This is a genomic window from Rufibacter ruber (assembly GCF_001647275.1).
Taxonomy (GTDB): domain Bacteria; phylum Bacteroidota; class Bacteroidia; order Cytophagales; family Hymenobacteraceae; genus Nibribacter; species Nibribacter ruber_C.
On the sequence record NZ_LRMM01000001.1, the window covers coordinates 115,343 to 173,013 of the forward strand.

Sequence of the window (57,671 nt, forward strand, 5' to 3'; positions counted from 1 at the left end):
GGCGGTGTACCAGTAACTGGCCACCAGGTGGGTGGCGTACCGCATCTGCCGCTCCACCTGCCCGTGCAGCCCCCGGTGGTAGGCTTGGCTGAACTCCCGGGAGTACACGTTCACGGTGCTGGTGCCGCGCTCCTCCAGGCTGTATTTCTTGTCCTCCGGGAAGGTTTGGGTGAGTTGTCTTTCCACGGTAAAGACAGAATCCAGCGCGGCATGCGACCGGGCCACAATCTCCCAGGCGGTGCGGCTGGGGCTTTCCAGATACTGGGGCTGACCTAGAAAGAAATCATATTCCTGGCTCCAAAGTTCCGGCAGGCGGCTTTCCCAGAGCCCGTGAATGCCGCGTTGCCCCGTGAACTGCCCGTTGTAGTTGCGGGTGGTATGCAAGGGAACGCAGGCATCGGCTACATAGTGCCCCAGTTCGGCAGAAAGCCGAAGAATTCTTTGCACCTCATGTTTCTTGAACGCCTCGGTGAGTTGGTACTGCACCAGCCCGATGTGCCACGGTACAATGCCGTGCCGCTGTAACGAGTCTAAGGTAAATTGCTTGACGGCGTCTTCCCACCGGCGGGGCAGTTTGTAGAGGGCGCTGTCACCGTACACGTCCAGGTCAATGAAGTGGCGCGGGCCTTCTTCGGGTACGGCGTAACGGCGTTTGTCTGGGGCCACGGCCTGTTCAGTGATGTAGGGCAGGTGCTGCTTGTAAAAGCCAATCATCTCCGGCGGGAGCGTGAACACGGCCTGCCGGTTTATACGCTGGTGCGCGTAGAACCCCCACGCCAACACCTTGGTCTGGGCTAAGAGGAGGAATAACCAAGGGAGGAGGAGGAGAATTCTTCGCATATACCTGTATACGAAATTCTTATAAGCGAAGTTCTTCCGTTTTCGGCCTGTTTTCCGGAAAACAGGCGAAAACGGAAATCGCCTTGGCCGGTACCAGCCAAGGCGATTCTTTTATCTATTTCTATCGTTACGGCCTGACCAGTTCTTTCGCTTTTGTGCGTGTTCTTTCGGCTGGAGCCGGTTGACCATTCTTTTTGCTTTTCTTCCGGCGGCCCCACCAAATCAGGAAACCGGTCACGGGCAGGCTGGCGGCAAAGAGGCTGGCAAAGAAGGCAATGGTTTTCCCGGCCAGGCCGCCAATGGCCCCCACGTGAATGTCATAGTTCATGCGCATGATTTTGTCAGCCACGCTGGCGCCTTTGAACCGACCGTACTGGTGCGTCACAGACAGCTCCTGAAGGCTGTGCTGGTCATAATACTGGTAATCTGTCTTCCAGTAGGTGCTGGGGTCTGGGTTGTAAGCGGTTTCAATGGACGAGGCGGGCGTTTCTGGGAAGTGCATTTCCAGTTGCCCGGTGGCTAAATCTACGGTCTGTATTTTCTGGAGCCAGAGTTTATCCACCGCCGGCATGTTGGCCGTTTTCACTCCGGCCGGAACCTGGGAAGGCGGTTCGTAAAACTCCACCAGCTGTTTTCCGCCGGAGCGGCCCAGTAAACCGAGCCGGCAAACCACTTGAACCCCATCACCAACCCCGTCAAGGCCAGAAAAATGGCCACCCAAGACACATAGAAGCCCACTACGTTGTGCGCATCATAGTTTACGCGCCGCCATTTGGCATTCCATTTAATGGTAAAGCGCTGTTTGCGGGCCGCTTTGTTCCTGGGCCACCACAGCACAATACCAGAAATAAGCATGAACACGAAAATGAGGGTAGCACTGGCCAAAATAGGTTGCCCCACATTGGGCGGAAGCCACAGGTAATAATGCCCGTTGATGATGAACCGGAAGAAATCCTGGCTCATGTCTTTGTTTTTGAGCACCTGCCCCGTGTACGGGTCTAGATACACAATATAATAGTACTCCGGGTCAAAGCTGAAGTACACCGCCTGGCTGGCCTTGCCGTGGGCGTAGCTAAGGCTGTGTATGTGCTTGCCGGGCAAAGCCTGGTCAGCGAATTGGCGCAGTTGGGTGGGCGGCAGGTATGCCTGCGGGCGCGGTTCTACGTAGCGGTAGCCCTGGGTGGCATCCTCAATTTCGCGCTGGTAGGCCAAGATGCAGCCGGTAAGGCCCAGAAAAAGCACCAATAGCCCGGATATGAATCCGAGCCAGAGGTGAAGTTTTCCTATGAGTTTCTTGAATGTCATAGGCTAAAAGCGGTATCCAACGGTGAAACGATAGTTTCTGGGCGCTTCAGACTGCCAGTAGTAGCTGCGTGCGGGTGCGCCTAAATCCATGGGGCCTCCGGAGTAGAGATATTTGTCCAGCAGGTTGTTCACGTTCAAGCCCACGCTGAATTTGTCGCTCTGCCAGGAAAGAGCCCCGTCTAGCCTGAAATAATCTGGCAGAGAGCTTTCTGTGCCGTCAAACACAAACCACGAAGAACGGTCCACCTGCCATTGGTAGCCCAGGGAGAGCCCCAATCCTTTCAGCAAGTTCTCCGGCATACGGTACGCCAGCCACGCATTCTGTATGTGCTTGGTAGCACCGGGCACAGCATCGCCCACGTTTTCGGCCACGGCGTCTTTGGTGATTTCTGAATTGGTGTAAGCATAGTTCACGGTGAGGTTGAGGTTGGGCAGCAGTTCGCCGCGTACGTCCAGTTCCACGCCCTGCGTACGGGTTTGCCCCAGCGCCGCGTAATAGGTGACGCCCTGCGCAGTGGTACCGGCGGCCTGCGCCTGGTTGTTCTTGGTGATGCGGTACGCCGAAAGGGTGGTATTCCAGCGGCCATTGTTCCAGTCGCGCTTGAACCCTACCTCCAGGTTATTGCCGGTAATGGGCCCTACGTTCTTGTTGTCAATGGTATTGGCGCTCTGCGGAACAAAGGCCTGGTCATACAACGCGTACACTGAGGTTTGGTCCGTGATAGAGCCGCTCAAGCCAATGCGGGGCGAGAATTTATCGGCCTTGGCCACCGTGCCGTAGCTTGATTCCTCTACGCTGGTGTAACGGCCCGCCAGGGTAAGGCGCACGCGGTTCTCAAAAAAGCCCAGCTCGTCTTGCACGTAGATACCGGTAAAGGTCTGGTCCAGAATATTAGACCCGGCCCGCTGCCGAAGGCTTTTGCTGCGGTTAAATGTAGGCAGTTCTGCCGTGGCCGGAACGGGGTCTGTGTAAATGTTGTACACGCCGCCCAGCATAAAGCTCTGCCCCCAATCGGCCAGGTATTCTTTGGTGCCCAGGTCCAGACCGCCCAGCAGGCGGTGGGTGATGAAACCGGTGGTGACTTCGCCGTTCACGAAGAACTGCCCGAACTTGCCCACGTTGGCCGCGTCCCAGATGCTGACACCGCGCTGCAGATTGCCCGCTGCGTCTAATGCTGGGGTTTTGATGGTCCAATCCGGGTTGTACACCGAGGCCGGCCACAGGGAGCTTCCCTCCTGCTGCGAATTGAAGTACGCCAGCTGCCCGGTAATTTTCCAGTTAGGGTTGAGTTGGTGCTCCAGTACCGCGAAGGTGCTGTGGTCATGCACCACGGTAGGGTCCAGGCTGGCGTTGGTGGTGCTGTAATCTACCGGCAAATCTGCGTAACGGTTGGGCGAGAACACGTAATTGGCCCCCAGCACAGACATCTGTGCATACTGGTAGGTGTATTCCAGGGTCAGCGACGTGCGGTCGTCTAGCTGGTACTTGAGCACAGGGGCGATGGTGTAGCGGTTGTTGTACTCATGCGGCCGGTGCGAGCCTTTGTTCTGCGCCATGAGGTTGAGGCGGTAGAGCAGTTTTCCGTCTTGGGTCAGCTTGCCGTCCAGGTCAGTGGTGGCGCGGTAAGTGTCATAGCTGCCCACGGTGAAAGAGGCAGCGCCTTTGGTAATGCCCGTCGGTTTCTTGGTGACCACGTTGTAGAACCCGCTGGGCTCGCCGTTCGACATCATGAAACCGGCCGGGCCTTTCACAAACTCAATGCGCTCCACCATTGACATGTCTTCGGCCAGCGGCCCCCAGGTAGACTGCACGTTCATGCCGTTCCGGAACGGGGCAATGCGGGCACCGCGCATGTTCAGGCGGGCGTAATTGTCCCAGTGCTCCAGTTTGGTGACGCCGCTCACGTTTCTTGAAACACCCTCCAGCATGTCAAACACCTGCTGGTCCTGCACCAACTCGCTGGTGATCACCTGTATGTTCTGCGGCGTTTCAATCAAGGGCGTAGTTGAGCGCAGCGTGCTGGACGGGGCTTCTACTTTATAGGTGTTCCGGTTGGCGGCCACCAATACTTCCTGCAGTTGGGCGGCGTCTTCCTGCAACACAAAGTCAAGTTTGTTGAGGTCTTGGCTCCCTACTTCAATGCTCATTTCCTGGCTTTTCAGCCCGATGGCGTTCACCACCAAAACATAACTCCCGGGTTTCACCCGAACCAATTGGAAATTGCCGCTGGCGTTGGTAGACGTGCCCACACTGGTGCCCTTCAATCCCACCGACACCAATTCGGCGGGTTGGCCGTCTGAGGTGGTCACCCGCCCTTTCAGCGTCACTCCCCGTTGCGCCACCCCAGGCAGGCTGAAAAGGAACAATAAAAGTAAAGTATGTAACGTATGCTTCATCTTTATTTAGATTAATTAAAAATAACGAAGCAAAGAAAGGAGCTGAACTTTTATCAGGCAAGCGTTTATTTAGAATTATTTTAAATAATCAGAAGTCTCACCTTAAGCCCCACAGCAACAAAAACCTCAAATATTTGAAAATCAGCATACTTAATAACAAGATTCAATTTAAGCCTGAACCTGCAGTGGAGGAGTTTCTGTTTTCGCTGTTTTGGCCAAAACAGCCCGAAAACAGAAAAAGCGCTTTCGCGAACAGAATGAGGTTCTCCTAAGCTTCTTTCAACTGATTTTTATAAGCAGAGGACAACTAGCAGATTTTTCCGTTTCCGGCCTGTTTTCCGGAAAACAGGCCGGAAACGGAACTCCGCAAGTTTCGGGTTTTGGGTGGCGGGGTGGCGTTCTACCTTTGCAGGACTTAACTTGAAGTGCCATGACAGAGCAAGCGCAACGCAACTACCACAGAATTGCCGAGGCCATTGGGCATATCAGGCAGAATTTCAGGCAGCAACCCAGTCTGGAGGAGCTCGCGGAGAAGGTGCACATGAGCCCGTTTCATTTCCAGCGCATGTTCACTGAGTGGGCGGGCGTGAGCCCCAAGAAATTTCTCCAGTACGTGAGCCTGGCCCACGCCAAGCAGGTGTTGAAAGCCAAAGAAGCCACGCTGTTTGACGCCGTAACCGAGACCGGCCTTTCCGGCACCAGCCGACTCCATGACCTGTTTGTGAAAATAGAGGGCATGACACCCGGCGAATTCAAAAACGGCGGCGAGCACCTGCGCATCAACTACAGCTTCGGGCATAGCCCGTTTGGCCAGATATTGGTGGCCGCCACGCCCAAAGGGGTTTGCTACATGGCGTTCGCCGAAGACGAACAAGTTGCCTTTGCGGCCTTGCAGCAGCAGTTCCCCAGAGCCCGGTTTTCGCCGCGGCCGATGTTTTCCAGCAGAACGCCCTGCAGATTTTCAGCCATGACTGGCGCCAGCTGCCCCAGGTAAAGCTGCACCTCAAAGGCACCGAGTTCCAGTTGAAAGTATGGGAAGCGCTGCTGAAAATCCCTATGGGTAACCTGTGCACCTACGGCAGCATCGCTCAGCAAATCAACCATGCCAAAGCCTCTAGGGCGGTGGGCACGGCCATTGGCAGCAACCCGGTGGCGTTTCTCATTCCCTGCCACCGCGTGATTCAGGCCAGCGGCGTGTTTGGCGGCTATATGTGGGGACCAACCCGTAAAACAGCCATTATTGGCTGGGAAGCGGCCAAAATGGATGTCATGGTTTAGCAGTAGTACCACTCCGGCATTTCTCACTTTCATCATCCTACTTTAATTCTAATCTAAGACAGATATTTTTCACATCCTTCACTATGAAAATTGAAAATAGTACACCAGAAGATTTGCCTAAGATTTTGCGGCTGTACCAACACGCCAGAGACTTCCAGAAAACAAAGAATGTGGTCACGTGGCCTGATTTCCCAAAGGAGATGATTGAAACTGAAATCAAAGAAAACCACCAATGGAAACTGCTCCTGGACGGCCAGATTGCCTGCGTTTGGGCCACCACGTTCACAGACCCGCTCATCTGGGAAGAACGTGACCAGGACCCGGCCGTGTACATTCACCGCATTGCCACCAACCCTGCTTTCAAAGGCCAGAACCTGGTGAAAGAAATAGTGGCCTGGGCGAAAGAATACGCTAAAGAGCAAGGGAAAAAGTACATCAGGCTAGACACCGTGGGCAAAAACAAAGGTCTTATTCACCATTACACCGCCTGCGGGTTCACGTTTCTGGGGCTTTTCAAACTGCAAAACACAGATGGGTTGCCTGCCCATTACCACCATGCCACGGTGAGTTTGTTTGAGGCGGAGGTGTAAGGATTGTATATAAAATCGTTCCCAAGTTCTTATATCATGGAATTAGAGTAGTTGCGTTTTGGACCTCTTTTCGCCAAAACAGGCTCAAAACGCAAAAACCTCACAGGTCTTGGAGACCTGTGAGGTTTCAACTTCTTCACAATCGCAGGCAACCTTACCTTCTGCCAGTAACCCCGGCGAACTTCATGCGGTAATCAGCGTCTACGTCGCCTTTGGAAATTTTGGTGAGTTTGCCTTTAATCAAGCGTTTCTTTAGGGCAGAGAGGTGGTCGGTGAAGAGAATGCCTTCAATGTGGTCATACTCGTGCTGAATGACGCGGGCGGTAAGGTCGTCGTATTCCTCAATGTACTCTTTGCCGTCCAGGTCATAGTACTTGATTTTGATGCGCTCCTGGCGCCACACTTCCTCGCGCACGCCGGGTATGCTCAGGCAGCCTTCGTCAAAGCCCCACTCCTCTCCGGACTCTTCCAGAATGGTAGGGTTGATGAACGCTTTCTTCACACCTTTTTCTTCTTCGCCCTCTTCCATGAACGGCTTGGAGTCAATCACGAACAGCCGGATGCTCTTGCCAATCTGGGGCGCGGCCAGCCCCACGCCGTGGGCGTGGTACATGGTCTCAAACATGTCTTCAATGAGCTTGCCCAGCTCCGGATAATCCTGCGGAATGTCTGTGGCTTTGGTGCGCAGCACCGCATCGCCGTAGGCAACAATAGGGTAAATCATAGGTATTGTCTGCTCTCTAAATAACTCTGTAAAATAATGGTGGCGCTAATCTTGTCCACGGTTTCTTTGTTGGCGCGGGCTTTCTTGCCCAGCCCCACGTCTATCATTGTCTGAAACGCCATTCTGGAGGTGAAGCGTTCATCATGGGTCACAACTTTTTTGCCGGGGAACTGTTTCTGCAGCTTCCGCACGAACCCCACCACGTGCTGGGTGTTGTTGGTGTCGTTCCCGTCCAGGTGCTTGGGCATGCCCACCACAAATTCGTCTACCTCCTCTTTCTGGGTGTAGCTCTGCAAAAACGCCAGCACGTCTTGCGCGTGCACAGTGTCCAGGGCGCTGGCGATGAGCTGCAGCGGGTCGGTCACGGCCAGCCCCACCCGTTTCACGCCGTAATCAATGGCCATAATTCTACCCATGCGTTTCTGTTTTTGACCTGTTTTCCGGAAAATAGCCCGAAAACAGCAAGCTAAATAAGTCGACAACTTTCCGTCACCGGGAAAAGGTCTTGGTAGCGAACGGCAGCAACAGAAATGTACGGCCTTTCTAGTTTGCCCACAAGTTCCTTTCAGGATGACAAAAGATATTGTACCTCTATTGCCCTTACTTCCAGCTAATCTGCTCCGGAAGCGGCACAAAGTTAGCGCATTATTCGGGAAACCGCTCTTTTTAGAGGCTACGGCGTTTCACCGCCGAAGACTTTTTTGTACCTTCCCATGAAATTTGATGCTCACTTACGCTGCCGTATGAACGTTTGCCCGTCTTTCCGCCGGTTTTCCTTCTTCGTTTCCCTGCTCTGGATTTGTTCTTTCCACGTTTCGGCCCAGGCCGATCTGCAGAAACTGGACGCCTATTACCAGAAAGCGCTCAAAGACTGGAATGTTCCCGGCATGGCCATTGCCATTGTGAAAAATGACTCGGTGATTTTCGCCAAGGGCTACGGCGTGCTGGATGCGCAGAAAGGCGGCGCGGTTGACGCGAACACCGTCTTCGGGATTGCCTCCAACTCCAAAGCCTACACCGCCGCCGCGCTGGGCATTCTGGTAGACGAAGGCAAACTCAATTGGGATGACCCGGTGACCAAATACCTGCCGTATCTGCAGCTCTACAGCCCGTACGTGACCCAGCAGCTCAACATCAAAGACCTTTTGAGCCACCGCGCCGGTTTCCAGACTTACTCCGGTGATTTGCTCTGGTACAACACCACCTACACCCGCAAAGAGATTCTGCAGCGTGCCAAGTACCTGGAGCCCACCTACAGTTTCAGGAGCGGCTACGGCTATTCTAACCTTATGTTCATCGCCGCCGGCGAAGTCATTGAGGCCGTGTCTGGCAAAACCTGGGAGCAGTTTATTCAAGAACGCTTCTTCGGGCCGCTGGGCATGACCCGTTCGTACACCAGCGTAAACCAATTAAAAGGCGTAACCAACGTAGCCACACCGCACGCCAATCCGGTGAAGGAAGGCGAAAAACCCGTGCCCACCGTGCTCACCGCCTGGGACAATTGGAACCCCGCCGCCGGTATTTTCACCAGCGCCCTCCAGCACGCGCAATGGGTACGCCTGCAACTGAACCGCGGCACCTACAAAGGCAAACGCATCTTCTCTGAGGCCGCCAGCCACCAGATGTGGACCATGCACAACCCCTTCCCTATTCCGCCCCAGGCCGAAGAAATCAACCCCACCACCCATTTCTCCGGGGCCGGGCTGGGCTGGATGCTCAATGACTACGAAGGCCGTAAAATCATTGCCCACGGCGGCGGCCACGAAGGCATGAACAGCCGCACCGTGCTGGTGCCCGAAGAAAAACTGGGCATTGTGATTCTCACCAACAGCATGAGCAGCATCATGGCACCCGTAGCCACCTACACCGTTGACCAATTCCTGGGCATCAAAAACGGCCGCGACTGGAGCCAGTTCAACCTGGACATGGCCGCCAAGTTCAAAAAGCAACAGGAAGCTACCGCGGCTAAAAAGCCGAAGGAGAAAGCCGCTAAAGCGAAACTGCTGCGCGACCTGAATGACTACGTGGGCACCTACCGCAGCCCCTTGTACGGCGACGCCATGATTCGCCTGCAGAACGGTAAACTGGTACTGGATTTGGTGCCGGCCCCAGCACTAGGCGGTGAATTGTCTCTCTGGAAAGGCGATATCTTTGATTTGGACTGGAAAAATGACTTCGCGCTGTTGACGCCTACGCGGGTGCGGTTTCTGCCGGGGAAAGACGGTGCTGTGGGCGAGATGCGGCTAGATGCCAACAACCCAGACTTCCATTTTTCTGAGCTGGAGTTTAAGCGGGTAAAGTAGAACCTCCGCTGCGTTTTCGGCCTATTTTTTGAAAAACAGGCGAAAAACGCAGTTACACCACTTTCGCATCCTATAATTTTATTGGAATTATCCCAACGTTAGGAACCAGACCGCAGGGGTAAGGGTTCTTCTGAAACTTAGGCGCAATTTCAGACCAATTGATTCATAAACAGACTACTAGCGCCTGTCAGGTTGTTTTTCAGGGAACAAACTACCAGTTGTTTATTTTCTCAGGATTATTCATTAGTATTATACTACTAATCACCCAACACTAACATTCCTTTAAACAAACTACTTATGTCAAAGAAGAGTACACTGGCGGTGCTGCTGGCGGCGGCGCTGCTGACGCAGGCCCAGGCGCAGACCAACAGGAAGCCGGCCACCCCGGTGAAGAAGACCGCCTCCGCGGCCAAGGCCCAGCAGGGCACGCGGCTGGTGGAGAAGGTCACCAGGAAGGGCGGCGAGCTGGTGATCCCCTACGAGAAGTACGTGCTGCCCAACGGCCTGACCGTGATCGTGCACGAGGACCACTCTGACCCCGTGGTGCACGTGGACGTCACCTACCACGTGGGCAGCGCCCGCGAGGAGGTGGGCAAGTCGGGCTTCGCCCACTTCTTCGAGCACATGATGTTCCAAGGCTCCGACAACGTGGCCGACGAGGAGCACTTCAAGATCGTCTCCCAGTCTGGCGGCACGCTCAACGGCACCACCAACCGCGACCGCACCAACTACTTCGAGACCGTGCCCAGCAACCAGCTGGAGACCGCCCTCTGGCTGGAGGCCGACAGAATGGGCTTCCTGCTCGACGCCGTCACCCAGAAGAAGTTTGAGGTGCAGCGCGAGACCGTGAAAAACGAGCGCGGGCAGCGGTACGACAACTCGCCTTACGGTTTGGTGTATGAAAAAGTAAGCGCGGCGCTGTACCCGTATGGCCACCCATACTCCTGGACCACCATTGGCTACATTGAAGACCTGAACCGCGTAGACGTGAACGACCTGAAGAACTTCTTCCTGCGCTGGTACGGGCCCAACAACGCCACCCTCACCGTGGGCGGCGACGTGACCCCGGCCCAGGTGGTGAAGCTGGCTGAGAAGTACTTCGGCCCCATCCCGAAGGGGCCGGAGGTAAAGAACATGAAGCTACCGGCGCCGGTGCTCACCCAGGACCGTTACATTTCGTATGAAGACAACATCCGGTTCCCTATGGTGCAGATGACCTTGCCCACGGTACCGGCCAGTCACCCAGATGAAGCGGCCTTAGATGTGTTATCACGCGTGATTGGCGGCGGCAGAACGTCTATCATCTACCAGAACCTGGTAAAAACGCAGAAGGCCAATCAGGCAGGTGCGTATCATTCCACCTCAGAACTGGCCGGTGAGTTCACCTTGACCGCCCGCACGTTCCCAGACAAGTCTCTGGCAGACATGGAGAAGGAGCTGCGCAACGCCATTGCCGAGTTTGAGAAGAAAGGCGTGTCTGATGATGATCTGGAGAAATTCAAAGCCTCGGCGGAAGCCAGTTTTATCAACCGCCTGTCCAGCGTATCTGGCAAGACCTCTACGCTGGCTGCCTACCAGACCTTCAACGGCAACCCTAATTACCTCAAGCAGGAGATGCAGGCAATCCAGTCTGTGACCAGAGAAGACGTGATGCGGGTGTACAACAAATATGTGAAGGGCAAGAAGGCCGTCATCCTGAGCGTGGTGCCAAAAGGCAAACCAGAAATGGTGGCCAAGGCCGATAACTACACTGTTGACAAATCTGGCTACAAAGCCCCGGCAGATCAGTACGCCGGCCTGAAGTATGTGAAAGCCAAAGACACCTTTGACCGCAGCAAGAAACCTGCCGCCGGCGCCAACCCCACCATCACCGTTCCGCCGTTCTGGAAGCAGAATCTGGCCAACGGCATCAAGGTGATTGGCTCTAAAAACGATGAAGTACCTACCGTAACGTTGCTGTTCACCCTGCAGGGCGGGCACAAGCTGGAGGCGCATGATCCGTCTAAAGCCGGTATTGCCTCTTTGACGGCCTCCATGCTGAACGAGTCTTCTGTGAAGCGTTCTGCCGAGGACATCAGCACCGAGATGGAGAAACTGGGCTCCTCCATTTCCTTCGGCAGTGGTTCTGAAAGCATGACCGTGCAGGTGCAGTCGCCGGTGAAAAACCTGGACGCCACCCTGGCCCTGCTGGAAGAGCGCATGTTCAGCCCTAAGTTTGACCAAATAGAATTTGACCGCCTGAAGAAGCAGCGCCTAGAGGCCATCAAAAACCAGAGCACCCAGCCTACCGTGGTGGCAGACAACGTGTACAACAAAATGCTGTACGGTGAAGGCAACATCAGAGCTGTACCAGTAGTGGGAACGGTGCAAACGGTCGAAAATATTTCGCTGGAAGACGTGAAGAAATTCTACCAGAATTACTTCTCGCCAAGCGTGACCAACCTGGTGATTGTGGGCGATGTGGAGCAGAACCAGATCATGCCCAAGCTGGCGTTCCTGAACAAGTGGCAGCCGAAACAGGTGACCATGCCGTCAGATTTTAAAACCGCCGGTATTGACAAGACCAAGATCTTTATTGTAGACAAGGAGAAAGCCGCCCAGTCTGAGATCCGGATTGGTTATATGGCGCTGCCGTATGACGCCACCGGCGAGTACTACAAAGCTTCTTTGATGAACTATGTGCTGGGTGGGGCCTTCAACAGCCGCATCAACCTGAACCTGCGCGAAGACAAAGGCTACACCTACGGCGCCCGCTCGGGCTTCTCCGGCACCGAGGAAGCTGGTCCGTTCACGGCCTCTGCCGGGGTTCGCTCCAATGCCTCAGATGCCTCTGTGGTAGAGTTCATGAAGGAGATCAAGCGCTTCCGGGAAGAGGGAATCACCGACGAGGAACTGGCCTTCATGAAGAGCGCCATCGGCCAGTCAGACGCCCGCCGCTATGAGACCTCGTTCCAGAAGGCGGCCTTCCTGAACAACATGCTGCGCTACAACCTCACGCCTGACTACGTAGCCAAGCAGAACGAAATCCTCCAGAACATCACCAAGGAGGAGATCAACGCGCTGGCCAAAAAGTACCTCCCTGTTGACAATATGAGCATCATGCTGGTAGGAGACAAAGCGGCTATCAAGCCGGGCCTGGAGAAACTGGGCTACGAGGTGGTGGAGCTTGATCCGGACGGTGCCCCAATCGTAGCCAAGGTGGAGGCCCCGGCCATCACCGCAGAGCCGAAGAAGGAGGATCCTAAGAAAGGCAAGAAGGCCAAGAAAGAGGGACGCATCTTCTAGTTCTTCTGCAATACCAGACACTGCTCCGGCAGTGACCTGCTTTGGAGGCGTTTCCGGGAAAAGAGCCCGGAAACGCCTCTTTTTTTCGTGCTCCCCAGGTCTTCCAAGTGCCTTTATGCCTCAGGTCAGCTTGTGGTCAGGGGAAGTGCTCCGCAGATTCTTCTGTCTGCTGCTGCCCTGGCTGTGGCGAGGTCTGGTTTGCTGTTCCCCTGGCGGTGACGGTTAACGACGGAGTGCGTAGTCTGTAGTTGCTGTTGGCTAGCTGCTGCAGGGGCAATGCTTAGTCTGCTGTTCCCCTAGCTGCGGCAGGAATGTGAAGTTCGCTGTTCCCCTGGCTTTGGCGTTTGATGCGTTGGTTTAGTAGCTGCGTTGTTTCACCTCTTCTGCTAAGCGCTCACGGCCGCGGGGCCCCGTCCTGGGGGTGAGCACTGCTGTTAAAACTAGGCCCTCCGGCCTTGCCGCCGGAGCGGCACCGTATTAACAGAGGCGCTCACCCCCAAGACTGGTTTGGGTTCCATTGCAGCTATTGCTTTTCTTGATGTAGATTGTTTGCAGGTAACTATTGCAGTCCCGCTAGCCTATGGCGAGCCCGTGCTGCGCACATCTGCCAGGGGCAGAAGTGCTAATTATCAGAGGTGCCACCAGTAGAAGTGTTGATTGTTCATTGTTGTTTCTTTGCTTACTTATTGCTGCTTGTTTGTCACAATCTCTGGTTCAAGTTTCCAACTTGGACCTATAATGGCGGAAGCTTTCAGCTTCCATGGGGCGGCCGCCTCACATGACCTCTGCCCTCTATAGCTCCCTCTTCTGCCCCTCTATGGCTCGGAAGTTACTTCCGTGCCTTCTAACGCCAGCTGATACTCACGCGCTGGCGCGAGTCCCCAGACGCGTGCCTACAGCTGACGGGCGGTCTCTGGCTGCCCTCGCGGCGCGGCAGCGAAACCAGACATTGCTGCTTCTTTCGTGTTGAATTGCCTAAAGAGAAAAGAAAGGACTCAAGACTCAGGACCCAGAACTCTCTCCCCTACTCCCCCTTTGAAGGGGGCGAAGGGGGATGTTTACTCAGGAGGACACGCATGCCTGATACTCCCCTCCCGGGAGAGGCAGGGGCAGGTTCCATACGCCTGCCACCGCTGTACCGCCTGCCCTAAGACCCTTAACGCGGTCCAAGGGCCTGCGGGCGTCTGTGCCAAAAGCCGTTTCCGGCCTGTTTTTCGTAAATCATCGCTAAAACGCACAGGCTAAAAACTCTTCTTCACCTGTATGCCCCCATAGAAATTCCTCCCGGGTGCAGCCTGAAAATACCGGCCTCCAAAACCATTCAGATCATTGCCCAGGCTGTAGGCGCGGTTGGTGGCGTTGTCTATACCTGCGTACAGATCCAGTCCCCATTTATCCTGCCAGGTGCGTCTAAAGCCGGTGCGGGCGCCAAAAATGTAAAACTCTGGGGCATAAACGGTATTGGCATCATTCAGCGGAATCTCTGCGGTGTAATTGGCGGTGGCGTTGAGGTAAAAACCCGGCCTGGTGTCAGCGTCTAAACCTAGCGTAAGCACGTGCTGGGGTGTACCTGTGAGTTGGTTGCCAGAATAGTCATTCTCCCCAGATTGGTATTGCTGAAACCTGAAACGGTTAAACGCATACGTGCTCCAAACCCGAAGCATCTGTAGACCCTGGGTGGGGGCTTGCACCAACGCGTAGCCCAAAGAAGCCTCTATGCCTTGTTGCCTGGTGGCACCTGCATTTATAAAATATTCTATTGCTACCTTTTCACCATATGCCAAAACCGAATCGGTACGGCGAACAATCGTTTCATCCAGGTTAAAGAAGTAGCCCGCCACATCAAAACTCAACCGCCGGTTCAAGTAATATCCCCGCAACCCTACTTCATAGTTCACTCCCTGCTCTGGTTGCAGGGTGGTATTGAATTGGCCGCTGCTGGGCCGCAACTCGGCGTCTGTGGGCGGAGAGAAACCGGTGCTGATGCTGGCGTGGGCCGAAAGCTCCGGCGAAAACACTTTCACCAGCCCCACGCGCGGCGAAAACTGTGGCTCCAGGTTTCTGGCGCGTACGGGTACAGACGAAGCAATAGCCGCATCAAACACCCTGGTCAATTCATACCGCACGCTGTTCAGGCTCGCTCCTACGGTAAAGATGAACCGGGCGGGCAGGTCAAGTTCGGCCTGGCCGAAAACAAAGCTTTGCTGCTGCCAAATCTCATCATCATATTTCAAATCCCCTGTTTCGCCGGCTTGGTTATGATAGTGGCGGGAATTCATGAAGCTCCTGAACGCCTCAGCGCCCAGCGTGAAGCGGGCGGGCAGAGTGGCCAGCTGTGTGCGGTAGGTGGTGCGGGTTCTTCCGCCGAAGGCCTGGTTCGTGTTCCGCTCATAGTCTGTGGGGAACGGGTTGTCAAAGAAGCTGAAAACCCCAAACAGGGAGGTGGTGTTGCTCCACTGGTCATTGAAATGGTAGGTATGCACCAGTCCCAGATTGATGCCTTCCAAGTCAATGGAAGCCTTCTGGTCTTTGTTCATTTGGCGGGCGGCACGGGGATTCTGGCTAAACTGTTCGCGGGTGAGGGCCCCGGGCAGCTCATAGTACAGGTCAGAATAGTAGGCGTGAAAGGAAAAAGTCTGCTTCTCTGACGGATACAGCTGGCCTGAGACGAGCAGCGTCTTCCGGTCCAGGGCGCTCTGCTCCCTATAAGCGTCTAATTTCTGCGCGTCATACCGCACCAGCAGGTTTGATTTCTCCCCGCCTACGGCCGCAGAGGCAAACCCTCGGCGCAAGCCGAAAGAGCCTACCAACCCACCTACCGCGGCACTGGTTTCGCCGGCGGCCGGGCGCACAGTCTCCAGCAGCACCGCCCCGCCGGTACCGGCCCCGTACACGCTGCCCGCAGGCCCTTTGATCACCTCTACACTGCCAATGGTGGCGGCATCTAGCAGGTTGAGCGGCAGCGTACTGTTCGCCTCTACCAGAGGCACCTCATTCAGGTAGACCTTCACGTTACGCACGCCAAAGGGTGCCCGCAGACTGCTGCCCCTAATGGAGAGACGGTAGCTGCCGGTGGCCCGTTCCTCCATGCGCACCCCCGGAATGGTATTGAGCGCCGGTACCAGCGTAGTCTCACTGAAACGCTCCAGCTCGCGCTTTTCCAGCAGGGCAACAGAGCCGGCCGTCTCCTGCAGAGGCCGTCTGCTCTCATAGCCGGTCACCACCACCTCGCGCAGCTGGGTAGTGTGGGCAGTGAGCGGTACTGTAAGGCTGGCGGGAAGGCCCTGTACCGCGTAGGTGCGGGTGCGGTAGCCCAGAAGGGCAATGGAAAGGGAATCGGCGGTAGCCGGAATCTCTAGTGAAAAACGCCCCTGGGCGTCACTTACGGAACCTACCGCAGTCCCTACCGCCCCAACGCTGGCACCGGCCAGCGGCTGCCGCGTCTGTGCGTTCAGCACACGGCCAGAGATTTTGGTTTGGGCAGCAACTGCAGCAGAAAGGCAAAACAGACAGAAAAGAAACAGGTATTTCATGGAGACGGCACCAGCGGCAAGAATGATATTTCTACGGACAATTCAGATAAGTACTTGTAACAAACCTACCGCAATTCGGTTAGAAATAAGTAACCAAACCGCAGCTTCCGGCTGGTCTCCTTACGGAACCCGCCCCTGCGAAAGCCATGAAACTATGAAAAAAACCTCCTCCGCTGTAACCGCCGGGCTCTTGTCCCTTTTATTTGCCGCCTCTCCGGGGCATGCCCAAACCAAGAAACCCGCCGTCTCTGAAAGCATGCAGGGCCATATCTTTAAACCTGCCGTACTGGAACCCACAGAGGCACATGTGCGCCAGCTCAAGGTGCCCGCCGGGTTCACCGTGACCAAGTTTGCCGAGAATCTGGGCAAACCCCGTATGCTGGCGGTGGCACCAGACGGCACGGTCTATGTGACCAGCCGTGAGGCCGGCACCGTGACCATGCTCAAAGACAAAAACAAAGACGGCAAAGCCGATGAGACCAAAGTGGTGGCCCAGAAGGAAAACATGCACGGCATTGCCCTCAAAGACGGCAAAGCCTACCTCATCACCGTAAATGACGTCTACACCGCAGACCTGAACAAAGACGGCACGCTGGGCTCCCTCAAAGAAATCATGACGGGCCTGCCCGAAGGCGGCCAGCACAACAACCGAACCCTGGCCTTTGGACCTGACGGCAAACTCTACATCAGCGTGGGCAGCACCTGCAACGCCTGCGAAGAAACCACTGACCTGAACGGCACCATGCTCCAGGCCGATGCCGACGGCAAGAACCGCCGCATCTTTGCCAAAGGGTTGCGCAACACCATCGGGTTTGGCTGGCACCCGCAAACCAAGGCCATGTACGGCTTTGACCACGGCATAGACTGGCTGGGAGACGAAGAGGCCAAAGAAGAGTTCAACCGCCTGGAAGACGGCGCCGACTACGGTTGGCCGTACGTCTACGAGAACGGCAAAGCCAACAAAGCCGATGAGCCCAAAGGCATGAGCTGGGAAGAGTACGCCAAAAAAGCCAAGAACCCGGTGCTCCTGTACCGGGCCCACGCGGCGCCGCTGGGGCTGGCGTTTTACACCGGCTCCCAGTTTCCGAAGGAGTACAACGGCGACGCATTTGTGACCATGCACGGCTCCTGGAACCGGAAAGAAGCAGTAGGCTATAATGTGGTGCGGGTAAAATTCCAGAACGGCCAGCCTACCCAGATAGATGATTTCCTGACGGGTTTTCTCCTGAACGGCAACAAAGCCCAGTTTGGCAGGCCCTGCGGCATAGCGCAGCACCCAGACGGCTCCCTGCTCATTTCAGATGATGAGAACGGGGTCATCTACCGGGTGGCGTACACCGGCAAAAAGTAAACCGCCGGTTTTCGCCTGTTTTCCAAAAACCAGCCCAGAAACAGCCGTTTTGGGGCTGGTTTTGTTTTTTTTCGGCACCAGAACTTCGCATTTCTCCAGTAGGTGTGAGTAGTATCTTTCACCGGTTTACGGCTGTTGCGGAGTAAGCGCCCACTCACCGGTGGCCCAACGCTCCTGACAAGCAATGGCTGAAGATTCAACTCCAGCCATTGCGTTTGTCAAAGTTGCCAGGAAAGTTTCTGTTTTAGGCCTGTTTTCTCAAAATCAGCGCCAAAACAGCAGGATTGCCCTCTGCAGGAACCCTAGAATAAAAAACATTTTTCCTCCGGAAGGAAATAAAACGGCTTTCTTTTCGACCATAATTTATATTACTTTATATCAGCTGTTGACTTCCAGAAAGAGAACCTCAACCGTTTATCTCGTATCAGTCTGTTTGTTCATATACTTGGTAACTCCCATGCTGCACTTTCTCACCAAAGCGGTACTGGCCGCTTGCCTGCTCCTGCTCCCCCACCTGCCAGCGGTTGCCCAACAGAAAGAGATAATAGTAGAAGTCAATAAGAATATAGAGGTCTTGTGCGCCTTGAACAACCAGCTCTCTGCGGCCTTTCTCCGGGACTCAGTGGCAGATCCTTTCCTGTACACCTCAACACGGCTTATGCGGTTGAATTATGAACATTTTTTGCCGTACCAGAAGCACCCAGCCGTGGAGGCTACCCAGCACCTGTCAGATAAAATTGGCACGGGTGTGTACCTGTTAGGGCTGTTTTATGAAGAGCTGCCCAGGGTAAAGCAAAAGCAGCCGGTCTCTGAGGTTATTCTGCGGGAGATTCACCCCCACCCAGACACTGCCGCCCAGGTGGTGCAGGCCTACATGCAACTGGTGGCGCAATTCTACCAGGATACCCGGTTTGACCGTTACCTTCGGCAGAACCAACCCACCTACCAGCTGGCCATACAGGAAGTCCGGAAAAGCCTCCCTGGCCGTGCCTTTCTCCCCACCCTGGAAAACTATTATGGTGCCTCCAAAGGAAGCTATCACTTAGTGGTGATGCCCTTCTTCAAGTCAGGCTGGGGCCTCTCCTGGCAGGTGGAGGATCACGGGAAAACGCACCTCTACAACATTGCGGCCCCCATGCAGGAACAGGTTCTTGACAGGAACAAAAGAACGTTAGCCGCCGGGTATGACAACCCAACTGAAATCAGGAATCTGTCTGTCCATGAGTTTGGCCATTCGTTTGTGAACCCTCTCACCACCCAACCACCGCTTGAAGCACAGATCAACCAGTATGCGCACCTGTTCAAGCCCATCCCCCATCAGCCCCAGTACACAGATTGGCTAACCAGTTTTAATGAGCATCTGGTACGGGCCGGTGAAATACGCATTGCACTGCAAATGGGTACTGCCCAGGGCGCCCAGGCCCTACAGACCTCCTACCGAGACTGGATGTACCTGCCCCACTTCCTGCAACAGCTTTCCAGGTATGAGCGCAACCGGATACAATACCCCACCCTGGCCTCCTTTCTCCCAGACCTGGTTGCGTCCCTGTCAGCACTTGGCCAAAAGTAAGGGCAACAGAGACCAGGGCGGCACAGCATTGAGCCCCCTGTCACCTGGCACACCTGCCTTATCTACTTCTGCCATTCTCCCGTAAACGGAAGCAGGCGTTTCACACCTAAAAAGGTGACACCCTGCCACCTAAACCAAGAGAACTATGAAAAAGACAGCAAATTTACTGGCTACTGCTTTTACCGCCGCCTTCCTGTTCACCTCCTGCGGTGATTCCAAACCCACAGAAACCACCGGCAACACCGTAACCGAAGACATGGTAGACGGCGCCGACGGCGGCTTAGACTCCCTGAACACCTCTGAACCAGACTCTCTGGACACGTCTCAGCAAGACATGACCACCCAAACTGATTCGGCCAGGTAGGCCATAGTCTTTTAGAAAAATCATTACCTGTTTTGGAGCCGTTTTTCTGAGAACAGCTCCAAAACAGGTACTCTGTGTACTGATTGATGTTTCCCGCCAGTACAAGGTTTAGTGAAGACGTGCTGTTTTTCAATCGGGTCCTTAGTGAAGGGCAGGAGAACTCAAGTTTGCTGAGCTGCGGCAAAAAACTGAGTCAGGCGTAATGAACCTGCCCCTTCCAGGGAGGGGTGTATCAGGAATGCGTGGGGCAAATGGCGGGTGACCGTACCTCAGCAATGCGTGGAACGGCAGGTGTCAACATCCCTCTTCGCACCCTTCAAAAGGGGGAGTATTGGAGTGAGTTCTGAGTCCTGAGTTCAAAGTCCTTTCTTTTCCCCCCAGACAAATCAGCACGAATGAAGTAGCAATGCCTTGTTTCGCCGCCGCGCCGCGAGGGCAGGCAGAGACGGCCCGTCATCAGTAGGCACGAGTATGGAGACTCGCGCCAGCGCGTGAGTATCAGGTAGCGTTAGAAGGCACGGAAGAAACTTCCGCGCCATAGGGGGCAGAAGAAGCAGAAGTAATGTGAGGCTGCCGCCCCATGGAAGCTGAAAGCTTCCGCCATTATAGGTCCAAGTTGGAAACTTGAACCAGAGAAATCGGCAGGCAAGCAGCAATAAGTAAACAAACAACAATAAACAATCAACACTTCTGCCAGTGGCACCTGGGTTAATCAACACTTCTGCCCCTGGCTGATGTGCGCAGCACGGGCTCGTCTCAGGCTAGCGGATCAGCAACGGTTACCTGCAAACCAATTAACAACCAGAGAAGCTGATCAGGAGGGGAACCCAAACCAGTCCTGGCGGGGAGCGCCTCTGTTAATACGGTGCCGCTCCAGCGGCAAGGCCGGAGGGCCTAGTTTTAACAGCAGTGCTCACCGCCAGGACGGGGCCCCGCGGCCGTGAGCGCTTACCGGAAAACATGAAACAATGCAATGAGTGAGGCACCGCGTCAACCACCAAAGCCAGGGGAACAGCAGATTACACATTCCTACCACAGCCACGGGAGCAGCAGACCGCGCATTCCCACTGCAGCAACACCGCCAAGGGAAACAGCAAACTTCACCCAACCAAGGGAACTGCAGACAAAGAAAACCTGATCAGCAGCAGCAAACTATCCATTACCAAAAGAAACAGCGAACCGTGCAATCCAGCAGCAGATAGCAGGGTACAGCTGAGTACTCCAGCCACCCGGAGCCGCCGTCAAAAAGCTATCCCGTTCTAGTCAATCTCTAAAACTGCCCCCTTCATTAACCAATGAGCCCCACTCCTGTTTATGGCCTGTTTTTCAAAAAGTAGCCCAAAAACGAAAACGCCCGGCTTTAAAAGCCAGGCGTCTTGCGCGATTAAAACAAACTAATTTAAACAAGCTACTATCTTTAGAGTTGGCCGCCTCTCAGCTAGGAAAGCTCCACGGCCTCATACTTTTTTACATTCTTAGGCGAGGCAAAGTCAGAAGACAAAGCTAAGATGAAGGCACCCGCCTCTCTTATTTTATCCTGGTTGCGCAGCAGGCTCTCTAAGGTGACCATGCCTACCACAGAGTCAGAGTCGGCGGCGCTTTCAATAATGCGCTGGCGGTAGAAGTCCAGCGACTCCAGTAAGTTGGGGTCAGAGGTACGCAGGTACACCTCAATCTGAAAATCAAGCGCCAAAGCAGGCTCTGCCTGACGCTGCTGCAATTTCTTATAGCCGTAGCGGTACCCGTTGCTGATGGAGATAACATCAGACAGCACAGCCGCCCCGGTAGGGTGCCCTCCCGCGCCTTTGCCTTTGAAAAGCTGCGGGCCGGAGTAGCCACCCTGCACCACCACCCCATTAAACTCCTGTTCCACCATCTTCAGGTCGTCGGCGTCCCCTACTAAGCTTGGCAAGACCAGGGGCACAATCTCCCCTTCTGGTGTTAGGTGCACAGATGCCACTAACTTGATGGTACTGCCATTCTGCCGGGCAAACTCCAGATCACGGTTGCCTAGAGAGTCAATCCCGAAGAAAGCCACCTCCTGCGGTGCCAAAGTTCTGCCAAAAGCGTGCGCAGTGAGAATGCACAGCTTGTGGCGGGAGTCAGCCCCAGCCACGTCTAACCAGGGGTCCAGTTCGGCAAAGCCTTTGTCCTGCGCCTCTTTGAGGGCATCTGCGTACGGCTTCTGTTTCTGGAAAATCTGGCTTAATATATAATTTGAGGAGCCGTTGAGAATGCCATGCACGCGCTCCAGCGGTTCATTTGAAAAATATTCCTCAACGGTTCTTATGATGGGGATACCGCCGGCCACAGCCGCTTCATACAGCAAGACACCTCCAAACTGCTCCTGCAGTTCCAGCAATTCAGGCAGATGGTAGGCTACTAGTTTTTTGTTTGCGGTCACCACCCGCCTGCCCTTTCGCAAGGCGGCGGTCACTATGCCATAGGCTTCTGTGGCATCACTGATGGCCTCCACCAACAGGTCAAGCTGATCATCTGCCAACACTTCCTCCGGATTGAATGAGAACTCTTCTGCCGGTAACGGACGGACTTTAGCGGGATCTTTCACGCAGATCTTCTCAATCTGAAACGGCAAGTTCTTCTCCCGCGCCAGAATATCATACAGCCCCTGCCCTACGCACCCAAACCCAAACAAGCCTATCTTTAGAATACGGTTGGAATCCATGTCTTTCTCTTTGGTTTTTTCTGTAAAAATGTCTCTAATATTTCCTGTAGCTGGGCAAACTCCAGCAAGAATCCATCATGTCCGTATTCTGAGCGCACCACCTCAAAGGTAGAGTTTGGGATGTGCCGGGCCACCAGCCGCTGCTCAGTGAGCGGGAACAGCACATCTGAATCTACGCCAATGACCAAGGTCTCTGCCTGCACCTGCGCCAGCGCTTCTTCAACTGACCCTCTTTCCCTGCCCACGTTGTGGGAATCCATCATTTTGGTAAGGTGCCAATACGAGAAAGCATTGAAGCGTCTGGCCAGTTTCTCGCCCTGGTACTGCTGATAAGAAGCCGCCCTGAAATTGTCCAGCCTATTATTATGGGTCTCCCGCTGAGAACGGTTATATGCCTGGTAATTGCGGTAAGAGAGCAGGGCAACCGCCCGGGCAGTTTTCATTCCGTTCAAACCGGCATCATCTGTGTTCAACTGCCAGGTCACATCCTGCTCAATGGCCATACGCTGGCTCTCGTTAAACGCCACCCCCCATGGGGTCTGGCGGGCGTTAGAAGCCACGTGCACCAGCTTGTTTACCAGTTCTGGGTTACTCACTGCCCACTCCAGCGCCTGCTGACCCCCCACCGAGCCACCTACCAGCACGTCAATCTCCTCAATCTCCAGGTGTTCCCGCAGGTAGTTGAAGGCCCGTACCACATCACGGTTGGTCAAGGTGGGGAAAGTGTGGTAATATGGCCTCCCTGTATCTGGGTTCAGGGAGAGCGGACCGGTAGAACCATAGCAACTGCCCAGGGTGTTGGCGCAGACAATAAAGTGCCTGGCCGGGTCAAAAATCTTGCCCTCGCCAAACAGGCCGCCCCACCAGTCATTGACAAAGGCATTGGCAGTTAAAGCATGGCATACCCAAACTACATTGCTTTTATCAGCATTCAGGGTGCCCCAGGTGGTGTAAAAAAGCTGGAAGCCGGGCAAAGATTGCCCAGACTCCAGTTGGAATTCATCATAAAAGGTAAAGACGCGTCCTTTCAGCATGGCAAGCTACTAGTTTAGGGAAGCCTCCAGCTTCGGTTCACGAACTTTCACTTTGGCAAAGGCTTGCTCAAAATCTGCTTTGATATCCTCCAGGTGCTCAATTCCCAGCGAAACCCGAAGCAAGGTAGGGTCTACCCCAGCCGCGCGCTGCTCCTCTTCATTCAACTGCTGGTGCGTGGTAGAGGCGGGGTGAATGATCAGGGTCTTGGCATCGCCCACGTTGGCCAGATGGCTCACCAGTTCCAGGCTGTTGACAAATACTTCTGCCTCGTCCTTTCCACCTTTCAGGTTAAAACTTAATACACCGCCAAACCCACGCTTGAGGTATTTTTTCGCCAGCGCATGGTATTTGTTAGAAGGCAATCCCGGATAATTCACACTTTCTACCAGCGGGTGCTGCTCCAGCCATTCGGCTATGGCTTGGGCATTCTGCACCGTACGGTCAACGCGAAAGGAAAGCGTCTCCAGCCCTTGAATCAGTTGAAAAGAGTTGAACGGGCTCAGGGCGGGGCCAAAATCCCGCAGTCCCTCCACCCTTGCCCTAATGGCGAAGGCAATGTTCCCAAAAGGACCTTCAGAGCCGAAAACATCCCAGAACACCAGTCCGTGGTAACCTTCAGACGGCTCACTGAACTGCGGAAACTTGCCATTGCCCCAGTTGAAGTTACCGCCGTCAACAATCACCCCGCCCACACTGGTGCCGTGGCCGCCAATCCATTTGGTGGCAGAAGCCGTCACCACGTTGGCACCGTGCTCCAGCGGCCGGAACAGGTAACCGCCCGCGCCAAAGGTATTGTCTACTATCAGCGGAATATCATTTTTCTTGGCTACCTGGGCAATGGCCTCAAAGTCAGGAATATTGAAGCGGGGGTTACCAATGGTCTCCAGGTAAAAAGCCTTGGTATTTTCATCTATCAGCGCCTGAAACGTATCTGGCTCATCATCTTTGGTGAACCTGACCTCTATTCCAAGGCGTTTGAACGCTACTTTAAATTGGTTGTAAGAACCGCCGTACAGGTTGCTGGTGGTCACAAAATTGTCACCCGCCTGCAGAATATTGTTCAGGGCAATGAACTGTGCCGCCTGCCCAGAGCCCACGGCCAGGGCCGCCACTCCGCCTTCTAAAGCCGCAATGCGTTTCTCAAACACATCGGTGGTGGGGTTCATGATGCGGGTGTAGATGTTCCCGAACTGCTTCAGGGCAAACAGGTTGGCGCCATGCTCGGCGTTCTCAAACACATATGAGGTGGTTTGGTAGATAGGAACGGCGCGGGAACGGGTGGTAGGGTCTATTTCCTGGCCGGCATGCAGTTGAAGGGTTTCAAAACGATATGAATTAGACATAGTACTTCTAGGTTACACTTGAAAAATTGAACAAAAACAGGATACTAGGAAAACTTACGCGTAGGCGCGTCTCCCCGCGGCAGCGCGGTAAGCCCTAGAAAACCAGAAGGTTCAGATTAGCGACAACAGCAACAACAGTCCTGAATGGACATTCGCATTTCTGTTGGGCAGAAAGAAGGGGTGTAACCATGGAGCGTCACCAACGGGTGCGCCAAAGCATTGCTAGAAGTGGGTTGGATAGTAATTTCCATCTTCGTATCAATTTATATTCCCCAGGGCAATATGTCCGCTGGGATCAGGAATTAGCACCTTACCTCTTAGTAGGTTGCTAGAGCTTCATTGAGCCTGTCTCTCCGCTCTTCTTTATAAATCAACTACCGGAATAATTGACTTGATACTGCAAATGTAAAGCCCGAAAGTTCATCTGCAAACAATTTATAAAAAATTTTACGAATTAATTTTACGAAGGCTTTAACCAAGGGTTGTTCAGGTTGCAATATTGACAGCAGAAACTAACATTCATTAGCATGTTGTTATTTGTTTTGATCTGAGGGGAGGGAATGGGATAGCGTTTTGTCTGTTCCAAAGCTGGTGCTGGTACTGTTGTTTCCTTTCATTGCTGCTAAAATGCGAAGTTAGTTGTCCCCTTGGCGGTGGCGTTTGCTCCGGTGCCTCACTCACTGCATTGTTTCATCTTTTCCGGTAAGCGCTCACGGCCGCGGGGCCCCGTCCTGGCGGTGAGCACTGCTGTTAAAACTAGGCCCTCCGGCCTTGCCGCCGGTGCGGCACCGTATTAACAGAGGCGCTCACCCCCAGGACTGGTTTGGGTTCCTCTCCTGCTACTTCCTGTACTTGCTCTGTCTGTTCCAGTAGGTAACCGTTGCTGATCCGCTAGCCTGTGGCGAGTCCGTGCTGCGCACATCAGCCAGGGGCATGGGTGGTGGTGGATTGGCTATGGCAGATTGAGTGGCAGATTCATAGCTGCTGCTGCTGCTGCTGCTGGCGCGAGTCTCCAGACTCGTGCCTAGTGATGATGGGTAGTCTCTGACTACCCTCGCTGCCGGGCAGCGACCATGCGCAGTGCTGGTTTACTCGTGCTGGAATGCCAGAGCGGAATAAATGACTCAGAACTTTAGACTCAAGACTCCTTTCGTTATTCCCCCTTTGAAGGGGGCGAAGGGGGATGTTGACACAGGAGGGCACGCATGCCAGAGGTACGGGGCATAGGCCTCACACATTCCGGATAGCTCCCCTCCTGGGAGGGGTTGGGGTGGGTTTCACGCATGGCTGATCTCGTTGCGGTTTCCGGCGAGTCTGGAGAGATGTCTCATTCCATGGTGCGTGAAAGAGTCGCGCGCCAGGTATATGTTCCAACTATCAGCAATAAACCAGCAGCCATTCTTGTAAAAATCAAATAACGTCAGGAGCACCTGAGAGCATCAGGGTTAACGGCCGCCACTGACGTTCCACGGCCAAGTAGCTACCACCCTTTTCTGTTTCCGGGCTGTTTTCTCAAAAACAGCTCTAAAACGGAAAATAGAAGATGCACCCAGCCACTGAAAACAGGACGGGAGGGCACTTGCCCCGTGCCGTTCCTTTCCTAACTTTGCCGGGGTTAGCCCATTTGTATGCAAGCGTTAAAAGAAACCAACTTCCACTTTCCTGAGCAGACCGGCTTTTACAGAGGCAAGGTACGGGATGTTTATTACTTCAAAGACAAGTTAGCCATGGTGGCCACAGACCGCATCTCAGCGTTTGATGTGGTATTGCCGCGGGCCATCCCCTACAAAGGACAGGTGCTCAACCAGATAGCGGCCAAGTTCTTGGCGGCAACCGCCAATGTGGTCCCCAACTGGGTCATAAGCCAGCCGGCGCCCAACGTAACCATTGGCCGCCAGTGCGAAACCTTTAAAGTAGAGATGGTGATCAGGGGCTATTTAGCCGGCCATGCGTGGCGGGAGTACAGCGCAGGGAAACGCTTGCTCTGCGGGGTGGCCATGCCAGACGGCCTGCGCGAAAACGATCCGTTCCCGGAGCCCATCATCACCCCCACCACCAAGGCTGCCGAAGGCCATGATGAAGACATCTCCCGGGAGGAAATCCTGAGACAGGGTATTGTGTCAGAAGAAGACTACCTGCAGCTAGAAGCTTACACCCGGGCACTCTTCAAGCGGGGTTCTGAGTTGGCCGCAGAGCGCGGGCTCATTCTGGTGGACACAAAATATGAATTCGGCAAAGCCGATGGCACGATTATGGTGATTGATGAAATTCATACCCCAGACTCCTCAAGGTTCTTTTATTCAGAAGGTTATGAAGACCGGCAAAATGCAGGGCAGTCGCAACGGCAACTTTCAAAGGAGTTTGTACGTCAATGGTTGATTGAAAATGGTTTTCAGGGAAAAGAGGGGCAGCAGGTCCCTGAAATGACTGATGACAAAATAACGGAGATCTCGCAGCGTTACATTGAATTGTACGAGCAGGTGCTGGGGGAGAAGTTCATTCCCCAAGATTATGCCAGCCAGCCAGATACGCTGCAGCAGAGCATTGCCGTAAACATTTTTTAACATACTTTGTTAGAGATATTCCACCAATTTTTGGTAAATTCGCATTCTAAACCTTTTTGCTGTTACTTATGAAGTACACAATTGATAAAAAAGAGAATTACACTATCATCACCATAGATGAAAAGAAACTCGACACCACAATCGCCCCTGATTTGAAGTCTGAGTTTGTGAAGTTGAATGCAGAAGGTATCACTAACTTGATCTTAGATCTTACCAACGTAAAATATACAGATTCATCAGGGCTTTCTTCAATCCTGATTGCCAACCGTCTTTGCAACTCTTCTGGCGGGGTTCTGATCCTGACCGGCCTGCAGGAGCACGTGACCAAGCTGATCACCATCTCTAAGCTGGAGTCTGTGTTGAATATTCTGCCTACCGTTGAAGAAGGCATTGACCGCGTGTTCCTGCACGAGATTGAGAGTGATCTTACCAACAAGGAAGAATAGTTCAGGTTTAAGGGGGAGACAGCTTGGATTTTGAACTGAAAATTCTTGGTTCCGCTTCGGCCCTACCCTCTCCAGACCGTTTCAATACTGCCCAACTGCTCACGGTTGGGAACCAAATCAATCTGATTGATTGCGGCGAAGGTACACAAATGCAGCTGATGCGATACAAAGTAAAGCATCAGCGCATTTGTAACATCTTCATCAGTCACCTGCACGGTGACCACTACTTTGGGCTGGCAGGTTTGCTTTCCACCATGCACCTGCAGCAGCGCACAGCCCCCCTCCACCTCTTCGGCCCCAGGGGCCTGGCTGAAATACTTACCCTTCAGTTCAAGTACGGCGGCACCCAACTCACCTACCCCATCCATTTCAATGAGGTAGACACCACGGCCTTCTCCAAGATCTTTGAAGATAAGTTCATGACGGTGCACTCGCTGCCCATGCAGCACCGGGTGCCTTGCTGCGGCTATCTGTTCAGGGAAAAACAAAAGCCCCGCCACTTACTAAAGTCCAAACTGCCTGATTTTCTCACGCCCCCGCAACTGGTGCGGCTCAAGTGGGGAGAAGACATCTTTGATGAGAATGGCGAGGTACTGGTGCGGAATGCAGACGTGACCACAGATCCCAAACGCAGCCGCAGTTACGCCTACTGCGCAGACACCAGGTACAAAGAAGATATTCTCCCTTACATCTCTGGGGTTGACCTGCTCTACCATGAGTCTACGTTCCTCCAGGAGATGGCCGCCCGGGCCGAGTACACCTTTCACAGCACCGCCGCCCAGGCCGCTACCCTGGCCGCAAAAGCCCAGGTGAAACGGCTGCTGCTTGGCCATTTCTCCACCCGCTACAAAGACCTCACTCCCCTGCTGGAGGAAGCGCAGGCAATTTTCCCCAATACCAACCTGGCCACTGAGGGCAAGACGGTGAGCGTACTGGAATAGCCTTCTGGTTTAACGTGCCCCCACTCCTTTTTCATTCGCCCACTTCTCACAAGAGGCGGTACTTCTGTTCCCCCTCATGGGAAGGAAAACAAAGTTGTCGCCTAGTTAGAAATTTTCTGCTTTCGGTGCTCCTGTTTACTTTAGCACTGGATTAGAGCCAGAAGCAGTGGAGAGCTCCCTTTTGTAATGGGTGCAGAACTCTGCGCATCATGTTAAGCTCCTGTTTTGGGGCTGTTTTCTAAAAAGTAGCCCTAAAACGCTGGCAGGGCTGGGCGCTTGCGCCAGAGGCACCAGGGCAACAGGAACCACGCAACCGTTTCACAATTTAAACTTTATGCAAAACTCCGGCACATTCAAGTCTTCAATGGGTTACAGGAAACGGCAGTTGTTCATGGTGCTGAGCGGCATTTTTTTAACCAATGCCTTGCTGGCAGAACTGATTGGGGTAAAGATCTTCTCGGGCGAAGGGGTGTTTGGCCTGGCAGGCGCCCAGATCCCCGTGCTCGGCACCAAGTTCGACTTTAACCTGACCGCCGGGGTCATCATCTGGCCGGTTGTGTTCATCACCACCGACATCATCAATGAGTACTTCGGGAAAGACGGGGTGAAACGGATCAGTTTCCTGACGGCGGGTTTAATTGCCTACGCCTTTGTAGTGATTGTAGCCGCCACCTGGCTGCCACCCGCACCATTCTGGCAGGAGGTGAACAGCCAGGGCCCCAACGGCGCGCCGTTTGACATGGACTATGCGTACAACAGGGTTTTCCGGCAGGGCCTTGGAATCATAGTGGGTTCGCTGGTCGCTTTTTTGGTGGGGCAGCTGCTGGACGCGCACGTTTTCCATTGGCTCAAACACCTGACCGGAAGCCGCAAGATCTGGCTCAGGGCCACCGGCTCCACCCTGGTCTCCCAGCTGGTAGACACGGTGGTGGTGCTGTTTATTGCGTTCTATCTTTTCGGGGACTGGAGCCTTACGCTGGTGCTGTCTGTCTCGGTGATCAACTACCTGTACAAGTTTACGGTGGCGGTGCTGCTCACGCCCCTGCTGTACCTGGCGCACGGGGTTATTGACCGGTACCTGGCCAACGACCAAGACGTTCCTTTTGACACCTTCATCTCCAAAGACTAATTTCTGTTTCCGGCGTATTTTTCTGAAAACAGGCTAAAAACGCAGATACGGCGCAGCAGAAAAAGGAACCTTTGCGGCGGCAGATGTGAGGTTCTACCAAAGGCTGTGGGTGACGCGGCAGTGATGCTGGCGTAGGCCCGGCAGATGCGCGGCGGCATTTTTTTTCGGCCCTGGGCCGAAACACAACCCAACCCTACGGCTGCTGCACCTGAGGCGCTGTGTTTGGTGGCCGCGGTGGGCTTTCTCCCCCCTCCGGGGTTTCTGTTTTGGAGCCGTTTTTCTCAAAACAGCCCCAAAACAGAAAACTAAGGTACCGCTCAAGGCAACCGCAGTGGGGTATCAACAAAGGGTGGCTATCTTTGTGCATGGCTTTCCCTCCTTTGTACCTGCTCAGCGGCCTGGGCGCAGATGAACGGCTGTTCCAGTTTTTACGGTTGCAGCACCCAAACCCGGTGGTGGTGAAATGGGTTACGCCGGCGCCGCATGCCACGCTGGCGCAGTACGCCCAGCAGGTTTTGCCCCAGATTCAGGACCGTTCAGCGCCGGCGGTGCTCATTGGCCTGAGCTTTGGCGGCATGGTGGCCCAGGAGCTGGCCAAGCTGATCCCCACCCAAAAAGTTATTCTGCTCTCCAGCCTGGCCCATACCCCGCAGCTGCCCTGGTACTACCGCGCGGGCGGCTTGCTGCGCCTGCAGAAGTGGCTCCCTTTTCAATGGGCCAAATCCTTCCCGGCACCCGGCGAATGGCTTTTTGGGGCGAAGTCGCCGCTGGAGAAGCAGGTCTTCCGCTCTATCATCCAGGACACCGACCTAGACTTTCTGCGCTGGTCCCTCACCGCCATTCTTGGTTGGCAGCACCGGGCAGAAGCGTCTGAGCAGCTGGTGATCATACACGGCACCCGCGACAAGATCTTGCCGGTGCCGCTAGCCCCCCGGGTGCACCTGGTGGAGGGCGGGGAGCACCTGATGGTGATGAGCCGCGCGGCGGAAATAAGCGCCCTGCTCAACCAGCACCTGCGGTAAGCTGTTTTTGCCTATTTTCTGAAAAACAGGCCAAAAACAGCATCGGTTTTCGGGGTTTGGGCGGCAATTGCTTACTTTGTACAAATTAACAGTACTGAACCCATGGCTAGAATCCTTACCGGCATCCAAAGCAGCGGCCGCCCGCACCTGGGCAACCTGCTGGGTGCCATTCTCCCCGCGATTGAGCTTTCTAAGAAGGCTGAGAACGAATCGTTGTACTTCATTGCCGACCTGCACTCCCTCACCTCTATCAGAGATGCGCAGGAACGCAGAATGAACACCTACGCGGTAGCCGCGGCCTGGCTGGCATTTGGCCTGGACACAGACAAGCATATTTTCTACCGCCAGAGTGACGTGCCGGAGGTGACCGAGCTGACGTGGTATCTGAGCTGCTTCGCCCCTTACCCCATGCTGGCCAACGCTCACTCGTTCAAAGACAAATCGGCGCGCGCGGCCTGGCAGATGTCAATGCCGGCCTGTTCACCTATCCTGTGCTCATGGCCGCTGATATTCTGCTCTATGACGCTGAGTTTGTACCCGTGGGCAAAGACCAGGTGCAGCACCTGGAGATCACCCGTGACATTGCCAGCACGTTTAACCATCTCTACGGCGAGGTGTTTGTGCTGCCAGAGGCGAAGGTAGACGAGAACGTGATGACGGTACCGGGCATTAACGGTGACAAAATGAGCAAGTCATACGGCAACACCCTTGATATTTTCCTGCCAGACAAGGAGCTGCGCAAGCGCGTCATGAGCGTTGTTTCTGACAGCAAAACCCTGGAAGAGCCCAAAGACCCTGAAACGGACAATACCTTTAAGCTGTACTCGCTGCTAGGCTCGCCTGAGCAGGTGGAGGACCTGCGCCAGAAGTATTTGGCGGGCGGCTTTGGGTACGGTCACGCAAAACAAGCCCTCTTTGATCTGATTCTGGAGAAATACGCAGCCCCCCGGGAGCGCTTCAACTACTACATGAACAACCTCCCCGAACTAGACGCCAAACTGGCCGAAGGTGCCGCCAAAGCGCGCGCCATTGGTGCCCCTGTATTGAAGAAGGTCCGGGAGAAGCTGGGGTTTTAGAAGCGTATCACGTAGCGTGTATCACGTATCAAGACAAAAAGCTCCTGTTTGCTAAGAACAGGAGCTTTTCTGTTTTTATCGGTTTTGGTGAAGACACATAACTGTCTGCTCTTAGTAGATTCCATTGATTTTTGGATGGAGGTAGCCAAGAAGATGTTTCAGACGATCCAGGTCCTTCAGACGCTCCCAAAAATTGCTGACGGTACGTGGCTGTTTATTGGAAGAAGGAACTGGCGCGAGGCTCCAGTCTCGCGCCAAAGGATGGGACGAGGCTCCAGACTGGCCGGTAACCGAGATAAGATCAGCCATGCGTGGAACCCACCCCTACCCCTCCCGGGAGAGGAGTATCTGGCATACGTGGACCGGCAGGTGTCAACATCCCCCTTCGCCCCCTTCAAAGGGGGAGAATAGAAGTGAGTCCTGAGTCTTGAGTCCTGAGTCTTGATTTCTGAGTCTTGAGTCCTTTCTTTTCATCTTAGGCAGTTCAGCATGAATGAGGCAGCAATGCCTTGCCTGGTTTCGCAGCCGTGCCGCGAGGGCAGACAGAGACCGCCCATCACGCCGCTCTTCCGGATTTTTATCCGGAAGCAGGTACTGAGGGAATTTGTAATCCCCGTTACGCCGCCTTTGAACAACTGTTACTGCGGATTGCAAATCCGCGGGGAGTTTTGATTCGGGATTGCAAATCGCGAAAAGCGGAGAAAGTAAAAGCCCTCTGCCTCCAAGGGGGGGGTGTTCGGGAATGCGTGGGGGCGTATACTACGCGCCCCTACAGCAATGCGCGTCCTCCTGTGTAAACATCCCCCTTCGCCCCCTTCAAAGGGGTGTATCAGGCAGCGTTAGAAGGCACGGAAGTAACTTCCGCGCCATAGGTGGCTATAGAGGGCAGAGGTAATGTGAGGCTGCCGCCCCATGGAAGCTGAAAGCTTCCACCATTACAGGTCCAAGTTGGAAACTTGAACCAGAGAAAGCGGCAGGCAAGCAGCAAGAAGTAAACAAACAAACAACAATGAACAATCAACACTTCTGCTGGTGGCACCTGGGTTAATTAGCACTTCTGCCCCTGGCTGATGTGCGCAGCACGGGCTCGCCATAGGCTAGCGGATCAGCAACGGTTACCTACTGGAACAGACAGAGCAAGTATAGGAAGTAGCAGCAAAGGAACCCAAATCAGTCCTGGGGGTGAGCGCCTCTGTTAATACGGTGCCGCTTCAGCGGCAAGGCCGGAGGGCCTAGTTTTAACAGCAGTGCTCACCCCCAGGACGGGCCCCGCGGCCGTGAGCGCTTACCGAAAAAGATGAAACAGCAATGGGATTTCGCACCGGAGCAAACATCCCAGCCAGGGGAACACCAAACTACGCATTGCCGTGGCAGTGGCAGCAGCATGACTATAAGGCACCTCATCCAACAGCCAAGGCAGCCTCAACCAGCCAAGAAAACAGCAGACAACGCATTGCAAACGGCAAAGGCCGCACAGCCAAAGCAAGAACAAACTAAGCACTACAGCTCTAAAACTGGCGTTTCATTCATCAGCAAGCACCAAATAAACTACAGGAAGACCCTGTTCTAAGCCTACTTTCGCCAAAACAGGCCAAAAACGGAAACGGCTCCGGCGCGGGGAAAACCCGCACGGGAGCCGTTTCATGAAAGTCTTGCTACGTGCTACGTGCTACTTGATACGATTTACTCCGCTCTCCAAACTTCTTCCCGCACGTTCTTGCCCACGCTCAGAATCAACCGGGCGGGGTTAGGCACCAGCAAAAGGCGGGCTTCTTTGTTCGGGTAGGCATCAGCCTCCACCCAAACCCCTTCTTTGCCGGTAATGTCTACCTGCCCCTCTGGGTTCAGCGCCTCTGGCAGATAAGCCGTGGGCAGCAGCACATCAGTGTCTGGACAATGCTTCTGGTGCACATCACCCAGCACCTCCTCCAGATACTCCCCGAAATTGTCGTTGAAGTCGTCTTCCTGGTCATGCAGCTCCTCTTCTACATCATCATAGCGGTCATCATTGTACGAGAGCTGGCCTAATTCCTGCTTTTTCCGGATAAGGGCCACAAGGGAAGTATTCAAGTCTTGGGTATTCATGCCTATCTTATTTTTCCCAAAGTTGGGAACAACTTACACAATTTACAAGTAGCCGCGGCAAATCAGCCGCCTAACACTTGTTTGCTTTTGCTAACTATTCTTCTATTTTTACAGGAATTACCGTATTCTATTCCAGAAACATCCAAAAATAACCAACCATATGGAGACAGCCACTGATTTAAAAAAAGACACCCCCGTAGACTTTCTGCCGCTCAACGGCACAGATTACCTGGAGTTCTACGTAGGCAACGCCAAGCAGAGCGCCTACTACTACCAAAGCGCGTTTGGGTATGAGCTGGTGGCCTATGCCGGGCCAGAGACAGGCGTGCGCGACCGGGCTTCTTATGTGTTGCAGCAAGGCAAGGTGCGGCTGGTGCTCACCACGTCTTTGCAACCAGATTCTGCTATTTCTGAGCACGTGCGCCTGCACGGTGACGGCGTAAAGGTCATGGCGCTGTGGGTAGATGACGCGTACAAGGCCTACGAGGAAACCACCCTGCGCGGGGCCAAATCGGCGGGGGAGCCACAGACCCTCACAGATGAGTTTGGCGAGGTAAAAATCGCCTCTATCTACACCTATGGCGAAACCGTGCACACGTTTGTGGAGCGCAAGAACTATACCGGCGCCTTCATGCCCGGCTATGTGGCCCGCAAAAGCAACATGCCCATCACGCCGGTGGGCTTCAAACACGTAGACCACTGCGTGGGCAACGTGGGCTGGGGCGAGATGAACCAGTGGGTAGATTTCTACGCGCAGGTAATGGGCTTCCAGCTGCTGCTCACCTTTGATGACGAAGATATCTCCACCGAGTATTCGGCGCTCATGAGCAAGGTGATGAGCAACGGCAACGGCTACGTGAAATTCCCCATCAACGAGCCCGCTGAGGGCAAGAAGAAATCGCAGATTGAGGAGTACCTTGATTTCTACCACGGCCCCGGCGTGCAGCACATTGCCATTGCCACAGATGACATTGTGCACACCGTGGGGGAACTGCGGCGGCGCGGCGTAGAATTCCTGAGTGTGCCCGGCTCCTATTATGAAGACCTGCTGGAGCGCGTGGGCAACATTGATGAAGACCTCAAACCGCTCCAGGACCTGAACATTCTGGTAGACCGTGACAATGAGGGGTACCTGCTCCAGATCTTTACCAAACCCGTAGAAGACAGACCCACGGTGTTCTATGAGATCATTCAGCGCAAAGGGGCCAAATCCTTCGGGAAAGGCAATTTCAAGGCCCTGTTTGAGTCTATTGAGCGCGAACAGGCGCTGCGCGGAAATTTATAAAACCCGTACCCGCTTTTTTGAGTAGTACCAGTAGGTGCGTTTTTGGCCTCGTTTTCAGAAAACAGGCCAAAAACGCACTTTCGTTTACCTGCGGCCGGTAATTGGCGGGCAACCCTCCTCCCGGCCAATCCAGGCAGAAGACGGGTGGCAAACCTTAAAAGCAGGCATTCCATTCCGCTGTGCGGATGGGAAAAAAGAATTTACTATTATTGAACCATTAAATACAAAAAACACGAAGCTGTTTTGGGGCTGGTTTCGTAAAAACAGCCCAAAAACGCTTTTCCTTTTCTCTACTATCACTATGGAAAACCATCTTTCACTGGAACCGGCGGTACAGACCAAAATCAACGCGTGGCTGGAAGGCGGCTATGACGCCGACACCAAAGCTAAATTACAGAAGATCATTGACGCCGGTGACGCCGACACCCTCACCGATTCCTTCTACAAAGACCTGGAGTTTGGCACCGGCGGTCTGCGCGGCATCATGGGCGTGGGCAGCAACCGCATGAACCGCTACACCGTGGGCATGGCCACGCAGGGGCTGAGCAACTACCTGCTCAAGTCGTTCCCGGAGCAGCAGATCAGCGTGGCCATTGCTCATGACAGCCGCAACAACTCAGATGTGTTTGCCAACGTGGTGGCAGATGTGTTCAGCGCCAACGGCATTAAAGTGTACTTCTTCAAAGAGCTTAGGCCCACGCCCGAGCTGTCTTTCGCCATCAGGCATTTAGGTTGCCAGAGCGGCGTTGTCTTGACAGCTTCACACAACCCCAAAGAATACAACGGCTACAAGGCCTACTGGAATGACGGCGGGCAGGTAACCGCCCCGCATGACAAGAACATCATTGCCGAGGTGAACAAGATCCAGAGCGTTGAGCAGGTGAAGTTTAAGCGCAATGAGGCGAACATAGAGTTCATTCTGGACGAAGTAGACCAGGCGTACCTGGACAAAGTGGCCACGCTGTCAGTAGACCCGGCCATGATTCAGCGCCAGAAAGACCTCAAAATTGTCTTCACCCCTATTCACGGCACCGGTATTACACTGGTACCGCGCGCGCTGGAGCGTTTTGGGTTTACCAATGTACACGTGCTGGAGGCGCAGGCTACGCCCGATGGGAATTTCCCGACGGTAGTGTACCCCAACCCCGAGGAAAAAGACGCCATGAACCTGGCCATGCAAAAAGCAAGGGAACTGGATGCTGATTTAGTGCTGGCCACTGACCCAGACGCAGACCGCGTGGGCATTGCCGTGAAAGACCAGAAAGGAGAATGGGTGCTGCTCAACGGGAACCAAACCGCCGCCCTGCTCACCTACTACATCTTGCAGGCCTGGAAAAAAGCAGGCAAACTCACGGGCAGAGAATACGTGGTGAACACCATTGTGACCACAGACCTCATCAACCGCGTAGCTGAGGGCTTTGGCGTAGACTGCTATGAGACCCTCACCGGCTTCAAGTACATTGCCACCATCATGCGTGACAAGGAAGGCGAGGCCCAGTATATCTGCGGCGGTGAAGAGAGCTACGGCTTCTTGGTGGGAGACTTTGTGCGGGACAAAGATGCCGTTTCTTCCTGCGCCATGATTGCTGAAATGGTGGCGTCTGCCAAAGACCAGGGCAAGAGCCTGTTTGAGCTCATGATCCAGATGTACCAGGAGTTTGGCTTCTACAAAGAAGACCTGATCTCCCTGACCAAGAAAGGCCACCGCGGTGCCCAGGAAATTCAGGAGATGATGCAGGAGCTGCGCGAGAATCCGCCCCAGACCATTGCAGGTTCAGACGTGGTGGAGGTGATTGACTACAAGACCGGCTTCAGAAAGAACCTGAAGACTGGCCAGGAAACCGCTACCGGCCTGGAGAGCTCCAACGTGCTCCAGTTCCTCACCGAAGACGGCACCAAGGTTTCGGCCAGGCCGTCTGGCACTGAGCCAAAGATCAAATTCTACTTCAGCGTGCGGGAGCCGTTGGCCACTGCGGGTGAGTTTGAGCAGGTGGGCCAGAAACTGGACCAGAAAATACAGCAGATCATTTCTGATCTAAAGCTGAAGTAGACCTCAGTTTCTCAACTAGTCACCCCAAGAAAACCCTTTTGGAATGCGTCCAAAAGGGTTTTCTGTTTTCAGGCTGTTTTCAGAAAAACAGGCTGAAAACAGATATGAAATAAAAGCCAGCCGCCCTTCCCGTACATTCTGTTTTTAGCCTGATTTTGAAAAAACAGGCCAAAAACAGAACGTACAGAAACCTCCCCGGCCCAGAGCTTTTCTGTTCCTCCGCACTATTCGGCACTTCTGATGACCTGAGATCAAAGATTCCCGTTAAAGACAGGAAACCTGTTTTGAAACTGTTTTCAAACCTTTGACCTATGAGTTCGCAGCAACCCAATTTAAGCACCACCAAAAGCTTTGAAGAAGCCGCTATTGCCAAACCAGACCAAAATCCTTTGCCCCGGGCAATCCTCAGGCCCAACAACTATTTCCTGCTAGACGGGGAATGGAAGTTTGAGCTGGATACCGACGACAGAGGCCTGCGCGAGTCCTGGTTTCTGGGCCACAACTATGCCCATACCGCCAACTGGCCAGGATCTGTGGAAGAGCACCTGGCTCAGGCCAAAGGCCAGATACAAGAAGGGCCGGCGTGGCATGACAAAGTGGTGGTGTGGTATGAGCGGGAATTCCCCAGGCCCCAGCGCGGTGAAAAGAATGAGAACACCATGTTCCAGATCACTTTTGGTGCGTGCGGCTATGAAACCAGGGTCTGGCTCAACGGCCGGCTCCTGACCTCAGTTGAGGGCGAAGATGTGCACTACGGTGAGTACACCTCCTTTTCGTATGAGCTGAACGAAGAACACCTGCTCCCCGTGAACTGGCTCACCGTACGCATAGCAGACACCATGGACGCTGAGATACCGCGCGGAAAGCAGGAGTCACACGTGTACAAGCGGGGCGGTATCTGGTATCAGACCTATACCGGTGCCGTACGCAGCGTCTGGATGGAAACCGTTGAGCGCAACCGTCTGCGGTCACGCATTGGAGTGCAGAGCATTATTGAAGACTCCTTGGTGCGCTTTACCTTCACTTCCCGCATTCATGACCCCGGCATGTACACGCTCCGGCTGCAGGTGTTTGAACAGGACAGTGACAGCCCTGAACCGTTTGCCACCTCAGATTACCTGTTAAAGCTCAGTGAAGGGCAAAAGCTCCAGAACGTGGTCATGCAGATTCCTAACGCCCAGCTCTGGAGCCCTGAGCACCCAAAGCTGTACCGGCTGGTGGCCCAGCTCATAGACGCCAACGGCTACACCGCCGAAATTCAGGGCCATTTTGGCATGCGTAAAATTGAGGCGCGGGGCCGTCATATCTACCTGAACAACCAGGAGATTTACATTGACGGAATTCTGTACCAGCCCGGCACCGCCACCTATGAGGAAATGCGCCGCCACATGTACGCCATGAAAGAACTGGGTTGCAACCTGGTGCGGGTGCACATAGCCGGGGTGGACCCGCGCATCTACAACCTGGCAGATGAAATTGGCCTCCTGCTTTGGGTGGAAGTCCCCAGTCCGCACAGCTCCACCCAGAAGAGCCGGGAAAACCATTACGCAGAGCTCCTCAGAATGCTGGCCCTGATTGAGACCAACCCGTCTGTGATCATCTGGTCCCTTTACAATGAAGACTGGGGTGCCCAGGACATTGCCACCAACCCAGAAACCCGCCAGTACATCATGGACACCTTCCATTACATGAAGATCAGGTATCCGCAGTTTCTGGTGGTAGACAATGACGGGTGGCAGCACATCTCGTATGAAGGCAAGCTGAAGTCAGACATGCTGACCGCCCACGTGTACACCCCAGAGGTGGACCGCTGGTGTGAAGTGCTTGACCAGATCACCGAAGGCCAGATGGAAGGGGTTGCCGCTTTCCCACTGGTGGTGGGGGACCAGTATTTCTACCGGGGCCAGACCCCCGTGATCATTAGCGAATGGGGAGGTTTCGGGTTCTCTGACTACGGCGGGCCCAATGACCTGGAGGAACGCGCTGACCGAATCAGGGTCTTCAAGGAGGAGATGCGCAAACGCCCTATAGCCGGTGATGTGTATACCCAGGCCACCAACATTGAAGACGAGCGAAATGGTTTGATAGACCCCCACACCGGCGAACTCTCTGTACCGGCTGGTCTTTTGAATTCCAGAAAATAGTCCCGGTTTGGGTGATCTTTCTGCAAAAAAAGATCACCCAAGCTTTTTTCCATCTCTTCCCTTCCACCGTATGAAAGTTAAACTACTACTGCTCCACTCCCTCCTTCTGTGCTGCCTTCTGTTGAATGCCTGCAGTGAAGATGACCATGAGGAGAATGGCCCCGCTGGCACCATCACGGCCCAGATCAACGGCCAGGACTGGAAAGCCGTCCGGGTGTCGGCGGCTTACAATGAAGCGTACCAGGACTTGCTCATAGGGGGCGAAAGCGCCAGCGGCGAAGGAATTTCCCTTGCCATTGACAATGTGACCGGCACGGGCACCTTTACCGGCAACTCCAGCGGGATTGTGGTAGGCACCTACCTGAGCGGCAACTCCAATGAGCAGTGGAGCTCTTTCCTGAACGGAGACTGTCTCATCAATGTCACCAAATTTGATAAATCCAGCAGAACCATTTCCGGCACCTTTGAATTTGTAGGCGAAAATGACAGCCAGACCTCCACCAAAACCATCACGGGAGGCAAATTTACAGACGTGCGGTTTGAGCCCTTTTAAAGGAGACAGAGCAGCCACAAAAACCTTATGCCTTACAAGTTGTCTTTATAACAGAACCAGATGTACTACCTATGACTATTCAAAAACACTTTGTCTGCCTGCTCCTGCTGCTGGCAGGAACGGCCCAGGCCCAGCAACTGGCACCGGCTGAAAAAATAGAAACCAAAAAAGGCACCCTTACCATTCAGCCTATCCTGCACGCCACCCTGGCGCTGCAATGGGATAACAAAACCATTTATGTAGACCCTACCGGCGGTGCCAAAGCTTTTGCCGGGATGACCGACCCGGACCTCATCCTGATCACAGACATTCACGGGGACCACCTGGACCTGAAAACCCTGGAAGCCCTGAATACCAGCAAAGCCAGAATCATAGCCCCTCAGGCAGTTGTGAACCAGCTTCCTGAAAGCATGAAAGCCAAGGCGGTGGTACTGGCCAACGTCGAAAAAACCACTCAGCTCTCCATCCCCATCACGGCGGTGCCCATGTACAACCTCCCGGAAACCGCCGACTCCCGCCACCCCAAAGGGCGCGGGAACGGCTACCTTCTGGAGATGGGCGGCAAGCGCATCTATCTGTCCGGTGACACCGAAGACATCCCAGAAATGCGTTCCCTCAAAGACATTGACGTGGCGTTTGTGTGCATGAACCTCCCCTACACCATGGATATCAACCAGGCCGCCGCGGCCGTGCTGGCTTTTAAACCCAACGTAGTCATTCCCTATCACTACCGCGGGCAAAACGGGTTAAGTGACGTAGCAGCTTTCAAGCAGCTGGTGGCAGACGGGAAGAAAAAAATAGAGGTGAAGCTTTTACAGTGGTATCCTGAGAAATAAAGTCTCTTTCGTACCCACACACACGTACCACCGCGCCAGCAGTACTGGAGCAGACTCCTGTTTTCGGGCTGTTTTTCTGAAAACAGCGAAAACAGGAGTTACAAAACAAGAAAGCCGGACCTGCCTTTGGGCAAGTCCGGCTTTCTTGTTAGGCAGCATTGTTAAATACGGGTGGGATCGTTTTCAGAGGGTTCTGTCTCATCACTGCCAAAAGGCTGGTCTGAGCTTCGCACGCCGTTAACGCTGCCGTCCATCTCCTCATAGCTCCCCTCAAATTCAAAACCGGGGCCTTGGGCAAAAGACTCAGTGTCTGTACGGTCATTCGCGCCGTAGCCGGTGATCTCATTACCGCCAATGTGCAGGTTCTCCAGCTTATCTTTCTGGTCATTGCGTTCGGTGTCTCCCCCGGGCCCAATGTTGCGTTTAGCGGTAGGGTCTGGATGGTTGCCGGGTGCATTGCGCTGATGGCTCTCATCATGGATGTTGCCGGGGCTATCTGGGTTTTGCCTATCTTCGTCTCTGGTGGCCATAGTTCTAGTGGTTAGTTTCTGGTTTATGTACGCAGAGCAGAAAGGCTGGTTCTAAATCAGAGGTAGAGACACCACGCTGGTCTACCGGAAGAATGAAAAGGGGAAACCGTAGCTGGAGCCGAACCGGTAAATCATAGACTTACTTTTTCTTTCCCTTCTTGCCCTTTTTGCCTTTATACTTCCCTTCTTTCAAAGCCTTTTTCTGCTGCCCCGGGGCAAACTCCTTAGCAGACTGCGCACCTACTACTTTTTTTGCCTGCCCAGGGGGCATTCCGGCGGTTGATGGTTCTGAACCAGGCAAATAGATTCCTGTTGTGCGTACTCCGGGGTGCTGGCTCTTAGATGTTCTGGTTGAGGAGGGAGTGCGGGAGCTGCTGGTATTTCTGGAGCTGGAACAGCCAACCGTACTTACCAGAAACAGGATTAAAACCACTGCCTGCACGTAAAACTGCTTTTTCATAAATGGAAGCCAATAGGGTGAAACGGTTACTTTAGAGTAGCTGACACAAGAATAAAGCCAGAAATGAAGTTACTATGTCTTTATACCACTCTTAGAAGATGGGTGTGTTACGAACAGGATCGTTCATGGTTGCCCCCCTATATCTTTCTGAACCTGCAGAAGCCACTTCCCAACAGCTGCTGTTTCATTTGAAGGCTGCAATTCTTTCAGGACCAATACCTATATTAGTACCTCAGTAAAGTAAAGGAATTTCTTACTCTGAACATGAAACCCTTGTTTTCAGCAAATGCGAGAGAGTTACATTACCGCTTACTGTACGCTGCCTTATTACTTACAACACAAACAAACTTTTATGAAAAACTTAGTCTTATCTAAACGGCCTAAGGTGGCTCTTTGGCTGCTGGCGCTCTCCTTGTCCAGCCCCGTGGTAGCCCAAGGCCCCAAAGATTTAAACGTGACGTACCAGCGTCCCGCTGAGGCAATTGCCAAACTGATTGAAGCCCCCGCCACCCCGTCCGTATCCTTTGACGCCAAAGGCGAATGGATGCTGGTCATGGAGCGGCCGGGCTATCCTTCCATAGAAGAGGTTGCTGCCCCTGAAGCCCGCATTGGCGGACTCCGGATCAATCCGGCGGTAAACGGTGCCAGCCGGGGATCTTCGTTCAACAGCCTTCTACTGAAGAAAGTAAAGGGGGGGCAGGAGTTCCCGGTACAGGGGCTTCCGTCCAACCCCAAGATTTCTGATGTCACCTGGTCACCAGATGAGAAGCAGGTGGCGTTTCTCAACACCGCACACAACGGCATTGAGCTCTGGGTGTTGAATGTGCAGGACAGAGCCGTGAAGAAGCTGACCGCAGCGCAGGTGAATGATGCCTATGGGAACGCTTTTACCTGGACCCCAGACAGCAAAGCCTTGTTGGTGAAACTTGTAAACCCCACCCGCGGCGAGGCTCCCAAGTCAAACACCACCCCGGCAGGTCCCGTGATCCAGGAAAACCTGGGCAAGACTGCCCCTTCCCGCACCTATCAGGACCTGCTCAAGAATAGACAGGATGAAGCCCTCTTTGACTATTACCTCAACAGCCAATTGGTGCAGGTGAGTTTAGACGGAAAGCAGACACCGGTGGGCGTGCAGGGGGTGATCCGGTCCTTTGATGTGTCGCCAGACGGGCAGTACCTGCTGGTGTCTACCACCCACCGGCCCTACTCTTACCTGGTGCCTTCCTACCTGTTCCCCTACTCGGTTCAGGTGCTGGACCGCCAGGGGAAACTGGTGAAACAGATCGCTGATATTCCGTTGGGGGAAAACATTCCGGTAGGTTTTAATGCGGTGGCGGCCGGCCCCAGAAATGTGGCCTGGCGCCCTGACCAACCTGCTTCCTTGTACTGGGTAGAAGCCCAGGATGGCGGTGATGATAAAAAAGAGGTGCCTGTAAGGGACCTGGTGTACACCCAGCCCGCTCCGTTTACCGCCGCACCGGTGGCCATTGCGGGTACTAAACTCCGTTACAGCGGAATTACCTGGGGCAACAATGATTTGGCTATTGTCACCGAGCGTTGGTGGCGCACCCGCCAGGAGCGCCGCACCCGTATAAAGCCCAGCCAACCCAATGCCCAGCCCTCCCTGCTTCTGGAACGCTCCTATGAAGACCTTTACACAGACCCGGGTTCACCTGTCATGGTAAAGAACCAGTACGGCCGCAACGTTCTTCTCACAGACAAGTCTGGCAACCTGTTCATGATCAGTGAGGGTGGCTCCCCGCAGGGAAACCGCCCTTTCCTGAGCAAGTTCAACCTGAATACCCGTAAGAATGACATTCTATGGCGGTCAGAGGCCCCGTACTATGAGCGTCCGGTTGATGTGCTGGACCCAGAGAAAGGGCTGTTTATTACCCGCCGCGAATCTGAAAATGACCCGCCCAATTATTTCCTTCGCACCGTTGGCGCTAAGAAACTGACAGCGGTAACCAAATTCCCGCATCCGGCCCCAGAATTGATTGGGGTAGAGAAACAACTGCTCACCTACAAACGCAATGACGGGGTTACCCTCACGGCCACCCTGTACACCCCCAAAGGCTACAAAAAAGAACAGGGCCGTCTGCCTATGCTCCTTTGGGCGTACCCACGGGAATTCAAAGACGCCGCGGCGGCCGGACAGGTGAAAAGTTCACCGTATGAGTTTACCCGCATCAGCTATGGCTCCCCCTTGTTCTGGGTTACCAGAGGCTATGCCGTTTTAGACCGTACAGACATTCCTATTGTGGGCGAAGGCAATGCCGAACCGAATGACACCTACGTTGAGCAGTTGGTGGCCAGTGCCAAAGCGGCAATTGATGAAGTCACCAAAATGGGAATTGCTGACCCTGTCCGCGTAGGCGTGGGAGGTCATTCATACGGGGCCTTCATGACCGCAAACTTACTGGCCCACTCTAACTTGTTTGCCGCCGGTATTGCCAGAAGCGGTGCCTATAACCGCACCTTAACGCCCTTCGGATTCCAGGCTGAGGAACGCACGTTCTGGCAGGCGCCTGAGGTGTATGCGAAAATGTCGCCGTTTAATTATGCTGACAAGATCAAAACCCCGCTCCTGCTCATTCACGGGGAAGCCGACAACAACTCCGGCACTTTCCCCATCCAAAGTGAGCGCTTCTACAATGCCTTAAAAGGCCATGGCGCCACCACCCGCTATGTAGTACTGCCCGCTGAGAGCCACGGCTACGGAGCCAAAGAATCAATCATGCACATGCTCTGGGAGATGGACCAGTGGCTGGAGAAGTATGTAAAAAACAAGCCCCAACCGCAGACCATGCGGTAGAAGTCTTCTGGTGAGAAAACAAAGAAGCTGTTTAGAGTTTTGGTAACTGCCAGGCAAAGGCTACCGGATAAGGTATTTCATATTCCAGTGGTTTCTGTTTTCGGGCTGTTTTCTGAAAAACAGCCCGAAAACAGAAATTAAATTCTCTGCAAAACATCTTTCTGTCTAAACTCTAAACAGCTTCAATGTCACAAACCTAAATGAGTGTCAGAAAGCTTCAAATTATAAATCTACTAGCTATTGGCTATATTTGGCATTTTGATTTGTGCTATAATAACCAATTACTAATCATTTTAATCTCAGGAAAAAAGTATGTTTCTAATATCATTGAAGCATTTTCATTTTCTTTTTTAGAATTATATAATTCCAAAGCCTGCTTACAAATTTGATTGATTGCATTTGAAGGTGATGTTTTTGCTTTTTCTTTAATTTCCCTTATTTCTCTACAGTTTATTGCAATTGGAATAGATTCTTTTCCCCTCGGATTTTTTATATAATCAATGCATTTTACTTCACATGTGTCTTTTACTATTTCTTCTACGCACAAACATTCTATACTATCACAAGATGTAAGATACACAGCGGAAATGGCCGATGTAATATCTAAATAATCATTCTTGTCACTTATCAAACGAAATTCGTTTTCACCTTGCCAACTTTCCTGTTTTGTAAAAAACATCTCTTTAGATTTTTCTTTTATAAAATCCTTAATATCTTTTATAGTCTTAATATTAGAAGGAATAGAAACACTACCATTTACAGCAGGATAATAATTTACAATATCTTTGAAACAGTCATCAGGTATGTTTAACTTATTGTAATCAAATTCTATGCATACGCCTTTTCTTTTATCGCCATAAATTCCCCACATTAAAGGTGACATACATCCTTTTATGTAAGAGTCGTAGTCCATCGTAAAACTTATCTGTTTATATGAAGTCCTAATGTCTCTATAGGCAAAAATTAGTGGAGTTTGTTTAAGGTTTGCCGCTTGAATCCCTCAATTCATTTCTAAAATATCATTTACCTCTGTAAGTGTCCCAAACTTAAGCTTTTTAGTACACCATATTTTTACAAAAGTATTAAAGGAGGTATAATGATATAACTTTTTATATTGTTCCGCACCTTTTAATTTTTCTCCTGGAAATTGTCCATATGATGTATAAGTTACCATAGATTAGTATTTTTCCTTTTCTTAGCATGAAGAGCACAATTGCCAAATAAACGTATGACCTAAGTTTATTTGCCCTATAAATATAGCAAAACTTACGCTTTGCATTCTATATTCAGCTAATAGAAAACTACTCTACTGAATATACTAAACACCCCACACATAATAAAACCCTCACCCGTTTTCCGCCTCTTTTCCCAAAAACAGCCCGGAAACGCAAATCCCGCCAGAAAAAGTCTCGCTGCGGGCGCCCAACCCGTTCCACCGGCGCACTTTTCTTTGTATCTTTGGAGATTGTAACCGATTCCTATGAAGAACATCCGCAATTTTTGCATCATTGCGCATATTGACCACGGCAAAAGTACCCTGGCCGACCGTCTGTTGGAGTTTACCCAGACCGTTGCCGAGCGGGAAATGCAGAACCAGTTGCTAGATAACATGGACCTGGAGCGGGAGCGGGGCATCACCATCAAGAGCCACGCCATCCAGATGAACTATCATTATAAGGGCGAAGACTACGTGCTCAACCTCATTGACACCCCCGGCCACGTGGACTTCAGCTATGAGGTGTCGCGGTCCATTGCCGCCTGTGAGGGCGCGTTGCTCATTGTAGATTCCAGCCAGGGCATTGAGGCGCAGACCATTTCCAACCTGTACCTGGCCATTGGCAATGACCTGGAGATTGTGCCGGTGCTGAACAAGATTGACCTGCCGCACGCCATGCCCGAAGAGGTGAGCGACCAGATTATTGACCTTATTGGCTGCGACAAGGAAGACATTATCCATGCCTCGGGCAAAGCCGGTATTGGCATTGAAGAGATTCTAGCCGCCATCTGCGAGCGTATTCCGGCCCCCAAAGGCGACCCCGAGGCTCCGTTGCAGGCCCTCATTTTTGACTCGGTGTTCAACTCGTACCGCGGCATTGAGGTGTACTTCCGGATCATGAACGGCACCCTGCGCAAAGGCGACAAAGTAAAATTCATCGCCACGGGCAAACAGTACGAGGCCGATGAGATTGGGGTACTCAAGCTGAACCAGGAACCCAAGCAGGTCATGGCCGCGGGCAACGTGGGCTACCTGATTTCGGGCATCAAAAACGCCAAAGAAGTAAAAGTAGGGGATACCATCACCCACGCCGCTAACCCAGATACCATCCAGATTCAAGGCTTCGAGGAAGTGAAGCCCATGGTATTCGCCGGTATTTACCCCGTTGAAACCACTGAGTACGAGGAACTGCGCTCTTCCATGGAGAAACTGCAGCTCAATGACGCGTCGCTGGTGTGGGAGCCGGAGACGTCGGCGGCCCTTGGGTTCGGGTTCCGTTGCGGGTTCCTGGGCATGCTGCACATGGAAATTGTGCAGGAGCGCCTGGAGCGCGAGTTTGACATGACCGTGATCACCACCGTACCCAGCGTGCAGTTCAAGGCCTTCACCACCAAAGACGGCGAGGTAGCGGTAAGCGCCCCGTCAGAAATGCCGGAACCTAACTTCATTGACCACATTGAAGAGCCGTTTATCAAAGCGCAGATTATCTCCAAAGCCGAATTTATTGGCCCCATCATCTCGCTCTGTATGGACAAGCGCGGCATTCTGAAGGCGCAGAACTTCCTGACCTCAGACCGCGTGGAGCTGATTTTTGAGATGCCGCTGGCCGAAATCGTGTTTGACTTCTTTGATAAACTCAAAACCATCAGCCGCGGCTACGCGTCTCTGGACTATGAACTGATTGGGTTCCGGGAATCACACATGGTCAAGCTGGACATCATGCTCAACGGCGAAAAAGTAGATGCGCTCTCCGCCATTGTGCACCGTGACAAAGCCTATGACTGGGGCAAGCGCCTCTGCGAGAAATTGCGGGAGCTGCTGCCGCGCCAGATGTTTGAGATTGCCATTCAGGCCGCCATCGGGCAGAAGATCATCGCTCGTGAAACGGTGAAAGCCCTCCGCAAGAACGTATTGGCCAAATGCTACGGCGGTGACATTTCCCGTAAACGGAAGCTCCTGGAGAAGCAGAAGAAAGGAAAGAAACGCATGCGCCAGGTAGGCAACGTGGAAATTCCGCAGGAAGCCTTCTTAGCCGTTTTGAAACTAGATTGATTTACAAAATCCGATGTGAAAGCATCGGGTTTTTTCTTTAGTAGGGGCAATCTCTGGTGGTTGCCCAAATGCAATTATGAATGTATAAGGGTAACCATCAAGGATTGCCCTTACAATGAATATCAGAACGAAAATGATTTATTCCGTTTTCGGCCTATTTTCCAGAAATCAGGCCAAAAACAGAACGAGTGCGTGCCCTCGATTTTCCTCCCCATTTTGTCATCCTGAAAGGATCTTGTGGGCAAGCTAGAACGGCTTTTAATTAAAGCTACTACCGTGCGCCCACAAGATCTTTCCAAGATGACAATAGTAATGAGGTTTGATCACTATTAATCCGTTCTCCTTATATTTAATGGAGTTTCAACCTGCTTTGCCTATGTTCCAGAAAAACTTAAAGTTGCTGCCTGGCTGCTGAATACCGCAGTGTTTCTGCTTATGGTGGTGGTGGGGGCGTTGGCGTATCAGTTGGTGACAAACAAAGATGCGTTGCTAGGGCAGGAGGAAGAGGTCTTCTATTGTGGAACTATAGATGAAGACTTGGCTTTATTAACAGGAGAAGATTTGAAGAACGAAACCGGGAAGGCGTTATTTCTAAATAACTGTATTCAATGCCACGGTTTTACTGAAGTTGTAGTAGGCCCGGCATTAGCTGGCGTTATGAAACGGCATTCTAAAGAATGGGTGTATTCCTTCGTTCTGAATTCTTCTAAAATGATAGAAGAAAAAGACTCTGCAGCAGTAGCTATTTTCGAGGAGTATGCCAAAACGCAAATGCCAGCCTTCGCCTTTTCCAGGGCTGAATTAGATTCCCTGTTTGATTACATTTCTGACCAGCCGAGGGACGTGCCTGCAGTTGAAACGGATTAAGGATAATTAATTGCTATAACTTGAAACTCCATTTTGCTGTTTCCAGAAACAGGCCGAAAACGGAGTTTGTCTAAATACACTTTCATAATAGTTTGTCATCCTGAAAGGATCTTGTGGGCGAACTAGAAAAGCATATACATAACCGCCTTTGCCGTTCGCCCACAAGGTCTTTCTAAGATGACAAGAATGAGGTAGGGTTGTGAGGCTCAGGAGTAATTACTAAATGTCAATTCTTAATTGCTAAACCACAATTAACCCCCTATGGCTCAACTATGGCGCGGAAATTCCTTCCGTGACTTATTAAACACAGCCCTCCGTTTTTGGCCTGCTTTCCAGAAAACAGCTCAAAAACGCAATCTCCTGCTTCAATTCTTCGGCTTGACACGAAACGTGGCGAAAGTTTACCAACGTACGTGGCCGGGTAAATGAGCATCTCAGGTTGGTAAACTTGCTTGAAGGCTACCCACAAGTTTCCGCGGCGCTCAAACTGGCGGGAGAGTACATTGCATAAGCGTGGTTACCGTTCACCCAAAAGTTTCTTTCAGAAGGACAAAGAAGGAAGACTAGCAGATAATTGAACAACAAGTATTAATCAACAACTAGCAATCAACAATCCTATCAGCTGGTCAAATCATAAATGGCTTTAATCTCCTGCAGAATCTGCTCAAAGTTGATGTTGAGGTCAATAATGTTGCCGGTATGGATGTCAAAGACCCAGCCGTGTACCTGGGGGAATCCGGTTTCCTGGTAACTCAGCTGCAGGGCGGCGGTTTTGATGATGTTGGTGCACTGTTCCAGCACGTTCAGCTCCACCAACCGGTTGAACCGCTCGGTTTCCCCGGCAATGGCGTCCAGCTCGGCTTTGTGGTGGCGGTACACGTCACGTATGTTGCGCAGCCAGGGGTTGAGAATTCCCAGATCCTTGGGTTGCATGGCCGCTTTCACGCCGCCGCAGTTGTAATGGCCGCAGACAATGATGTGCTTCACCTTGAGGTGCCGGATGGCGTAGTTCAGCACGGCCATCACGTTCAGGTCCACGTTGTTTACCAGGTTAGCCACGTTGCGGTGTACAAACACCTCGCCGGGCCCCAGGCCCATCAATTCCTCAGCGGTCACGCGGCTGTCTGAGCAGCCAATGTACAGGTAATCGGGGTTCTGGTCCTGGGCCAGGTGCTTGAAAAAATCTGCGTTGGTGCTGGTTTTCTGGGCAATCCATTGGCGGTTATTCTCAAAGATGTCTTCGTAGCTGGTCATAGCGGGAGTTAGTTGGAGGTACTGCGGTAAAAATACGGGATAGGCTAACAGAATGATGAGCCAGGGCTGAAAAAAAAGAAAAGTTGGGTTTAAGTTCCTTTCGTTTTAACAGCCGGAGAACTGTTTCGGCGTAGCCGAAGGTGAAATATCTGCAAATAAATGACGGACGTTTGGCCGGAGGCTTGTACTTTTGGCTTTCGTTCATCTCTTCATTTCTTTACTACCCATGATTCTCTTAGACGGTAAGAAAACCTCTGAAGCCATTCAACGTGAGATTGCGGCCGAGGTAGCCGACATCAAAGCCAAAGGAGGGAAAGTACCGCACCTGGCGGCTATTCTGGTGGGCCATGACGGCGGCTCCATGACCTATGTGAACAACAAGGTGCTGGCCTGCGAAAATGTAGGCTTTGAATCTACCCTGCTGCACTATGAAGACGACATCACCGAAGAGGAACTGCTGAACAAGATCAGGGAAATCAACCAGGACGATACCATTGACGGTCTCATTGTGCAGCTGCCGTTGCCCAGGCACATCAGCTCAACCCGGGTGCTGGAGGTGCTGGACTATAAGAAAGACGTAGACGGTTTCCACCCGCTCAACGTGGGGCACATGGTAGCCGGCCTGCCCGCCTATCTTCCCGCCACGCCCTATGGAATCCTGCAACTGCTGGAGCGCTACAACATTGAAACCAAAGGCAAGCACTGCGTGGTGGTAGGCCGAAGCAACATTGTAGGCACGCCCATCAGCATTCTCATGAGCAAGTGCACCTATCCCGGTGAAAGCACCGTGACCATTTGCCACCGCAACACCGTTGATTTGGCGCACCACACCCGCCAGGCCGATATCCTGATTGTAGCCGTGGGCAAGCCCGGCCTGATTACCGCAGACATGGTGAAAGAGGGGGCCGTGGTGATTGACGTGGGTACCACCCGCGTTGAAGATGCCACCCGTGCCCGCGGCTGGCGCCTGCGCGGCGATGTGGACTTTGACCACGTAGCGCCCAAATGCAGCTACATCACCCCCGTGCCCGGCGGAGTAGGCCCCTTAACCATTGCCATGCTCCTGAAAAACACGCTGCGTGCCGCCAAAAAAGAAGTGCACGATTAAGATTTTGCAATAGCCTGAAAGCGCCACCCTGTATCAATGACGGGGTGGCGCTTTCTGTTTTTGGTCTGTTTTCAGAAAAACAGCCCGTAAACAGATGAGCGGCGTCTCCTCTCCCTGGAGGGAAAGGGTGAGGGGGCAGCGGCGGCTGTCAGAAGCACGATTGTCAGGTATAGGTTAATTTAAAGGATTGGGATAGCCGTTGGCGCAGACGCTCGCAGGTCCTCCGGACGCTACGAGGTCTTTGGAGCATTGCTGATTGCTCTTTGCTTGATTGCTTAGAAAGCGGTGGCAGGAGTTTCAATCCGTGACTAACAGTGCGGCGAGTCTCCAGACTCGCCGGGACCCAAAAGCTGGGATTTGTGAAAATGGAGTCTGGAGGCTCCCGCCACTCATCGGCACGAGTCTGGAGGCTCGCGCCAGAAAAGATTAGGTATCACCCAATACGAGATTTTCTATGGCGCGTACTTTACTTCCGCACCTTTCTCCTGCTTAGTCTTTACTTTTTTTAAAACGAATATACCCTCATCCTAACCTTTTCCCAGGGGGAGAAGGAACTCAGTTGTTTGTGTTTCTGGCCTGTTTTCTGGAAAGTAAGCCAAAAACGGCCTTCATCTCCAGCAGTGAATTCCCCTCCTCAGAGGGTAGGGGTGGGCCACGCATTCCAGGGCTTAATCATCAGCCATCGCAACTACGCCTGTTCCCAAGACCTCGTAGCGTCCGGAGGACCTGCGAGCGTCTACGCCAACGGCAAACAGAAAGCCCTCACCAGTTTTCAAAACCTGTGAGGGCTCCTGCTACATTTCTGTTTTCGCTGTTTTCCTAAAAACAGGCCGAAAACAGAAACTTATAACGTTCCTTCTTTGTGTGTCTGCTTCAGAAGCAGCGCCAGTTCTTTGTAATCATTAGGCAGAATGGTCACTTGCTTCTGCCTACCCAGAAACGCCTGCAGCTGCTCCGGTACCGCAATCTCGTGCCCCAGCACGGCTTCAATGCTGTTCTTGAATTTGGCCGGATGGGCGGTTTCCAGAAAGATGCCTTGCGTTCTTAAACCAGACATAAGCTTTTTCAGGCTGAGGAAGCCAATGGCCCCATGGGGGTCTAACAGGTAGTCACGCGCTTCATACACCCGCTGAATAATTTCTTTGATTTGGTCATCGTCGGCCCAGAAACCTTTCACCACCTGCTGCAGGGCGTCCAGTTTGTTCCCGAACAAATGCTGAATACGGGGGAAGTTGTTGGGCGCGCCCACGTCCATGGCGTTGGCAATGGTGGCCACAGAGGGAGCCGGTTGATAGTCGCCGGTTTCCAGGTAGTCAGGCACAATCTTGTTACGGTTGGTGGCGGCAATGAAATAGGAGATAGGCAGTCCCATTTGCCGGGCCACCAGCCCGGCCGCCAGATTCCCGAAGTTGCCGCTGGGCACTGAAACCGTGAGGCCGGTCTGGTCAGGGTGACGCAGTTTCCATTGGCCCCAGGCGTAGAAGTAGTACACCATCTGGGGCAGCCACCGCGCCACGTTGATGGAGTTGGCCGAGGAAAGGTTTTTCACCTGGTTCAGCTCCCCGTCAGAAAACGCCTGTTTCACCAACGCCTGGCAATCATCAAAAGTGCCTTCTACGGCCACGGCGCTAATGTTCTGCCCCAATGTGGTGAACTGCACCTCCTGGATTTCGCTCACCCCGCCCTGCGGGTACAGCACCACCACGTCAATGTTCTCCAGCCCCAGAAACCCGTTGGCCACGGCACTGCCGGTATCACCAGAGGTGGCCACCAGCACCGTTACCGGCTTGTCCCGGTCAGCAAACGCCTGCAGGCAGCGCGACATGAAGCGGGCCCCCACGTCTTTGAACGCGCAGGTGGGGCCGTGAAACAATTCAAGGGCGTACAGACCTTGCTCCACTTCTACCAGCGGAATTGGAAAAGTAAAGACGTCTTCACAAATCTGCTGGAGCTGTGCTTCTGTGAGGTCTGGTTGCACAAAGGGCTTGAGAACCTGAAACGCCACCTGGGGCAGGAGCAGGTCTGGCAGCGCCTCAAAAAAGGAGTCGGGCAGCTGGGGGATCTCCTTCGGAAAAAAAAGGCCTTTGTCCTGGGGTAATCCTTTCAGAACGGCTTCTTTGAAGCTCAGTTCCTGTACATGGCCGTTGGTGCTGTAGTAGTTCATAGTCAGGCAGAGGCTAAGGTAGTTTGGGCAATAAGACGCACCCCTTCTTTAGGTACTGGTGAAAGGTAAGATTTGGTTTCAATGCCACTGTGGGCGTACACTTTTTCCATGGCCGCGCTTACGGCCTGCGCCGTTTCACGGGTGGCCGAAAGGGCAAAAATGGACGGGCCGGACCCGGAGATGCCGCAGCCCAGGGCACCAGCGGCCAGCGCCGCCTCCTTCACCTGCTTAAACAGCGGGATCAGGATGGAGCGCTCCGGCTCAAAGATTTCATCATGCAGGCTTCGGCCAATGAGGCCGTAGTCTTTTTTCAGGAGCCCCACCATCAGCCCGGCCAGGTTTCCCCACTGCCGTATTCCCTTCTTTAAAGGAATCTCCTGCTTGAGAATGCTGCGGGAAAGGGAGGTTTTCAATTCTATCTGCGGATACAGGACCGAGCAGAACATGTCTACCGGTACCCCCAGCGGCACGACATCTAAGGGGGCGTAGTCGCGTACCAGCACAAACCCGCCTAAGAGGGCAGGGGCTACATTGTCTGCGTGGGCAGAACCGGAGGCTTTGCGCTCCCCTTCCATAGCGTATAAAACCAGCTCCTGGGTGGTGAAAGGTTTCCCTAACAGCTCATTGACGGCAAAAGCGGCGGCGGCAGAGCTGGCGGCGCTGCTGCCCAGGCCACTCCCAACGGGCATGCCCTTGTGCAGCTGCAGCTCAAGCCCTTGCTCCAGCTGCAGGTCATCCAGCATTTTCTGGGCTACAACACCAATTACGTTTTCTTTGGGGTCAGCGGTAAGCCCGTCTACGCCGGTGACGGCGGTAATGGTGATGCCGGGTTTATCTGCTAAACGCGCCCATACTTCATCACCGGGTTGGTCTAAGGCGAAGCCCAATACATCAAAACCACAGCACACATTGGCCACGGTGGCCGGGGCATACGCCTTTATAAATTCATTCTGGTTCATGTCTGTTTTGTTACGCCAGCACCGCCTCGGCTTGCGCTGGCTTGGTCAAAAAGAAGCGGTCATGGAGCAGGTTCACCGCCTGGTGCGCATCTTCAGAGCGTACAACAACTGAGATGATGCGCTCTGTCGCCCCTTGGGCGATGGCCCGTATGTTGATCCCGTGGTCCCCCAGCAGTGAGAAGGCCTTGCCGGCAATGCCCGGCTGCTGAATCATGCCGTTGCCTACCATGGCCACAATGCTCATGGGGGTTTCCAGGCTTACCGGGTTGATGAGTTCCTGGGCAATATCCTCGGCAAATTCTGCGGTCAAAGCATGTACGGCTTTTGCGCCCTCTGTCTCTGCCAGGCCAATGGTGATGCTTTGCTCAGAAGAAGACTGCGTGATGAAGTACACATTGATGCTTTCTTGGGCCACCGCCTTGAACAACCGCATGGCCACGCCGGGCACCCCCACCATGCCGCTTCCGCTGAGGGTGAGAACGGCCATGTGGTCAATGCAGGAAATCCCTTTCACATTCTGCCTGCTGGGTGCCGGAGACGCGGTGATCAACGTGCCTTTGTGGCCTGGGTTGAAGGTGTTTTTCAGAACCAGCGGGATCTTGGCGGCAATGAGCGGGGCAATGGTGGGCGGGTACAGAACCTTGGCGCCAAAATAGGCCAGCTCCATAGCCTCCTCATAACTGAGCTCTTCAATTGAGAAAGCGGCGCTTGCCTTACGCGGGTCAGTGGTGTACATGCCGTCAACGTCTGACCATATTTCCAGCAGGTCTGCCTGGAGGGCGGCAGCGTACAGGGAGGCGGTGTAGTCAGAGCCGCCGCGGCCTAAGACGGTGGTTTTGCCTTCCGCGGAGCGGGCAATAAACCCAGGGGCAACGTAGAGGAGGTCTTCTGGCAGGCTCTGCTGAATATTGGTGTAGGTGACTTTCAGGTTGACCTTGGCGTTGAGGTAGTTGCTGTCTGTTTGAAGGTAGTCGCGGCTGTCTAACAGCGTGTTAGACAGGCCATGATGCTGGAACGCCACTGAGACAATGGCAGAGGAGAGGCGTTCCCCGTAGGCCATCATACGCGCCTTGGTGCTGTCACTCAGCTCATCCAGGAGAAAGATGCCCTTGCACACGTCTTCCATCTCCCTAAAGATCATTTTGATTTTGCCTTTGATGTCAATCTGGTGGCTCATGGGGATCAGCTCCTCAATGGCCGCCATGTGTTTGGCTTCCAGCTGCTCAAGGATTTCCTGGTAAGAGGCGTCATGGGCGGCGGCTCTCTGGTAAAGGCTGATCAGCAGGTCTGTTACCTTAGACATGGCAGAAACCACCACCACTTTTTTCTCAGAACGGTCTTTGGCCTGGATAATAGAAATTAACTGACGGATGGCATCTGCGTTGGCAACAGACGTTCCTCCAAATTTTAAAACCAGCATGTTGTTTGGCTTTTGATGGTAAATCAGATACGGGTGAACCTCTACAAAAGGCTCAGGTAGCCGGAATGGCAAAAGTGAATGGACGATATGTACAGTAAACCCCCTCCAGGGGTGGTAATAATAATGGTGCCGGTGGTGGTAGAGATAAAAGTAGAAGGCACGGCAGATGAGCCCGTCTGAACGGAAGAAAAAGGAAGTGCTATTTGGCGGCTGTTTTTCATCTGCGGGAGCAATATCTGAAAAGTTTTGAATGAAAAAGAATAAAATATGTGAAAATTTTATAGACTAACGGTTGTTATTGTTATTTCTGCAGCTGAAGCGGTATATCAACAGGTTCTCTTTACCTTTGCAGCAGCGGCTTTCCCGCAATAGAAAGAATACAATTTTGCGGTAGGCACTACTTAATACCATCTGCCGCAACTAAAGCAGGGAAAGCACTGTTTAAATGAGTACAATAAATTCGTTTTCAGGCTGTTTTTCTAAAAATAGGTCTAAAACAGAAATGAAAAAAGTGAGTTGGTTTTGGAAGAAATAGCAGACGTTAAAATTGCCTCAGTGCATACGGTTCCGGCAGATGGCACCAAGCTGCCTTTGATGGAGCATTTTTATACCATACAGGGAGAAGGCTACCACACGGGCAAAGCCGCCTATTTTATAAGGTTGGGGGGCTGTGATGTGGGGTGCCACTGGTGTGATGTGAAAGAGTCCTGGGATGCCAGCCTGCACCCCTTGACAGACACAGACTGGATTGTTCAGCAGGCGATCCAATACCCGGGAAAGGCGGTGGTGGTCACCGGCGGCGAGCCGTTGCTTTATAATCTGGATTACCTCACCTCAGAACTTCAGAAGCGGGGCATTCAAACCTTTATTGAAACCTCAGGGGCGTACCCGTTAAGCGGCATCTGGGACTGGGTGTGCCTTTCCCCCAAGAAGTTCAAGGCCCCCTCACCGGGCGTACTGGCCCACGCCGGGGAGTTGAAGGTGATTGTCTTCAATAAGAGTGATTTTGCCTGGGCAGAGGAGCACGCCGCCAACGTGAACCCCGAGACGCGCCTGTACCTGCAACCTGAGTGGAGCAAAGCGGCCCAGATCATGCCGCTGCTGGTGGAGTACGTGAAGGAAAACCCCAAATGGCGCATTTCGTTACAAACCCATAAATACCTGAACATCCCCTAAGCACATGCAGCGTTTCTGGCGTCTTTTTCTCATAAGTATCTTTATAGTAGGAGGGGCGGCCAGAAGTGCTGCCCAACCGGCTTCCGGCGTTTCTGCCAATGCCAAAGCCCAGAAGGCGTTTCAGGAGGGAATCAGGCATACCCAGAGCCGGAACTTCCCCAAGGCTATTGAAGCCTATTCTGAAGCCATTAAACGAGACCCGTCTTTTGGGCAGGCCTATCTGCAGGCGGCTGCGCTCTACCGTGTTCTGCAACAACCCGAAGAGGCGTATCAGTATTATGCCAAAGGGCTTACCTTGGTGACTCCCAGCCCGGCGTTAGCCAATGATTACCTCACGTATGCTGACCTGGCCTTTGAGCGGGGGCAGTACCAGGAGGCGACCACTTATTATGAGAAACTCATTAGCGCCGGCAAGAACCCCAGACACCTCAAGCATGCCCAGCAGCAGCTCAGCAATGTGCAGTTTGCGCAGAAGGCCATGGCCAATCCCGTTGACTTTAAACCGCAGGCCCTGGGGGCGGTGGTAAACAAGTTTGGGCTCCAATACTCTCCGGTACTCACCGCCGACCAGCGGGCGCTGCTTTTCACCGCCCGGGAAGGGAATGGCCCCTTAGACGATGAGGACCTGTACCTGGCGTACCGGAAAGACGGGCAGTGGCAGGAGCCGGTGTCAGTGTCTGAGGCTATCAACTCAGAGCTGAATGAAGGGGCGGCGTCTATGTCAGGAGACGGCAGGGTGTTGGTTTTTACCACCTGCAACCGGAAAGATTCTTACGGGAGCTGTGACCTCTACATTAGTTACCGGCAGGGAAATAAATGGAGCAAGCCCCAGAACATGGGCCGCAATGTGAACACCAGCGCCTGGGATTCGCAACCCAGCCTCTCGGCCGACGGCCGCACCCTGTATTTCGCGTC

At 53.3% G+C, this 57,671-nt stretch carries 42 protein-coding genes, 1 pseudogene and 1 riboswitch (2 of these 44 running past the window's edge); of the genes and pseudogenes, 26 read left to right on the top strand and 17 right to left on the bottom strand.

The window, feature by feature from the left end; all coding sequences use genetic code 11:
• From A8O25_RS00490 to A8O25_RS00500, 4 genes are all read right to left on the bottom strand, one after another.
• On the bottom strand, positions 1-840 hold the 5' portion of the coding sequence (locus A8O25_RS00490; RefSeq protein WP_066829351.1) for a zinc dependent phospholipase C family protein. Its footprint begins 126 nt before the window's first position; 840 of the gene's 966 nt are visible here — the first part of the coding sequence; the start codon lies at positions 838-840; its stop codon lies beyond the left edge, outside the window.
• A 127-nt stretch (positions 841-967) separates the two neighbouring features.
• Entirely contained in the window at positions 968-1,465 is a 498-nt protein-coding gene (locus tag A8O25_RS24010; protein WP_277619995.1) for a PepSY-associated TM helix domain-containing protein, read from the bottom strand.
• Complete coding sequence (locus tag A8O25_RS24015) at positions 1,423-2,145, bottom strand: PepSY-associated TM helix domain-containing protein (protein ID WP_277619996.1); 723 nt, start codon at positions 2,143-2,145, stop codon at positions 1,423-1,425. The genes A8O25_RS24010 and A8O25_RS24015 overlap by 43 nt, the downstream gene beginning before the upstream one ends.
• Before the next feature lie 3 nt (positions 2,146-2,148).
• Complete coding sequence (locus tag A8O25_RS00500; protein WP_066829354.1) at positions 2,149-4,542, bottom strand: TonB-dependent receptor; 2,394 nt, start codon at positions 4,540-4,542, stop codon at positions 2,149-2,151.
• 430 nt (positions 4,543-4,972) lie between these two features.
• On the opposite strand from A8O25_RS00500, the gene A8O25_RS00505 reads away from it, so the two are divergent.
• The 3 genes from A8O25_RS00505 to A8O25_RS00510 all read left to right on the top strand — a co-directional run bounded on the left by A8O25_RS00505 (position 4,973) and on the right by A8O25_RS00510 (position 6,410).
• Positions 4,973-5,536, top strand: a complete 564-nt coding sequence (locus tag A8O25_RS00505; RefSeq protein ID WP_338152717.1) for a helix-turn-helix domain-containing protein — start codon at positions 4,973-4,975, stop codon at positions 5,534-5,536.
• A 62-nt stretch (positions 5,537-5,598) separates the two neighbouring features.
• Entirely contained in the window at positions 5,599-5,820 is a 222-nt protein-coding gene (locus tag A8O25_RS24185) for a methylated-DNA--[protein]-cysteine S-methyltransferase (RefSeq protein ID WP_338152718.1), read from the top strand.
• An 83-nt stretch (positions 5,821-5,903) separates the two neighbouring features.
• Positions 5,904-6,410 carry a GNAT family N-acetyltransferase gene (locus A8O25_RS00510; protein WP_066829357.1) on the top strand — a complete coding sequence of 169 codons (507 nt, stop codon included), beginning with the start codon at positions 5,904-5,906 and terminating at the stop codon, positions 6,408-6,410.
• A 154-nt stretch (positions 6,411-6,564) separates the two neighbouring features.
• Here A8O25_RS00510 and def read toward each other — a convergent pair whose 3' ends face one another.
• Positions 6,565-7,134, bottom strand: coding sequence for a peptide deformylase (def, locus tag A8O25_RS00515; RefSeq protein ID WP_066829367.1), 570 nt, complete (start codon positions 7,132-7,134; stop codon positions 6,565-6,567).
• Positions 7,131-7,550, bottom strand: a complete 420-nt coding sequence (ruvX, locus tag A8O25_RS00520; RefSeq protein ID WP_066829370.1) for a Holliday junction resolvase RuvX — start codon at positions 7,548-7,550, stop codon at positions 7,131-7,133. The genes def and ruvX overlap by 4 nt, the downstream gene beginning before the upstream one ends.
• 297 nt (positions 7,551-7,847) lie before the next feature.
• On the opposite strand from ruvX, the gene A8O25_RS00525 reads away from it, so the two are divergent.
• Together A8O25_RS00525 and A8O25_RS00530 are read left to right on the top strand one after the other, a co-directional pair.
• Complete coding sequence (locus A8O25_RS00525; RefSeq protein ID WP_241498894.1) at positions 7,848-9,437, top strand: serine hydrolase; 1,590 nt, start codon at positions 7,848-7,850, stop codon at positions 9,435-9,437.
• Positions 9,438-9,734: 297 nt separating this feature from the next.
• Positions 9,735-12,722 carry a M16 family metallopeptidase gene (locus A8O25_RS00530; protein WP_066829376.1) on the top strand — a complete coding sequence of 996 codons (2,988 nt, stop codon included), beginning with the start codon at positions 9,735-9,737 and terminating at the stop codon, positions 12,720-12,722.
• A gap of 1,241 nt (positions 12,723-13,963) precedes the next feature.
• Here the strand turns inward: A8O25_RS00530 and A8O25_RS00535 are convergent.
• Positions 13,964-16,180 (bottom strand): TonB-dependent receptor, encoded by a 2,217-nt coding sequence (locus tag A8O25_RS00535; RefSeq protein ID WP_161947670.1) that lies wholly within the window; start codon positions 16,178-16,180, stop codon positions 13,964-13,966.
• 229 nt (positions 16,181-16,409) lie between these two features.
• Between A8O25_RS00535 and A8O25_RS00540 the strand changes: the two genes are divergently transcribed.
• From A8O25_RS00540 to A8O25_RS00550, 3 genes are all read left to right on the top strand, one after another.
• Positions 16,410-17,606, top strand: coding sequence for a PQQ-dependent sugar dehydrogenase (locus A8O25_RS00540; RefSeq protein ID WP_066829382.1), 1,197 nt, complete (start codon positions 16,410-16,412; stop codon positions 17,604-17,606).
• A gap of 457 nt (positions 17,607-18,063) precedes the next feature.
• Positions 18,064-19,176, top strand: coding sequence for a DUF4932 domain-containing protein (locus tag A8O25_RS00545; protein WP_066829385.1), 1,113 nt, complete (start codon positions 18,064-18,066; stop codon positions 19,174-19,176).
• A 145-nt stretch (positions 19,177-19,321) separates the two neighbouring features.
• Positions 19,322-19,540, top strand: coding sequence for a hypothetical protein (locus A8O25_RS00550; protein WP_066829388.1), 219 nt, complete (start codon positions 19,322-19,324; stop codon positions 19,538-19,540).
• Positions 19,541-20,978: 1,438 nt separating this feature from the next.
• Here the strand turns inward: A8O25_RS00550 and A8O25_RS00555 are convergent.
• The 3 genes from A8O25_RS00555 to A8O25_RS00565 are packed head-to-tail and all read right to left on the bottom strand — an operon-like array spanning position 20,979 to position 24,604.
• Positions 20,979-22,226: a homoserine dehydrogenase gene (locus A8O25_RS00555; RefSeq protein ID WP_066829391.1), complete on the bottom strand. Its 1,248-nt coding sequence runs from the start codon at positions 22,224-22,226 to the stop codon at positions 20,979-20,981.
• Entirely contained in the window at positions 22,205-23,260 is a 1,056-nt protein-coding gene (gene metX / locus A8O25_RS00560; RefSeq protein ID WP_066829394.1) for a homoserine O-acetyltransferase MetX, read from the bottom strand. Before metX ends, A8O25_RS00555 begins: the two co-directional genes overlap by 22 nt.
• Before the next feature lie 9 nt (positions 23,261-23,269).
• Positions 23,270-24,604 (bottom strand): O-acetylhomoserine aminocarboxypropyltransferase/cysteine synthase family protein, encoded by a 1,335-nt coding sequence (locus tag A8O25_RS00565; RefSeq protein WP_066829397.1) that lies wholly within the window; start codon positions 24,602-24,604, stop codon positions 23,270-23,272.
• Between the two features lie 260 nt (positions 24,605-24,864).
• A riboswitch (SAM riboswitch) is annotated at positions 24,865-24,976 on the bottom strand.
• 911 nt (positions 24,977-25,887) lie between these two features.
• Here A8O25_RS00565 and A8O25_RS24020 point away from each other — a divergent pair.
• From A8O25_RS24020 to trpS, 7 genes and pseudogenes are all read left to right on the top strand, one after another.
• Positions 25,888-26,022: a hypothetical protein gene (locus A8O25_RS24020; protein WP_277619997.1), complete on the top strand. Its 135-nt coding sequence runs from the start codon at positions 25,888-25,890 to the stop codon at positions 26,020-26,022.
• Between the two features lie 210 nt (positions 26,023-26,232).
• On the top strand, positions 26,233-27,168 hold the full coding sequence (locus tag A8O25_RS00570) for a phosphoribosylaminoimidazolesuccinocarboxamide synthase (RefSeq protein ID WP_066829400.1): 936 nt from the start codon (positions 26,233-26,235) through the stop codon (positions 27,166-27,168).
• A 68-nt stretch (positions 27,169-27,236) separates the two neighbouring features.
• The gene (locus tag A8O25_RS00575) at positions 27,237-27,614 is read left to right on the top strand and encodes an STAS domain-containing protein (protein ID WP_066624636.1); all 378 of its coding nucleotides are present in this window, start codon (positions 27,237-27,239) and stop codon (positions 27,612-27,614) included.
• A gap of 23 nt (positions 27,615-27,637) precedes the next feature.
• Positions 27,638-28,555: a ribonuclease Z gene (locus A8O25_RS00580; RefSeq protein ID WP_066829403.1), complete on the top strand. Its 918-nt coding sequence runs from the start codon at positions 27,638-27,640 to the stop codon at positions 28,553-28,555.
• 334 nt (positions 28,556-28,889) lie between these two features.
• A complete protein-coding gene (locus A8O25_RS00585) occupies positions 28,890-29,684 on the top strand; it encodes a queuosine precursor transporter (RefSeq protein ID WP_066829406.1) in 795 nt (264 codons plus the stop codon).
• Between the two features lie 365 nt (positions 29,685-30,049).
• Positions 30,050-30,706: an alpha/beta fold hydrolase gene (locus A8O25_RS00590; protein ID WP_066829409.1), complete on the top strand. Its 657-nt coding sequence runs from the start codon at positions 30,050-30,052 to the stop codon at positions 30,704-30,706.
• A 102-nt stretch (positions 30,707-30,808) separates the two neighbouring features.
• Positions 30,809-31,782: pseudogene (gene trpS / locus A8O25_RS00595) on the top strand (tryptophan--tRNA ligase).
• A gap of 1,683 nt (positions 31,783-33,465) precedes the next feature.
• Here trpS and A8O25_RS00610 read toward each other — a convergent pair.
• Positions 33,466-33,867 carry a hypothetical protein gene (locus tag A8O25_RS00610; protein ID WP_066829415.1) on the bottom strand — a complete coding sequence of 134 codons (402 nt, stop codon included), beginning with the start codon at positions 33,865-33,867 and terminating at the stop codon, positions 33,466-33,468.
• Positions 33,868-34,027: 160 nt separating this feature from the next.
• On the opposite strand from A8O25_RS00610, the gene hppD reads away from it, so the two are divergent.
• The 5 genes from hppD to A8O25_RS00635 all read left to right on the top strand — a co-directional run bounded on the left by hppD (position 34,028) and on the right by A8O25_RS00635 (position 40,735).
• Entirely contained in the window at positions 34,028-35,152 is a 1,125-nt protein-coding gene (gene hppD, locus A8O25_RS00615; protein WP_066829417.1) for a 4-hydroxyphenylpyruvate dioxygenase, read from the top strand.
• 301 nt (positions 35,153-35,453) lie between these two features.
• Positions 35,454-37,202, top strand: coding sequence for a phospho-sugar mutase (locus A8O25_RS00620; RefSeq protein WP_066829569.1), 1,749 nt, complete (start codon positions 35,454-35,456; stop codon positions 37,200-37,202).
• A gap of 311 nt (positions 37,203-37,513) precedes the next feature.
• Positions 37,514-39,346, top strand: coding sequence for a glycoside hydrolase family 2 (locus A8O25_RS00625; RefSeq protein WP_066829419.1), 1,833 nt, complete (start codon positions 37,514-37,516; stop codon positions 39,344-39,346).
• A gap of 70 nt (positions 39,347-39,416) precedes the next feature.
• Positions 39,417-39,899 carry a Riean_0653 family protein gene (locus A8O25_RS00630; RefSeq protein ID WP_153042536.1) on the top strand — a complete coding sequence of 161 codons (483 nt, stop codon included), beginning with the start codon at positions 39,417-39,419 and terminating at the stop codon, positions 39,897-39,899.
• A gap of 71 nt (positions 39,900-39,970) precedes the next feature.
• On the top strand, positions 39,971-40,735 hold the full coding sequence (locus A8O25_RS00635; protein ID WP_066829423.1) for an MBL fold metallo-hydrolase: 765 nt from the start codon (positions 39,971-39,973) through the stop codon (positions 40,733-40,735).
• 161 nt (positions 40,736-40,896) lie between these two features.
• Here the strand turns inward: A8O25_RS00635 and A8O25_RS00640 are convergent, their stop codons facing one another.
• Entirely contained in the window at positions 40,897-41,265 is a 369-nt protein-coding gene (locus A8O25_RS00640; RefSeq protein ID WP_066829424.1) for a hypothetical protein, read from the bottom strand.
• Between the two features lie 812 nt (positions 41,266-42,077).
• On the opposite strand from A8O25_RS00640, the gene A8O25_RS00650 reads away from it, so the two are divergent.
• Entirely contained in the window at positions 42,078-44,540 is a 2,463-nt protein-coding gene (locus tag A8O25_RS00650) for an alpha/beta hydrolase family protein (protein ID WP_066829428.1), read from the top strand.
• A 268-nt stretch (positions 44,541-44,808) separates the two neighbouring features.
• Here the strand turns inward: A8O25_RS00650 and A8O25_RS00655 are convergent, their stop codons facing one another.
• On the bottom strand, positions 44,809-45,453 hold the full coding sequence (locus A8O25_RS00655) for a DUF2971 domain-containing protein (protein WP_066829430.1): 645 nt from the start codon (positions 45,451-45,453) through the stop codon (positions 44,809-44,811).
• A 567-nt stretch (positions 45,454-46,020) separates the two neighbouring features.
• Here A8O25_RS00655 and lepA point away from each other — a divergent pair.
• Both lepA and A8O25_RS00670 read left to right on the top strand, forming a co-directional pair.
• Positions 46,021-47,808 (top strand): translation elongation factor 4, encoded by a 1,788-nt coding sequence (gene lepA, locus A8O25_RS00665; protein WP_066829433.1) that lies wholly within the window; start codon positions 46,021-46,023, stop codon positions 47,806-47,808.
• Positions 47,809-48,243: 435 nt separating this feature from the next.
• Positions 48,244-48,675 (top strand): c-type cytochrome, encoded by a 432-nt coding sequence (locus A8O25_RS00670; RefSeq protein WP_153042537.1) that lies wholly within the window; start codon positions 48,244-48,246, stop codon positions 48,673-48,675.
• Positions 48,676-49,293: 618 nt separating this feature from the next.
• On the opposite strand, the gene A8O25_RS00675 is transcribed toward A8O25_RS00670, so the two are convergent.
• Positions 49,294-49,929 carry a carbonic anhydrase gene (locus A8O25_RS00675; RefSeq protein ID WP_066829437.1) on the bottom strand — a complete coding sequence of 212 codons (636 nt, stop codon included), beginning with the start codon at positions 49,927-49,929 and terminating at the stop codon, positions 49,294-49,296.
• A gap of 226 nt (positions 49,930-50,155) precedes the next feature.
• On the opposite strand from A8O25_RS00675, the gene A8O25_RS00680 reads away from it, so the two are divergent.
• A complete protein-coding gene (locus tag A8O25_RS00680) occupies positions 50,156-51,037 on the top strand; it encodes a bifunctional 5,10-methylenetetrahydrofolate dehydrogenase/5,10-methenyltetrahydrofolate cyclohydrolase (RefSeq protein WP_066829439.1) in 882 nt (293 codons plus the stop codon).
• An 844-nt stretch (positions 51,038-51,881) separates the two neighbouring features.
• Here A8O25_RS00680 and thrC read toward each other — a convergent pair.
• From thrC to A8O25_RS00695, 3 genes are read right to left on the bottom strand one after another with little or no spacing between them, the layout of a single operon-like run.
• Positions 51,882-53,201 carry a threonine synthase gene (gene thrC, locus A8O25_RS00685; protein WP_066829441.1) on the bottom strand — a complete coding sequence of 440 codons (1,320 nt, stop codon included), beginning with the start codon at positions 53,199-53,201 and terminating at the stop codon, positions 51,882-51,884.
• Positions 53,202-53,203: 2 nt separating this feature from the next.
• Positions 53,204-54,160: a homoserine kinase gene (locus A8O25_RS00690; protein WP_066829443.1), complete on the bottom strand. Its 957-nt coding sequence runs from the start codon at positions 54,158-54,160 to the stop codon at positions 53,204-53,206.
• 10 nt (positions 54,161-54,170) lie between these two features.
• The gene (locus A8O25_RS00695) at positions 54,171-55,580 is read right to left on the bottom strand and encodes an aspartate kinase (RefSeq protein ID WP_066829445.1); all 1,410 of its coding nucleotides are present in this window, start codon (positions 55,578-55,580) and stop codon (positions 54,171-54,173) included.
• A 594-nt stretch (positions 55,581-56,174) separates the two neighbouring features.
• On the opposite strand from A8O25_RS00695, the gene A8O25_RS00705 reads away from it, so the two are divergent.
• Complete coding sequence (locus A8O25_RS00705; protein ID WP_082893373.1) at positions 56,175-56,756, top strand: 7-carboxy-7-deazaguanine synthase QueE; 582 nt, start codon at positions 56,175-56,177, stop codon at positions 56,754-56,756.
• A gap of 4 nt (positions 56,757-56,760) precedes the next feature.
• Positions 56,761-57,671 carry the start of an OmpA family protein gene (locus tag A8O25_RS00710; RefSeq protein ID WP_066829452.1) on the top strand. It continues 1,012 nt past the right edge of the window, so the window shows 911 of its 1,923 coding nt (coding positions 1-911); it begins with the start codon at positions 56,761-56,763; its stop codon lies off the right edge, out of view.

Coding starts and splice junctions, on each gene's coding strand:
- A8O25_RS00530 (WP_066829376.1), top strand. CDS start 9,735: ATGTCAAAGAAGAGTACACTGGCGGTGCTGCTGGCGGCGGCGCTGCTG.
- A8O25_RS00690 (WP_066829443.1), bottom strand. CDS start 54,160: ATGAACCAGAATGAATTTATAAAGGCGTATGCCCCGGCCACCGTGGCC.
- A8O25_RS00610 (WP_066829415.1), bottom strand. CDS start 33,867: ATGAATACCCAAGACTTGAATACTTCCCTTGTGGCCCTTATCCGGAAA.
- A8O25_RS24185 (WP_338152718.1), top strand. CDS start 5,599: ATGGGTAACCTGTGCACCTACGGCAGCATCGCTCAGCAAATCAACCAT.
- A8O25_RS00630 (WP_153042536.1), top strand. CDS start 39,417: ATGAAAGTTAAACTACTACTGCTCCACTCCCTCCTTCTGTGCTGCCTT.
- A8O25_RS24020 (WP_277619997.1), top strand. CDS start 25,888: ATGGCTGATCTCGTTGCGGTTTCCGGCGAGTCTGGAGAGATGTCTCAT.
- metX (WP_066829394.1), bottom strand. CDS start 23,260: ATGCTGAAAGGACGCGTCTTTACCTTTTATGATGAATTCCAACTGGAG.
- A8O25_RS00695 (WP_066829445.1), bottom strand. CDS start 55,580: ATGCTGGTTTTAAAATTTGGAGGAACGTCTGTTGCCAACGCAGATGCC.
- A8O25_RS00555 (WP_066829391.1), bottom strand. CDS start 22,226: ATGGATTCCAACCGTATTCTAAAGATAGGCTTGTTTGGGTTTGGGTGC.
- A8O25_RS00540 (WP_066829382.1), top strand. CDS start 16,410: ATGAAAAAAACCTCCTCCGCTGTAACCGCCGGGCTCTTGTCCCTTTTA.
- def (WP_066829367.1), bottom strand. CDS start 7,134: ATGATTTACCCTATTGTTGCCTACGGCGATGCGGTGCTGCGCACCAAA.
- A8O25_RS00545 (WP_066829385.1), top strand. CDS start 18,064: ATGCTGCACTTTCTCACCAAAGCGGTACTGGCCGCTTGCCTGCTCCTG.
- A8O25_RS00505 (WP_338152717.1), top strand. CDS start 4,973: ATGACAGAGCAAGCGCAACGCAACTACCACAGAATTGCCGAGGCCATT.
- A8O25_RS00675 (WP_066829437.1), bottom strand. CDS start 49,929: ATGACCAGCTACGAAGACATCTTTGAGAATAACCGCCAATGGATTGCC.
- A8O25_RS00570 (WP_066829400.1), top strand. CDS start 26,233: ATGCAAGCGTTAAAAGAAACCAACTTCCACTTTCCTGAGCAGACCGGC.
- thrC (WP_066829441.1), bottom strand. CDS start 53,201: ATGAACTACTACAGCACCAACGGCCATGTACAGGAACTGAGCTTCAAA.
- A8O25_RS00500 (WP_066829354.1), bottom strand. CDS start 4,542: ATGAAGCATACGTTACATACTTTACTTTTATTGTTCCTTTTCAGCCTG.
- A8O25_RS00670 (WP_153042537.1), top strand. CDS start 48,244: ATGGTGGTGGTGGGGGCGTTGGCGTATCAGTTGGTGACAAACAAAGAT.
- ruvX (WP_066829370.1), bottom strand. CDS start 7,550: ATGGGTAGAATTATGGCCATTGATTACGGCGTGAAACGGGTGGGGCTG.
- A8O25_RS00510 (WP_066829357.1), top strand. CDS start 5,904: ATGAAAATTGAAAATAGTACACCAGAAGATTTGCCTAAGATTTTGCGG.
- A8O25_RS00680 (WP_066829439.1), top strand. CDS start 50,156: ATGATTCTCTTAGACGGTAAGAAAACCTCTGAAGCCATTCAACGTGAG.
- A8O25_RS00635 (WP_066829423.1), top strand. CDS start 39,971: ATGACTATTCAAAAACACTTTGTCTGCCTGCTCCTGCTGCTGGCAGGA.
- A8O25_RS24015 (WP_277619996.1), bottom strand. CDS start 2,145: ATGACATTCAAGAAACTCATAGGAAAACTTCACCTCTGGCTCGGATTC.
- A8O25_RS00650 (WP_066829428.1), top strand. CDS start 42,078: ATGAAAAACTTAGTCTTATCTAAACGGCCTAAGGTGGCTCTTTGGCTG.
- hppD (WP_066829417.1), top strand. CDS start 34,028: ATGGAGACAGCCACTGATTTAAAAAAAGACACCCCCGTAGACTTTCTG.
- A8O25_RS00565 (WP_066829397.1), bottom strand. CDS start 24,604: ATGTCTAATTCATATCGTTTTGAAACCCTTCAACTGCATGCCGGCCAG.
- A8O25_RS00655 (WP_066829430.1), bottom strand. CDS start 45,453: ATGGACTACGACTCTTACATAAAAGGATGTATGTCACCTTTAATGTGG.
- A8O25_RS00585 (WP_066829406.1), top strand. CDS start 28,890: ATGCAAAACTCCGGCACATTCAAGTCTTCAATGGGTTACAGGAAACGG.
- A8O25_RS00590 (WP_066829409.1), top strand. CDS start 30,050: ATGGCTTTCCCTCCTTTGTACCTGCTCAGCGGCCTGGGCGCAGATGAA.
- A8O25_RS00575 (WP_066624636.1), top strand. CDS start 27,237: ATGAAGTACACAATTGATAAAAAAGAGAATTACACTATCATCACCATA.
- A8O25_RS00525 (WP_241498894.1), top strand. CDS start 7,848: ATGAAATTTGATGCTCACTTACGCTGCCGTATGAACGTTTGCCCGTCT.
- A8O25_RS00625 (WP_066829419.1), top strand. CDS start 37,514: ATGAGTTCGCAGCAACCCAATTTAAGCACCACCAAAAGCTTTGAAGAA.
- A8O25_RS00550 (WP_066829388.1), top strand. CDS start 19,322: ATGAAAAAGACAGCAAATTTACTGGCTACTGCTTTTACCGCCGCCTTC.
- A8O25_RS00620 (WP_066829569.1), top strand. CDS start 35,454: ATGGAAAACCATCTTTCACTGGAACCGGCGGTACAGACCAAAATCAAC.
- A8O25_RS00640 (WP_066829424.1), bottom strand. CDS start 41,265: ATGGCCACCAGAGACGAAGATAGGCAAAACCCAGATAGCCCCGGCAAC.
- lepA (WP_066829433.1), top strand. CDS start 46,021: ATGAAGAACATCCGCAATTTTTGCATCATTGCGCATATTGACCACGGC.
- A8O25_RS00705 (WP_082893373.1), top strand. CDS start 56,175: ATGGAGCATTTTTATACCATACAGGGAGAAGGCTACCACACGGGCAAA.